The organism is Thermohalobaculum xanthum, from assembly GCF_016623495.1.
In the GTDB taxonomy this organism is placed as follows: Bacteria; Pseudomonadota; Alphaproteobacteria; order Rhodobacterales; family Rhodobacteraceae; genus Thermohalobaculum; species Thermohalobaculum xanthum.
Genome location: NZ_JAEHHL010000004.1, coordinates 1 through 55,149 on the forward strand (window position 1 = coordinate 1; position 55,149 = coordinate 55,149).

Annotated in this window: 52 protein-coding genes and 1 tRNA gene (1 of these 53 only partly in view); 20 read left to right on the plus strand and 33 right to left on the minus strand. The window is 69.5% G+C overall.

Going from position 1 to position 55,149, the window contains the following annotated elements; all coding sequences use genetic code 11:
• Positions 1-245 precede the first annotated feature (245 nt).
• Positions 246-947, plus strand: a complete 702-nt coding sequence (locus H0I76_RS07670) for a hypothetical protein (RefSeq protein ID WP_200608973.1) — start codon at positions 246-248, stop codon at positions 945-947.
• Positions 947-1,864 carry a hypothetical protein gene (locus H0I76_RS07675; protein ID WP_200608975.1) on the plus strand — a complete coding sequence of 306 codons (918 nt, stop codon included), beginning with the start codon at positions 947-949 and terminating at the stop codon, positions 1,862-1,864. Before H0I76_RS07670 ends, H0I76_RS07675 begins: the two co-directional genes overlap by 1 nt.
• A gap of 148 nt (positions 1,865-2,012) precedes the next feature.
• Here the strand turns inward: H0I76_RS07675 and H0I76_RS07680 are convergent, their stop codons facing one another.
• The 6 genes from H0I76_RS07680 to H0I76_RS07705 form a co-directional block, all read right to left on the minus strand.
• Entirely contained in the window at positions 2,013-2,543 is a 531-nt protein-coding gene (locus tag H0I76_RS07680; protein ID WP_200608977.1) for a GNAT family N-acetyltransferase, read from the minus strand.
• A gap of 1,106 nt (positions 2,544-3,649) precedes the next feature.
• Positions 3,650-4,702: a hypothetical protein gene (locus tag H0I76_RS07685; protein WP_200608979.1), complete on the minus strand. Its 1,053-nt coding sequence runs from the start codon at positions 4,700-4,702 to the stop codon at positions 3,650-3,652.
• Complete coding sequence (locus H0I76_RS07690) at positions 4,699-4,980, minus strand: hypothetical protein (RefSeq protein ID WP_200608981.1); 282 nt, start codon at positions 4,978-4,980, stop codon at positions 4,699-4,701. Before H0I76_RS07690 ends, H0I76_RS07685 begins: the two co-directional genes overlap by 4 nt.
• 167 nt (positions 4,981-5,147) lie before the next feature.
• Positions 5,148-5,759 (minus strand): hypothetical protein, encoded by a 612-nt coding sequence (locus H0I76_RS07695; RefSeq protein WP_200608983.1) that lies wholly within the window; start codon positions 5,757-5,759, stop codon positions 5,148-5,150.
• Positions 5,749-6,807 (minus strand): tyrosine-type recombinase/integrase, encoded by a 1,059-nt coding sequence (locus H0I76_RS07700; protein WP_200608985.1) that lies wholly within the window; start codon positions 6,805-6,807, stop codon positions 5,749-5,751. The genes H0I76_RS07695 and H0I76_RS07700 overlap by 11 nt, the downstream gene beginning before the upstream one ends.
• Positions 6,808-6,936: 129 nt before the next feature.
• Positions 6,937-7,011: transfer RNA gene (locus tag H0I76_RS07705), tRNA-Lys, on the minus strand.
• A gap of 114 nt (positions 7,012-7,125) precedes the next feature.
• On the opposite strand from H0I76_RS07705, the gene dapF reads away from it, so the two are divergent.
• The 7 genes from dapF (at position 7,126) to H0I76_RS07740 (ending at position 13,971) form a co-directional block, all read left to right on the plus strand.
• Complete coding sequence (dapF, locus tag H0I76_RS07710) at positions 7,126-7,980, plus strand: diaminopimelate epimerase (RefSeq protein ID WP_200608987.1); 855 nt, start codon at positions 7,126-7,128, stop codon at positions 7,978-7,980.
• A complete protein-coding gene (gene mtaB, locus H0I76_RS07715) occupies positions 7,977-9,242 on the plus strand; it encodes a tRNA (N(6)-L-threonylcarbamoyladenosine(37)-C(2))-methylthiotransferase MtaB (RefSeq protein WP_200608989.1) in 1,266 nt (421 codons plus the stop codon). The genes dapF and mtaB overlap by 4 nt, the downstream gene beginning before the upstream one ends.
• A 273-nt stretch (positions 9,243-9,515) precedes the next feature.
• Entirely contained in the window at positions 9,516-10,655 is a 1,140-nt protein-coding gene (ftsY, locus tag H0I76_RS07720) for a signal recognition particle-docking protein FtsY (RefSeq protein WP_200608991.1), read from the plus strand.
• Positions 10,656-10,665: 10 nt separating this feature from the next.
• The gene (locus H0I76_RS07725; RefSeq protein ID WP_200608993.1) at positions 10,666-11,580 is read left to right on the plus strand and encodes a hypothetical protein; all 915 of its coding nucleotides are present in this window, start codon (positions 10,666-10,668) and stop codon (positions 11,578-11,580) included.
• Positions 11,577-12,491, plus strand: a complete 915-nt coding sequence (locus tag H0I76_RS07730) for an EamA family transporter (protein WP_200608995.1) — start codon at positions 11,577-11,579, stop codon at positions 12,489-12,491. The genes H0I76_RS07725 and H0I76_RS07730 overlap by 4 nt, the downstream gene beginning before the upstream one ends.
• Before the next feature lie 15 nt (positions 12,492-12,506).
• On the plus strand, positions 12,507-13,205 hold the full coding sequence (locus H0I76_RS07735) for a septation protein A (protein ID WP_325166418.1): 699 nt from the start codon (positions 12,507-12,509) through the stop codon (positions 13,203-13,205).
• 52 nt (positions 13,206-13,257) lie between these two features.
• A complete protein-coding gene (locus tag H0I76_RS07740; protein ID WP_200608997.1) occupies positions 13,258-13,971 on the plus strand; it encodes a ZIP family metal transporter in 714 nt (237 codons plus the stop codon).
• 7 nt (positions 13,972-13,978) lie between these two features.
• Here H0I76_RS07740 and H0I76_RS07745 read toward each other — a convergent pair whose 3' ends face one another.
• From H0I76_RS07745 to ccmA, 5 genes are all read right to left on the minus strand, one after another.
• Entirely contained in the window at positions 13,979-14,548 is a 570-nt protein-coding gene (locus tag H0I76_RS07745) for a DsbE family thiol:disulfide interchange protein (protein WP_234455195.1), read from the minus strand.
• Positions 14,545-14,706, minus strand: coding sequence for a heme exporter protein CcmD (gene ccmD / locus H0I76_RS07750; RefSeq protein ID WP_200608999.1), 162 nt, complete (start codon positions 14,704-14,706; stop codon positions 14,545-14,547). The genes H0I76_RS07745 and ccmD overlap by 4 nt, the downstream gene beginning before the upstream one ends.
• Positions 14,703-15,428, minus strand: a complete 726-nt coding sequence (locus H0I76_RS07755; protein WP_200609001.1) for a heme ABC transporter permease — start codon at positions 15,426-15,428, stop codon at positions 14,703-14,705. The genes ccmD and H0I76_RS07755 overlap by 4 nt, the downstream gene beginning before the upstream one ends.
• An 80-nt stretch (positions 15,429-15,508) precedes the next feature.
• Positions 15,509-16,177, minus strand: coding sequence for a heme exporter protein CcmB (gene ccmB, locus H0I76_RS07760; RefSeq protein ID WP_325166419.1), 669 nt, complete (start codon positions 16,175-16,177; stop codon positions 15,509-15,511).
• Positions 16,174-16,848 carry a heme ABC exporter ATP-binding protein CcmA gene (ccmA, locus tag H0I76_RS07765; protein ID WP_200609003.1) on the minus strand — a complete coding sequence of 225 codons (675 nt, stop codon included), beginning with the start codon at positions 16,846-16,848 and terminating at the stop codon, positions 16,174-16,176. The genes ccmB and ccmA overlap by 4 nt, the downstream gene beginning before the upstream one ends.
• Before the next feature lie 262 nt (positions 16,849-17,110).
• On the opposite strand from ccmA, the gene acnA reads away from it, so the two are divergent.
• From acnA to H0I76_RS07785, 4 genes are all read left to right on the plus strand, one after another.
• A complete protein-coding gene (acnA, locus tag H0I76_RS07770; RefSeq protein WP_200609005.1) occupies positions 17,111-19,855 on the plus strand; it encodes an aconitate hydratase AcnA in 2,745 nt (914 codons plus the stop codon).
• Between the two features lie 76 nt (positions 19,856-19,931).
• Positions 19,932-20,585: a TenA family protein gene (locus tag H0I76_RS07775; RefSeq protein WP_200609007.1), complete on the plus strand. Its 654-nt coding sequence runs from the start codon at positions 19,932-19,934 to the stop codon at positions 20,583-20,585.
• 217 nt (positions 20,586-20,802) lie between these two features.
• Positions 20,803-21,078, plus strand: a complete 276-nt coding sequence (locus H0I76_RS07780) for an usg protein (RefSeq protein ID WP_200609009.1) — start codon at positions 20,803-20,805, stop codon at positions 21,076-21,078.
• A gap of 113 nt (positions 21,079-21,191) precedes the next feature.
• Positions 21,192-21,908: a DUF1223 domain-containing protein gene (locus H0I76_RS07785; protein WP_200609011.1), complete on the plus strand. Its 717-nt coding sequence runs from the start codon at positions 21,192-21,194 to the stop codon at positions 21,906-21,908.
• A 43-nt stretch (positions 21,909-21,951) separates the two neighbouring features.
• Here the strand turns inward: H0I76_RS07785 and H0I76_RS07790 are convergent, their stop codons facing one another.
• Genes H0I76_RS07790 through H0I76_RS19575 form a run of 6 tightly spaced genes read right to left on the minus strand, consistent with a single transcriptional unit; the run spans position 21,952 to position 26,631 of the window.
• Positions 21,952-22,911: a lysophospholipid acyltransferase family protein gene (locus H0I76_RS07790; protein WP_200609013.1), complete on the minus strand. Its 960-nt coding sequence runs from the start codon at positions 22,909-22,911 to the stop codon at positions 21,952-21,954.
• Positions 22,908-24,299, minus strand: coding sequence for an MATE family efflux transporter (locus tag H0I76_RS07795; RefSeq protein WP_200609015.1), 1,392 nt, complete (start codon positions 24,297-24,299; stop codon positions 22,908-22,910). Before H0I76_RS07795 ends, H0I76_RS07790 begins: the two co-directional genes overlap by 4 nt.
• A gap of 50 nt (positions 24,300-24,349) precedes the next feature.
• On the minus strand, positions 24,350-25,252 hold the full coding sequence (locus H0I76_RS07800) for a DMT family transporter (RefSeq protein WP_200609017.1): 903 nt from the start codon (positions 25,250-25,252) through the stop codon (positions 24,350-24,352).
• Positions 25,249-25,932 (minus strand): nitrile hydratase subunit alpha, encoded by a 684-nt coding sequence (gene nthA, locus H0I76_RS07805; RefSeq protein WP_200609019.1) that lies wholly within the window; start codon positions 25,930-25,932, stop codon positions 25,249-25,251. The genes H0I76_RS07800 and nthA overlap by 4 nt, the downstream gene beginning before the upstream one ends.
• Positions 25,922-26,272, minus strand: coding sequence for an SH3-like domain-containing protein (locus H0I76_RS19570; protein ID WP_200609022.1), 351 nt, complete (start codon positions 26,270-26,272; stop codon positions 25,922-25,924). Before H0I76_RS19570 ends, nthA begins: the two co-directional genes overlap by 11 nt.
• Complete coding sequence (locus H0I76_RS19575) at positions 26,269-26,631, minus strand: ScnB-like protein (protein ID WP_407704256.1); 363 nt, start codon at positions 26,629-26,631, stop codon at positions 26,269-26,271. Before H0I76_RS19575 ends, H0I76_RS19570 begins: the two co-directional genes overlap by 4 nt.
• Before the next feature lie 180 nt (positions 26,632-26,811).
• Here H0I76_RS19575 and H0I76_RS07820 point away from each other — a divergent pair, with 180 nt between their 5' ends.
• Entirely contained in the window at positions 26,812-27,384 is a 573-nt protein-coding gene (locus tag H0I76_RS07820; RefSeq protein WP_200609024.1) for a GNAT family N-acetyltransferase, read from the plus strand.
• A 107-nt stretch (positions 27,385-27,491) separates the two neighbouring features.
• A complete protein-coding gene (locus H0I76_RS07825) occupies positions 27,492-27,932 on the plus strand; it encodes a DUF4399 domain-containing protein (RefSeq protein ID WP_200609026.1) in 441 nt (146 codons plus the stop codon).
• A gap of 107 nt (positions 27,933-28,039) precedes the next feature.
• On the opposite strand, the gene trxA is transcribed toward H0I76_RS07825, so the two are convergent.
• The 8 genes from trxA to regB form a co-directional block, all read right to left on the minus strand.
• Positions 28,040-28,360, minus strand: a complete 321-nt coding sequence (trxA, locus tag H0I76_RS07830; RefSeq protein WP_200609028.1) for a thioredoxin — start codon at positions 28,358-28,360, stop codon at positions 28,040-28,042.
• 131 nt (positions 28,361-28,491) lie between these two features.
• Positions 28,492-31,962, minus strand: a complete 3,471-nt coding sequence (gene addA, locus H0I76_RS07835) for a double-strand break repair helicase AddA (protein WP_234455196.1) — start codon at positions 31,960-31,962, stop codon at positions 28,492-28,494.
• Entirely contained in the window at positions 31,959-35,006 is a 3,048-nt protein-coding gene (gene addB, locus H0I76_RS07840; protein ID WP_200609032.1) for a double-strand break repair protein AddB, read from the minus strand. The genes addA and addB overlap by 4 nt, the downstream gene beginning before the upstream one ends.
• Complete coding sequence (locus H0I76_RS07845; protein ID WP_325166420.1) at positions 35,003-35,728, minus strand: nucleotidyltransferase family protein; 726 nt, start codon at positions 35,726-35,728, stop codon at positions 35,003-35,005. Before H0I76_RS07845 ends, addB begins: the two co-directional genes overlap by 4 nt.
• The gene (locus H0I76_RS07850) at positions 35,725-36,801 is read right to left on the minus strand and encodes an aminoglycoside phosphotransferase family protein (RefSeq protein ID WP_200609034.1); all 1,077 of its coding nucleotides are present in this window, start codon (positions 36,799-36,801) and stop codon (positions 35,725-35,727) included. Before H0I76_RS07850 ends, H0I76_RS07845 begins: the two co-directional genes overlap by 4 nt.
• Entirely contained in the window at positions 36,798-37,298 is a 501-nt protein-coding gene (tsaE, locus tag H0I76_RS07855; protein ID WP_200609036.1) for a tRNA (adenosine(37)-N6)-threonylcarbamoyltransferase complex ATPase subunit type 1 TsaE, read from the minus strand. Before tsaE ends, H0I76_RS07850 begins: the two co-directional genes overlap by 4 nt.
• Positions 37,299-37,421: 123 nt before the next feature.
• Positions 37,422-39,728: a sensor histidine kinase gene (locus tag H0I76_RS07860; protein WP_234455217.1), complete on the minus strand. Its 2,307-nt coding sequence runs from the start codon at positions 39,726-39,728 to the stop codon at positions 37,422-37,424.
• Positions 39,729-39,903: 175 nt separating this feature from the next.
• On the minus strand, positions 39,904-41,337 hold the full coding sequence (gene regB / locus H0I76_RS07865; RefSeq protein WP_200609041.1) for a sensor histidine kinase RegB: 1,434 nt from the start codon (positions 41,335-41,337) through the stop codon (positions 39,904-39,906).
• Positions 41,338-41,498: 161 nt separating this feature from the next.
• Here regB and H0I76_RS07870 point away from each other — a divergent pair, with 161 nt between their 5' ends.
• Complete coding sequence (locus H0I76_RS07870) at positions 41,499-42,125, plus strand: SCO family protein (protein WP_200609043.1); 627 nt, start codon at positions 41,499-41,501, stop codon at positions 42,123-42,125.
• Between the two features lie 20 nt (positions 42,126-42,145).
• Here H0I76_RS07870 and H0I76_RS07875 read toward each other — a convergent pair whose 3' ends face one another.
• Complete coding sequence (locus H0I76_RS07875; RefSeq protein WP_200609045.1) at positions 42,146-43,042, minus strand: DMT family transporter; 897 nt, start codon at positions 43,040-43,042, stop codon at positions 42,146-42,148.
• A gap of 126 nt (positions 43,043-43,168) precedes the next feature.
• Here H0I76_RS07875 and H0I76_RS07880 point away from each other — a divergent pair, with 126 nt between their 5' ends.
• Positions 43,169-43,729 (plus strand): ActR/PrrA/RegA family redox response regulator transcription factor, encoded by a 561-nt coding sequence (locus H0I76_RS07880; protein WP_407704261.1) that lies wholly within the window; start codon positions 43,169-43,171, stop codon positions 43,727-43,729.
• A 194-nt stretch (positions 43,730-43,923) separates the two neighbouring features.
• Here H0I76_RS07880 and H0I76_RS07885 read toward each other — a convergent pair whose 3' ends face one another.
• The 7 genes from H0I76_RS07885 to H0I76_RS07915 form a co-directional block, all read right to left on the minus strand.
• Complete coding sequence (locus H0I76_RS07885) at positions 43,924-44,664, minus strand: peptidase (protein ID WP_200609049.1); 741 nt, start codon at positions 44,662-44,664, stop codon at positions 43,924-43,926.
• A 58-nt stretch (positions 44,665-44,722) separates the two neighbouring features.
• Positions 44,723-45,544 (minus strand): transglutaminase family protein, encoded by an 822-nt coding sequence (locus tag H0I76_RS07890; protein WP_200609051.1) that lies wholly within the window; start codon positions 45,542-45,544, stop codon positions 44,723-44,725.
• Between the two features lie 13 nt (positions 45,545-45,557).
• Entirely contained in the window at positions 45,558-46,487 is a 930-nt protein-coding gene (locus tag H0I76_RS07895; RefSeq protein WP_200609053.1) for an alpha-E domain-containing protein, read from the minus strand.
• 1 nt (position 46,488) lies between these two features.
• Positions 46,489-46,674: a hypothetical protein gene (locus H0I76_RS07900; protein ID WP_200609055.1), complete on the minus strand. Its 186-nt coding sequence runs from the start codon at positions 46,672-46,674 to the stop codon at positions 46,489-46,491.
• Complete coding sequence (locus H0I76_RS07905; RefSeq protein ID WP_234455197.1) at positions 46,671-48,077, minus strand: circularly permuted type 2 ATP-grasp protein; 1,407 nt, start codon at positions 48,075-48,077, stop codon at positions 46,671-46,673. The genes H0I76_RS07900 and H0I76_RS07905 overlap by 4 nt, the downstream gene beginning before the upstream one ends.
• 233 nt (positions 48,078-48,310) lie before the next feature.
• Entirely contained in the window at positions 48,311-49,003 is a 693-nt protein-coding gene (locus tag H0I76_RS07910; RefSeq protein ID WP_200609057.1) for a class I SAM-dependent methyltransferase, read from the minus strand.
• A complete protein-coding gene (locus H0I76_RS07915) occupies positions 49,000-50,235 on the minus strand; it encodes a UbiH/UbiF/VisC/COQ6 family ubiquinone biosynthesis hydroxylase (protein ID WP_200609059.1) in 1,236 nt (411 codons plus the stop codon). Before H0I76_RS07915 ends, H0I76_RS07910 begins: the two co-directional genes overlap by 4 nt.
• Before the next feature lie 98 nt (positions 50,236-50,333).
• On the opposite strand from H0I76_RS07915, the gene H0I76_RS07920 reads away from it, so the two are divergent.
• The 3 genes from H0I76_RS07920 to H0I76_RS07930 form a co-directional block, all read left to right on the plus strand.
• Positions 50,334-51,680 carry an amidase gene (locus tag H0I76_RS07920; RefSeq protein WP_234455198.1) on the plus strand — a complete coding sequence of 449 codons (1,347 nt, stop codon included), beginning with the start codon at positions 50,334-50,336 and terminating at the stop codon, positions 51,678-51,680.
• A gap of 127 nt (positions 51,681-51,807) precedes the next feature.
• A complete protein-coding gene (locus H0I76_RS07925; protein WP_200609061.1) occupies positions 51,808-53,007 on the plus strand; it encodes an aminotransferase class I/II-fold pyridoxal phosphate-dependent enzyme in 1,200 nt (399 codons plus the stop codon).
• Between the two features lie 85 nt (positions 53,008-53,092).
• On the plus strand, positions 53,093-55,149 hold the 5' portion of the coding sequence (locus H0I76_RS07930) for a DNA translocase FtsK (protein WP_234455199.1). Its footprint extends 769 nt past the window's final position; 2,057 of the gene's 2,826 nt are visible here — the first part of the coding sequence; its start codon is at positions 53,093-53,095; the stop codon falls past the right edge of the window.

Below are 55,149 nucleotides of genomic sequence, written 5' to 3' on the forward strand. Positions count from 1 at the left end.
CGAAAACCTCCTCCGTGGCCCAAATCATCTGACAACGGACACACACTAGCTGAAGCCAGAGCGTGGGCAAGTTAAAGACGTTTGCGCGAGATTGGGGTGCAAGTTTGCGGACAATACAAGGTGATCAAGCTTGGAAGGCTCGCATCGATTTTCCATCGTCACTGTTCGTGCTGTTTTCCTAGGACTGCTTAGGACATTCTGCAATCAGTCGAGTGACATATTCTATCATGAGAGTGGATTTCTCCATGACGGACCGCCTTGAAGATTTGCGCCGGTTCTACGCCTTGATGGATGAGCTCGAGCGCCGAGTGGGGGGCAAGCGGATTCTGGCAGAGTGTCACGGGCGGCTGTCGTGGCCAGAACGCGGTGTCTATTTCTTTTTTGAGGAAGGTGAGGATCGATCGGGGAGTGGCCGGGGACCTCGCGTTGTTCGCGTGGGGACGCACGCGCTCAAAGCCGGGTCGGGTACAACGCTCTGGAAACGCCTTTCCCAGCATCGTGGGCAGGCGCGTTCGGGTGGGGGCAATCATCGTGGGTCAATATTTCGATTGATTGTCGGCACGGCTTTAATGGCGCGAGATGGCCATGTCTCACCGAATTGGGACAATCGCCACTCTTCGGCATCGCGTGAGGTGCGCGGCGCCGAGCTAACAATGGAACGCGCCGTGAGCGTCGTTATCGGCGCGATGCCGTTCCTTTGGCTGCCCGTCGAAGATGACGCCGGGCCCCAGAGTGGACGAGGAATCATTGAGCGCGGGTCAATCGCGCTGCTGAGCGACTGGGGAAAGGAGCCGATCGACCCTCCATCAGATCGATGGCTTGGCCATCACTGTAACCGCCCGCGCGTCAGAGGTTCCGGGCTTTGGAATAGCAATCATGTCGACGAGAGCTATGAAGTCTCCTATTTGGATGCGCTTGAGCGCTATATCCAAAATGCGGGCGCCTGATGGGCGAGACACACGCTGAGCGGATCATGGCGCTGCTGGCGCAATCGCCAGAGCTTAATGATGATGAGATTGCAGAAAAGCTCTGCATCAAGCCGCGCCAAACAGTCAATCAGATCTGCCGTCGATTAGAGCAGCGTGGAGCCTTAGAGCGACGCGTCGGCGCTGCAGGAAAGATTGTTAATGTGCTGGCCAGTGCAGGACCGGTCGCGGCAGCGAAACCGCCTCCCTCTTCTCAGCCCGCTCGGAAGCTCGCTTCAGGCGAGGAAAAGGTGCTGGTGCCAGAGCGCTTTGATAGGACTCTTCTGATCATGCCGTGCTCGAAGGGAAAGCGTAATGGCGGCGTCGCTGCGAATTCTGGCCCATGCCTCGCTGACAAGATTGCGCCAGAATTGGCTGCAGAGCTTATTTCGGCGCGCAAGAATGCAGCTATGAAGACCTCACTTGATGAGGCTGCGCTCATGCCCGCCTGGCAGCGCTACAGCGGATCGCTGTATCGAGCGGGGGCTGGGGCGGTTGCGCATCTCCTGAAGGAGAAGATGCACATCATTATCCTAAGTGGCGGATATGGTGCCGTGCTCGCGGGCGAGCCAATCGGGAATTACGACCAGCCGCTGAAGACATCCTGGTGGCCGGGTAAGCTTCTGCAGCGTGTCTTGCTTTCGTATGCGTCTGTGCAGGGAATTCGTACTGTTCGCGCCTTCGCTTCGTCGACGAGCCCCTATTCGAGCGTCCTCCGTGGGATACGTTGGGACGAGGCAGGTATTGAAGATGCACTTCTCGTCACCCCTGAAGCCAAGCCTGGTGGGACGCACAAGAGCCCGGCATCGATTGGAGAAGCCGTCGCTGCACTTGCCGCGAGAAACCTTCGTTCTGACTGGAAAAGCTCATACGGATTGGGGCTTGAGTTTGATGGTTGATAATTCTCTTTATTCAGTGATCTGAGCTGTTTTTGGAGAGATCAATCAGTTTCATGGCCGCACTCCCCCAGCCTTCGCGAAGGAAGGGGCAGTTGCTTGCAGCGGCACGGCGGATCCTTTGTCCCCTGCGTCGCACCTGAAACAATGCCTATTCGAGGTCCTTGACCATCAGCATCCACTCGGTCCCCGGGCTATCCCAGCCCGGGATCGACACGATCGGGCGCCTCGCGACGATCCTGTAGCCCTTCCGCTCGTACAGCCGGTGCGCGCCGGTGTTGCTGTCCGAGACGATCAGGCTCATCCGACCGGGGCCTTCGAGCGCTTCCGCATGGGCGAGCAAGGCGCCACCAACCCCCTTGCCCTGGTGATCCGCCAGCGTCGACAGGATGAGAATGTAGCGGCTGTTGGGTGCCAATGCCTCGAGTTCGACCAGCGGTACGAAGCCGGCGGGGGTGTCGGGATCGGGTTGGGGCATGTCCGAGCCGTGCAGGTAGGTCACCAGCACGCCTGCAGGCGAGCCGTCGACCAGAGCGATCCACGTCTTTTGCCAGCTGATCCAGGATTCCGAGCCGCGGATCCGCTCGAGCCCGTGATCGAACGCCGACTGGCCCGGGCGGGCGAGCGATGCCCATGTGGCCAGCGGCAACCCCTCGCCCGCCTGAATGATGAGCGGCGCCATGAACTCCGCATCGGCCGGAGTCGCTGGGCGGATCGTCAAGTCTCGCGGCTGGTCCATATCGCGGTCGGGTGTGACCAGTTTCCTTGAGTGAGAGATCAGGGCGCAAAGCGTTGGGATTGGACCCCTAAAGTGGCGATCTTGTCGGCGGGCTCTCCTGGCTGCGGATGAACCCATAGTTCAATCTCTGGCAGGGGACGAAACTCTTCCACCGTTCTGTAGACCGTCTCGAGGTCCCGTCCTCCGAAAATCAGATAAATAGCTCGCTCATATCCCGCCACCCTGCGAAATCTCGCCATCGTTTCCAAGTCTTTCCGAATGCCCCCTCGACGGGCCTCTACAGATTTGACTTCGATGATCGCATGGTTGCCTGCCATGTCTCCGGGCGTGTGTATCAAGATGTCTGGCATCGAAAAATCAGGCCGAGTTGTCTCAGGATCGGATGCGCTCGCTTGTCGACCTCACCATTGATGGTGAATCGGCAGTCGGGCGGCCATCGCAGGCGAATTTGATGGTAGAGCTCATAACAGTAAACGCGCTCTCTAAATATTGGCTCGCCACCGTCGATCGGGAGGTTAAAATACTGTTCTTGAATTCTGGCGGTTGCAGCTCGAAGGATTTCATTAAGCGTTTCCACGATCTCTCACCGTTCCGAGTCTTCTTCAATTCATGAAGGGGTTTCTGATTGGCTGTGCAGGCGAGCGTGGTGTCCTCATGTCGCGAATGCCGGCGGAAGATTCCTCGTCAAGCACGCCATTGCTGGTAAGCGTTGACAGTTGAGGTTTGGCCCTTTCCCCAAAGACGTTTGGTCACTAACCCCAAGCGGACTAGTCTCACACGAATGTGCCAAGTGGGCCCCCGTTTGTGAGGGTTTCATTGCCGCGGTGCCTTATTAACTGTTTGATAAGATTATTTAAAATTTCAGACCGGCTTCCGGTCGGTTCGAACAACGCAGGCGATGAACTCCCAGTCTTCGCTCGTATCGTACTGGGTGTGAGGTAGATTGTCCCCGGTGTCCCGCATTCATCTTCGGGATTGCCGGGGACATGATCACCCGAGAGCGCTCGACGAGCATCCGAGTGGGCGAGGATGTGCCCAATAAGCACTGTTTACAGCTTGAATCCAGAAGGGCGAAGGCCCGCAGCCCCTAAGGTATTCGGCCATTCCTCCCAGATCTCTTCAGTTGACCACCAGTGCGGTGCAGCTTGCTGCATCGCCGCCTTAAAGGCCGTCTTCTTGGCGGGGGGCAGCTGTGCCAAAGTTGCCTGCGGCGTTGTTTGATTTGCGGCGCTGCAGAACATTCGCCAAAGCCACGGAGCGATCGACGGCGGGGCATCGCTCAACATGCAGAGTTGAAGTGTTCCGAAGGGGTCTTCCCAAGATGCCAATTCTTTTAGAGGCCCTCCGTGCTTCACCACGCGTTCAATCCGAGTCATCGGTACGGAAGACTCCGACTGTATTTCATTTTTGGCCATCTCCTTCTTCTTGTCGTATATGCGAGTCTGCCTGTTTGACTTTGGGCTTCCAAGATAAAGGGTCTCAAGATAACCATTTCTCTTGTAGAATCCACTCCGTACAGCGTAGTTGGAGTAAAATAGTGTATTTTTAATACCGATGCCCAATAAGTCGATGGCAATATCAAGTCGGCTGACCCGCGCGCTTTGAAAGAGCTGTTCCGGGCCTCCGGGGAGGATATATTCCATATGGGCAAGCAGAAGCTCCTCCACGCCATCTTTCCCCATCTTTGCTGGATTAAATTCGAGGCGGACAAAGGAATATTCTTTTTTATTTGGATATAAGCTAAGCAGAGCAGGCTCTTTCGAGACGTCCAGAGATAAAAAGGCGTTATACGAATACCCATTTTTACTGTACGTCTTTTTCACGTAACCGAGCTCTTCCTGAACCTTGACCACATTCCAGATAGCTCCCTTCGTGGCAGCCGATGTTATCGGGAGCGTGAGGCTTATTTTGTCGATGCTCATTGCGATCTGTGGGGTGGATTTGCAATTAATTGCACTTATGGGCGGACTATGTGATGCGAGGTCCAGTTTACCTTTCCCGACTTTCTTGATTTTGATGATCGAATGAGCGGGTTTTCCGTTGACATGCTTGTTCGTAAGATTGCTCTTTACAGGCTTGTTAGAGGGGGTGCCGGATTTCATAACGTTTCCTCCCCGCGATGCGTCGCTCGATGCCTTTCGATCCAGGCATCAAATTCGTCGAGGTCGATAAGAACCTTTCGCCCGAGGCGAATAATCGCCGGAGCAAAACCGTTTCCCGCGAGCTTGGCTCCGCCGGATCCGCGTTGATCGTGTGCGTTGAAGACGAGATGTCTCAGGTATCGCTCAGAGGCCCACCTATAGCCCTCGATTTTTGGAATATCGCGAATTGCTGCAAGCCGCTTGCGTGCTTCGCGACGCGTGGGGTTGCTCTCTGTCATTTTGCTGATCTCCTTTATCGCGTCGCGTTCGTTGCGGCGCTGACAAAGAAGGGTGCTCTGGGATTCGCGGCCCGACAAACCAGGCAGTTTCCTTCAACATATTGATAAAAAACAAAAAATATTGATTATCTGATTGGTATTTAGCTCGTTGATTCTGGTATTCCCGTCTAGCCTACCGAATCGTCGATCCACTGCCTTATGAACTTCCGGAGTGCGTCAAAGCGATAGAGCTTCTCGCCGCCCTTCGTTAGGCGCTGCTCAAGCTCGCGGGCCATCTCCGAAATGTTGAACTTCGCCTTTGCCTCGATTCCCTTTTCCTTAAGCAGTTCAAAGAACGCTTCCTCCGCGATTTCCCGGCTCTTGGGCAGAGCCTTTTCGGCCTTTGTCCAGCCTTTCGCTTGTTTCTTTCGGTCCTGATAGCGCTCTTCTGCTTCCTTCAGGTGTGAGGTTGCGTCTGGCCAGCGTGCGCAGGCCCAGGCAACAAAGTTTCGAGGATCGACGAGGTGTCGTGCCGCGCCCTCGCTCCCTTCGATCCGTTCGAGCTCTCGGAGATGGTCGCGGCCCTCCGCGTCCCTCAGATGGCCTGCGCGACGGTCTGCCATGGATGCGAGGGCAATCTTGTACGGGCGCTGCATTTCGTCTTCATCGCCATGGGCTACGATTGGTTTTTTTCGGTTTTTTGGATCGATATCCTGCAGCAGGCAAATGGCTTCGAAGAGCGTCCAAGTCTGCTTTTCGAAGTACGTATCGAGCAAATCGGCCAGCAGATTATTCGTCATTTTCGAAAAGCCGACCCATGGTGCGTTCTACGACCCGCCGGGTGTGAGCGTCGCTAAAATGTGCGTAGCGTTTTGTCATTTGCGGTGTCTTGTGACCTAAGACCGCCCCTATTTCTGGAAGGCTTGCGCCATCCATAGCAAGATAGCTCGCAGCAGTGTGCCGAAGGTCGTGAAATTTGAAATCGGCGATGTCGGCTTGATGAACGGCGGCGTACCAAGCCTTCATAATATTTGCTGGACTGCTGCCAATCCTGCTCGGAAAGACGAGTGCTTTCGGGTCGAGGCGCTTCTCTCGAAGCTCGGTCAAGGCGAGCTTTACGGGTTTCAGTAATGCCGCCGAGCGTCGTTCACCATTTTTCGTCTCGTGGATCGTGATCCTGTCGCGCTCCCAGTCGAGATCGGCCCATGTCAGGCGTTCAATCTCGCCCCTCCGCATGCCCGTCGTCAGCGCAATCAAAACGAAGGGTAGTAGATAGGGGTTGGAGCTCTGCTGGCAGGCGTCGAGTAAACGTTTACGTTCTTCATCGGAGAGATGGCGGACGCGTCCCTGCGGCTCCTTGAGTCTCGGAACTCTCCGCATCGGATTGTCCTCGAGCCAGCCATACTGTTTTTCGGCCACACTCAAGGCGTGGGAGAGGGCCGCCATATATCGATTGACGGTGGCCGGGCCAACCTCCCTGGTCGCGCCGCTTCGCTTCATGAGCTCGGCGCGCGCACTCAGAATTCGATCCGGTGTCAGCTCAGACAAGCGCAGGGCGCCAAGGTGCCGCCGCCAAAAGCCCAGCTGCTGGATCTGTACTTTGCCAGAGCGTTTGAGAGGTATGATTTCCGAGATGTAGCGCTCGATGAGCTCGCCAACGGTGTGCTTTCGGGCTTGCCTTCCATCGCGGAACCTTCCGGCATCAATACCTGCTTCGATGTTGCGGGCCCAGGCTTCAGCGTCGGTCTTGCGCTTGAAGCTTTGCGACACCGTCTGAACACCGCGGCGGCGCACCACGGCTTTCCAGCTGATCCCGCGTTTCCCCTCGATTTTGCTGATGGAAGGCATGGCAAGCGCAATCCGATATCATTCAGTGAGCGTTCACCAGATGCGTCCAGGGATCAAGAGGTGTTGCACCAAATTTGCACCAAAAATGCTCTTGAGTGCCGTCTTAGATCATTAAGTTATTGATTTTGTTGGTGAGCGGGGTGGGGATCGAACCCACGACCAGCTGATTAAAAGTCAGCTGCTCTACCACTGAGCTACCCGCCCTCTCCGATCGGACCCAGTGGACCGCGGACGGCGCGGACCGTAGGGCGGGGCGGGGCTTCGGTCAAGAGGGGCAGGTACTGGTGCGACGGCTCGGCCGGCGTTATATGCTCGCCCATGAGCACGGGACATGACAGCGCGTCTCCGGGCCTGGCGTTTCGCAAGATGCACGGCCTTGGCAACGACTTCGTCATCATCGACGCGCGTGGTGCGCGCGCCGAGGCGATAACGCCTGCGCTGGCGCGCGCGCTTGGCGACCGGCACCGGGGGGTGGGGTTTGACCAGCTCGCGGTCATCGGCGCGTCCGGGGTCGGGGACGCCCGCATCGATTTCTGGAACGCCGACGGCACCAGAGCGGGGGCCTGCGGCAACGCGACCCGCTGCGTTGCGCATCTTCTGATGAGCGAGAGCGGGGCGCCCGGCGTGACGATGCTGACCGGCAATGGGCAGCTCGCGGCCTGGCGCGAGCCCGACGGGCGTGTCACGGCCGACATGGGCCCCGCGCGGCTCGACTGGCGCGAGATCCCGCTGGCCGGGCCGCTCGACACGGTCAGCCTTCCGATCGAGGGCGCGCCCGGCGCGGTGAGCATGGGCAACCCGCACTGCGTGTTCTTCGTCGACGATGTCGCGGCGGTCGAGCTTTCCTCGATCGGGCCGCGGATCGAGCATCACGCGCTGTTCCCCGAGCGCACGAATGTCGAGTTTGCCGAGATCCGCGACCGCCACCACCTGCGCCTCCGGGTCTGGGAGCGCGGCACCGGGATCACGCAGGCCTGCGGCTCGGGCGCCTGTGCGACGGTGGTCGCGGGCGTGCGCAAGGGGCTCCTGGACCCGCGGGTCACGATGGAACTCGACGGCGGCGTGCTCGACCTCGAATGGCGCGAGGACGGCCATGTGCTGATGACGGGGCCCGTCGCGCATGTGTTCGAGGGGCATCTCTCGCCCCAGTTCCTGGCGGGGATCGGCGCATGACCGCCCGCCCGCCGATCTTCGCGACCTTCGGCTGCCGGCTGAACGCCTACGAGACGCAGGCGATGACCGATCTCGCCGCCGAGGCGGGGCTGGGCGACGCGGTGGTCGTCAACACCTGTGCCGTGACCGCCGAGGCGGTGCGCCAGGCGCGCCAGCAGATCCGCAAGCTGCGCCGCGAGAACCCGGATGCCACGCTGATCGTGACCGGCTGTGCGGCGCAGACCGAGCCCGGCACCTTTGCGGAGATGCCCGAGGTCGACCGGGTAATCGGCAATCTCGAGAAGATGAAGGGCGAGACCTGGCGCGCGCTTGCCGCCCCCGACTTCGTGGGCGAGACCGAGCGGGTGCAGGTCGACGACATCCTGAGCGCGCGCGAAACGGCGGGACACCTGATCGACGGCTTCGGCACGCGTTCGCGAGCCTATGTGCAGGTCCAGAACGGCTGTGACCATCGCTGCACCTTCTGCATCATCCCCTATGGGCGCGGGAACTCGCGCTCGGTGCCGGCGGGCGTGGTGGTCGAGCAGATCCGCCGCCTGGTGGACCGCGGCTTCGCCGAGGTGGTGCTGACCGGGGTCGACCTCACGTCGTGGGGCGGCGATCTTCCGGGCAATCCGCCGCTGGGGGATTTGATGCAGCGGATCCTGAGGATGGTGCCCGACCTGCCGCGGCTGCGGATCTCGTCGATCGACTCGGTCGAGGCCGATCCCGCGCTGGTCGATGCCATGGCCTCGGAAAGCCGGCTGATGCCGCATCTCCATCTGAGCCTGCAGGCTGGCGACGACATGGTCCTCAAGCGCATGAAGCGGCGCCACCTGCGGGACGACGCGATCCGCTTCTGCGAGGAGATGCGGGCCAAGCGCCCCGGCATCGTCTTCGGCGCCGACCTGATCGCGGGTTTCCCCACCGAGACCGAGGCGATGTTCGAGAACTCGCTCAAGCTGGTCGAGGAATGCGGCCTGACCTGGCTGCATGTCTTCCCCTACTCGGCGCGCAAGGGCACGCCGGCGGCGCGGATGCCCCAGGTTCGGAAAGCCGTTCGGGCCGAGCGCGCGGCGCGGCTGCGCGCGGCGGGCGCGGGGCGGGTGGCGGCCTTCCTCGCGGCCCAGGTGGGGCGCGCCGACCAGGTGCTGACCGAGCGGCCGGACATGGGCCGGACCGAGGGTTTCGCCGAGGTGATCTTCCCCACGCCGCAGCCGGTCGGTGAGATCCTGCCGACCCGGATCGCGGGCGTCGAGGGCGAGCGCCTGGTCGCTGCGTGAAACCGCAACGGCGCCGCTTTCACGCGTGAAAATGACAATAAGCTATTGATATATGTATACAATAATTTGAACCATCCATTTTCTTGCCGTGACGTCGAGATCGGTCACACGCAGCGAGGCCGGCGTCGCGAGAGGTGATCACAAGCTTCGCCGGATCGGTCACCGAAGGCATCATCCCGCCGCAGATCGGCACTGGCATGGCCGGGCCGTCTTTGCCTGCGGCGAAAGCCGCGTTAAGGAGGCACAGGCGGAGCCGAGCGGCAGGGATCAGTCATGTCCTTCTTCAAGAAGATGAAAGAGCGACTCTTCAAGTCGTCGTCGAAACTCGACGAGGGGCTCGAGGCGCTTGTGGAGGAGGGCGGGACCGCCGAGCCCGAGGCGCCGGCCGCGCCGCAGCCCCCGGCGCCCGCGCGGGCCGAGGCGCCTGCGGATACCGCAGACGCGTCTTCCGGGGCGCCCGACGAGGCCCCGGCCCCACCCCCAGCGCCCGTCTCCTCGCCTGCCTCTGCCGCCGCTCCTGCACCCGAGTCCCGGCCGGGCTTCATCGCGCGCGCCTTCGGCACGAAGCCGGGCGAGGTCAAGCGCGTGCTGGACGATGCGATGCTCGAAAGCCTCGAGGAGGTGCTGATCCAGGCCGACATGGGGGTCGAGACCTCGATCAAGCTCTCGGCCCGGCTGGCCGAAGGACATTTTGGCAGGCGCGTGGGCACCCGCGAGATCAAGGAGGCGCTGGCCCGCGAGATCGCGGCCATCCTGACGCCGGTGGCCCGGCCGCTGCCGATCTATGCCAAGCGCCCGCAGGTGGTGCTGGTGGTTGGCGTGAACGGCTCGGGCAAGACGACGACGATCGGCAAGCTCGCGAGCCAGCTGCGCGGCGCGGGCAAGTCCGTGGTGATCGCGGCGGGCGACACCTTCCGCGCCGCGGCGGTCGAGCAGCTGCAGGTCTGGGGCAGCCGGGCGGGCGTGCCGGTGATGACCGCGCCGCAGGGATCCGACCCCGCCTCGCTGGCCTTTGACGCGATGGTCCGGGCCGAGGCCGAGGGCGCCGACATGCTGCTGATCGACACGGCAGGCCGCCTCCAGAACCGGCAGGACCTGATGGAGGAGCTGGCCAAGATCGTAAGGGTGATCCGCAAGAAGGACCCGCAGGCGCCGCACAACACCGTGCTGGTGCTGGACGCGACCACCGGGCAGAACGCGCTGAGCCAGGTCGAGATCTTCCGCAAGATCGCCGATGTGTCGGGCCTGGTGATGACCAAGCTGGATGGCACCGCCAAGGGTGGCGTGCTGGTGGCGCTGGCCGATCGCTTCGGTCTGCCGATCCACGCGATCGGCGTGGGCGAGAGCATCGACGACCTCGCCCCCTTCGACCCGGACGAGTTCGCCCGGGCGCTGACCGGCTTCGGCGACTGAGCGCCGGGCGATGGGGGTCGGGTCGATCCTGCGGGCGATCGGGGCGGTGTTCCTGCTGCTCTTCATCGCCGTGGGTGCGATGGCGGTGATGCCGCCGGCCTGGATTGCCGACCCGCCATCCGAGGAGCCGCGCTCGATGATGGGCTCGGGCTTCGTCAACGACCATGCCGATGTCGCGCCCTGGACCTGGTGGTGGTCGGACCGGATCGAGCTGCGCGTCGACCACCCGGCCGAGACCAACATCGTGATCTGGAACCATCACACCGAGGCGATGGAGGGTTCGCCGTCGTGCCTCGGCTCGCTCTACTTCCCGCCGCCCGCGATCGCCCGGCTCGAACGCATCGGCCGCACGCGGGTCTATTACCTGTGCACGAAGTCATCGCAGGCCCCCGGGCAGCCCCATTTCGCCCGCCAGCGGCGTGACGAGATCCTGGCGCTGGTGGCCCGGTTCCGGGCGCTGGGCGTGCCCGCCGGCCGGATCTTCCTGTCGGGGCAGTCGGGCGGCAGCTGCTCCTCGCTGATGGCGCTGGGCGCCGCACCCGACGAGATGAACGCGGGCATCCTGTTCGCGCCGGCCTGTTTCGGGACCGGCGAGGGCGACAAGCGCGCCCGCGGCGACAACAATCCCGAGCGCGTCGGCCTGATCGACGAGATGACCAGTGCCGAGCGGATCACCGCGCTGCTGGTGGGCTTTGGCCGAGACCGCTGGAACAAGCCCCAGCACCTTGGCTTCCTGGCCGAGCGCTACCCCGAGACGGTCGAGATCTTCACCCCCGGCTGCGGCGCCGATCATTCCGGCGCCTTCCATGGCTGCGGCGTCGAGGCGGTGGCCGCGGCGACCGAGCGCTATTTCCGCGCGCGGCTGGAAGCGGCCGGCTTCGCCCTTCCCGCCCCCGCGCCCTCGCCGACGGAGCCCGATGAATGAGCGAGATGATCGTTGCGATGTCGGGCACGCCGGAGGGGGCGGTCCTGGCCTTCGCGCTGGCGCTTCTGTCGGCCTTCGCCCATGCCACCTTCGGCGCGATCAACAAGGGGGGCGCCGACCCCTACCTGAACCGCGGGGCGATCAACGTCGCCTATTCGCTGATGGCGATGCCCTTCGCCTTCTTCGTCTTTCCGCTGCCCTCGGCCGCGGTGTGGCAGGTGCTGGCGATGACCTACCTGATCCACCTGCTCTACGAGTGGCTGCAGAGCACCGCCTTCCACAAGGGCGACTTCACCCTGGTCTACCCGATCGCGCGGGGCACCGGGCCGCTGGCCACCGCGATCGGGGCGGTGTTCATCTTCGGCGAGCGGCTGGCGCCGATGCAGTGGGCGGGCATCGCGCTGCTGTCGGCCTCGATCTGGGGGCTGGCGGTGGCGAACCTGCGCGCCCGGCGGGTCGATATCGCGGCGCTGCCGGGGTTGCGGCAGGCCATCGGCGTCGCGCTGATGACCGGGCTGATGATCGCCGTCTACACCATCGTCGACGCCTATGGCATCCGGCTCGCCGAGAACCCGTTCAGCTTCCTCGCCTGGTTCTTCGTGCTGGGTGGTTTCGGCTTTCCCTTCATCGCGATCCACCGCTGGCGCCACATGGCGCCCGAGCGGCGGCCGCAGCCCTTCGACCTGGCGGTGCGCGGCTTTTTCGGCGCGCTGATCGCCTTCGTCAGCTTCGGCGCCGTGATGCTCGCCACCCGGCTCGACAAGGTCGGCGAGGCGGCGGCGCTGCGCGAGACCTCGATCATCTTTGCGACCGCCATCGGCGTGCTGATCTTCCGCGAGCGGATCGACGTCACCCGGCTGGCGCTGATCGGGCTGATCGCGACGGGCGCGATGCTGGTCGAGTTCGGATGAGCAAGGTGTCGCGGGGTGGGTGACAGCGGCGTCCGGCGCCGCTACATGTGCCGCATGACCGCCGAGACCCCGACCCCCGCCGAACCGTCGTCCCTGCTCAAGCTCGCGCTGGAGCTGGGTCCGCTTGTCGTGTTCTTCGGCGTGTTCCGCTACGGGCGCGAACTGCTGGAGATCCCTGCGCTGCACGATGCCATGGCTGCGGCGACGGGGCCCGCGGCACTGGCGACCGAGTCGGGGCCGCTCTTCATCGCGACGGCGGCCTTCATGATCGCGATCGCGGTGTCGCTGGCGGCGTCGTGGTCGATGACCCGGCGACTGCCCCGCATGGCGGTGGTGACCGGCGTCGTGGTTGCGGTGTTCGGCGGGCTGACGCTGTGGCTGCAGGACGAGACCTTCATCAAGATGAAGCCCACCATCGTGAACGGGCTGTTCGCGATCGCGCTGGGCATCGGGCTCGTGCAGGGGCGCAGCTACATCAAGTACCTGATGGGCGAGGCGATGCCGATGGACGACCGGGGCTGGATGATCTTCACCCGGCGCTGGGCCATCTTCTTCACCTTCATGGCGGTGCTGAACGAGATCGTGTGGCGCAGCCAGAGCACCGAGTTCTGGGTCAGTTTCAAAACCTTCGGCAACCTGCCGCTGACCATGGGCTTCATGGCGCTGCAGCTGCCGCTGCTCAGGCGGCACATGATCGAGGACACCGTGCGCTGACGGCCTCCAGCACGCTGTCGCGTCGGTGTGGGCAGGGCTAGGCTCGCGGGTGATGGAGCATCTTTGGCTTGCCCTTCTCTACGGCAGCTTCGCGGGGCTGATGATCCCGCTCGGCGGGCTCGTCGCGCGGGTCGAGCGGATCCAGCCGCGATGGCTCGAGCTCGAGTTCCGCCACAGCGTGATCGCCTTTGGCGGCGGAATCCTGGTGGCGGCGGTCGCTCTGGTGCTGGTGCCGGAGGGGATGGAGGTGCTGCCCGCCTGGGCGGCGATCGCCGCTTTCCTCGCGGGAGCGCTGATCTTCGCGCGGATCGAGCGGGCGCAGCGTGCGCATGGGGGCGCCCATGCGCAGTTTCTCGCGATGATGACGGATTTCGTCCCGGAGGCTATCGCACTCGGGGCGATGCTGTCGGCCGGGGCGCCCGAGGCCGGGCTGCTTGCCCTCATGATCGGGCTTCAGAACCTGCCCGAGGGCTTCAATGCCTGGCGCGAGATGGGCGCTGACGGGCGGGTCGGCAGGTCGCGGACCATGACGTTGTTCCTGGCGCTCGCAGCGGTGGGCCCGGTCGCGGTTCTGTTCGGCGACCTGGTGCTTGCGGGCCTGCCGCAAGTTACGGGCGCGATCATGATGGGTGCTGCGGGCGGGATTCTGTTCCTGATGTTCCAGGACATCGCGGTCGAGGCACATCTCGAGAACCGGCAGACGCCGTCGCTCGCCGCCATCGGGGGCTTCGGGGTCGGCCTGCTGGCCCAGGCCCTGCTGGGCTGACCGACGGTCAGCGCGCGGCGGCCTCGGCCAGGGCGGGGCGGATCTTGCTGTCGATGTCGGTGGCCATGATCGGGCCGATATGCTTGTAGACGACGCGCCCCTGGCCATCGATCACGAAGGTCTCGGGCACGCCATAGGCGCCCCAGTCGATCCCGGCGCGGCCGTTGGTGTCGGCGCCGATCAGCGTGTAGGGGTTGCCCAGGTCGTCGAGGAACGCCTTCGCCTTGGCGGGGTCGTCCTTGTAGTTGATGCCGTGGATGGTCACGCCCTCGGCCGCGAGCTTTTCGAGCACCGGGTGCTCGGCGCGGCAGGGCACGCACCAGCTGGCCCAGATATTCACCAGCTTGACGCCCGGCACCTGCAGGTCGGCGGTCGAGAAGCCCGGCTGGCCGTCATGGAGCGGAGGCAGCTCGAACGCCGGGGCGGGCTTGTCGATGAAGGTCGAGGGCAGGTCGCGCGGGTTGTCGCGCTCGAGCCCCAGCAGGAACACGGCCATGACCGCGGCCGCGCCCAGCGCCGGCACGATCATCCAAAGGCGAAAGCCGCTCCGCGGGCTCTGGGGGGCGTCGTCGGTCATCCTTTCCTCCGGCGCTGTTCGGCATCTTGCATGTCGCGCCGCGCGCGGGCATTGGCGGCCAGCGTCGACCAGACCAGCCAGGCCAGGATCGCGGCGGTCGCGCCATAGGCCGAGACCACGTAGAGCGCGTGGCGGTCGTTGGCGAGGTAGTCGATCATGCCCGCGCCTCCTGCAGCCTGAGCGAGCGGGCGCGGCGGGCGCGGATCTCGGTGCGCGCGCGCACCACGAGTATCGCGACGAAGAGGACATAGAAGGCCGCGATCATGATGTAGAGCGGTGTGCGGAACACGTCGTCGACCCGCTGCCCCTCGGCCATCGAGAGCGACGCGCCCTGGTGCAGGGTCGCCCAGAAGTTTACCGCGTAGCGCGACAGGAAGGCGAAGACCACGCCGACCAGGCAAAGCACGCCGGAGAGGTCGGCGGCCTTCTCGGGCTCCTCGATCGCGGCCCACAGCGCCATGTAGCCGAGGTAGAAGAAGAACATGATCAGCACGGCCGTGAGCCGCGCGTCCCACACCCACCAGGTGCCCCACATCGGCTGGCCCCAGACTGCGCCGGTGATCAGCGCGATGGCGGTGAAGGCGGCGCCGACGGGGGCCGCTGCCTTGGCCACGAGAAAGCTGACGTGATGGCGCCGGATCAGCCCCACGCCCGAGGCCACCGCCATTACTGCGTAGGTGTTGATCGCCAGCATCGCCGCGGGCACGTGGATGAACAGGATCTTCACCGTCGATCCCTGCTGGTAGTCGTCGGGCGTCAGCGCCAGCGACCAGTACAGGCCCACGGCCATCAGCGCCGCCGCCGCGGCCCAGAGGGGCACGACCAGGCGGTCGGTCAGCCGCATGAACTCGGCAGGGTTCGCGTAGCGCCAGATCGACATGGGGCCTAGGTAATCCGTCGCCGCGCCGGCGGCAATGTCCGCAATGCCCTTGTTACGCCGTGCCGCAGGCCGGGATGGCGTCAGCGCGCGTTGATCCTGAGCGCGGCCGCCGCGGCGAAGGGCGCGAGGGCCGCCGCGAACAGCGTGAGCCCGCCGAGCAGCCCCAGCACGCCGGTGACCGAGAGGTCGAGCAGCGCGTTCTCGACCACGCGCGCGCCGAACACCAGCGTCGGGATGTAGAGCGGCAGCACCAGGATCGACAGGAGCAGCCCGCCGCGCCGCACGCCCACGGTGATCGCGGCCCCGATCGCGCCGATGAAGCTGAGCGCGGGTGTGCCCACCGCCATGGCGATCGCGAGCCAGGGAAGTGCCGCGTCGGGCAGTTGCAGCATCGCGCCCAATACCGGGGCGATCAGCGTCATGGGAAGCCCCGTGGTCACCCAGTGCGCGAGGGTCTTGGCCAGCACGACCTGTTCCAGCGGCATCGGCGCCAGCATGAGCTGGTCGAGCGAGCCGTCCTCGAAATCCGCCTGGAACAGCCGGTCGAGCGACAGGAGCGCCGCCAGCAGCGCCGCGACCCACAAGACGCCACCCGCGATCCGCGCGAGCGTCGCCGCCTCGCGTCCCACCCCCAGCGGAATCAAAACCACCGCCAACACGAAGAAGGCGATGCCCACCGCGCCGCCGCCGCCAAGGCGCAGCGCAAGCCGCGTGTCGCGGCGCACCAGGGCGGCGAAGGGGGATCTCACCAGGCGCCCTCCAGGAAGGGATCGGCCGCGTCGCCATGTTCCGCGGCCTGCCCGGCGACCTGCGGGGGGTGCATCTCGAGCACCGGGCCGGCGCCGAGGCCAAGCTCGATATGGGTGGCGATCAGGGCCATGCCGCCCTTGGCGCAGTGCTCGCGCACCAGTTCGGCCACCAGCGCCGAGGAGGCTGCGTCGAGCGAGACCGTGGGCTCGTCGAGCAGCCAGAGCGGGCGGTCGATCACGAGCAGGCGCGCAAGCCCCAGCCGCCGCTTCTGCCCGGCCGAGCACTGCGCGGCAGGATGGCCGGCAATGTGGCCGATGCCGAAGCGCTCGAGGGCGGCGGCCACCCGGCCGGCGTCGGTCGCGTGCAGGCCGGCCCAGACGGCGAGGTTCTCGGCCACGCCCAGCGCGGGCTTCACCGCGTCGAGATGGCCGGCATAGGCCACGCGCTCCTGGAAGGCGCCGCGGTCGCGGGCGAGCGAGATGTCCCCGAGCCGCGCGTCGCCCCCGGCGGCCGGGATCAGCCCCGCCAGCACGCGCAGCAGCGTCGATTTGCCCACCCCGTTGGGGCCGCGCAGCGCCGCTGCCTCGCCCGCGCCGAGGCGGAAGTCGAGGTCCCGGAACACCATGCGTCCGGCGCGCCGGCAGGCGAGGTTGTCGATCTCGAGGTCCATGCCCTCTGGTTAGTGACGCCGCCGGGCTTTGCAAAGAGGCCATCTCGGCGCATGGTGGGCGCCGCGCCGCGCACGCCGTCCGCGCGCCGGCCGGCCGCGGGCGGGGTGCGGCAGCGGCTGCGACACGTGCACCCGTTGTCTTAAGATTATTTTTGGTGCATAGAGGGTCCATCTTAAGGCCCCCGGGCGCGGGCCCCCGAGTCGCGGGGTCATGACGGGCCGGGACGCCGCGCGAACACGCCTGATCCGGGAGGGAAGAGACATGCCGATCACCGTCGGAACCGACACGGCAAAGACGCGCCGCACGCTGAGCGTGGGCGGGTCGAAGTTTGCCTATTACTCGATCGACGCCGCCGAGGCCGCGGGGCTTGGCGATTTCTCGAAGCTTCCGGCCGTGCTCAAGGTCGTGCTCGAGAACATGCTGCGCTTCGAGGACGGCAAGACCGTCACGACCGACGACGTGCGCGCCTTCTCGCAGTGGGCAGCTCAGGGCGGCAAGGCCGACCGCGAGATCGCCTATCGCCCGGCGCGCGTGCTGATGCAGGACTTCACCGGCGTGCCCGCGGTGGTCGACCTCGCCGCCATGCGCGACGCGATGGTGTCGCTGGGCGGCGACCCCGAGCGGATCAACCCGCTCAACCCGGTCGACCTGGTGATCGACCACTCGGTCATGGTCGACGAGTTCGGCAACCCGCGCGCCTTCCAGCTGAACGTCGAGCGCGAATACGAGCGCAACGGCGAGCGCTACGAGTTCCTGAAATGGGGGCAGGGCGCCTTCGACAACTTCCGCGTGGTGCCGCCGGGCACCGGCATCTGCCACCAGGTGAACCTCGAATACCTTGCCCAGACGGTCTGGGCCGACAAGGACCAGAACGGCGAGGAAGTGGCCTATCCCGACACGCTGGTCGGCACCGACAGCCACACCACCATGGTGAACGGCATGGCCGTGCTGGGCTGGGGCGTGGGCGGCATCGAGGCCGAGGCCGCGATGCTGGGCCAGCCGATCTCGATGCTGATCCCCGAAGTCGTGGGCTTCAAGCTGACCGGCAAGCTGAAGGAAGGCGTGACCGCCACCGACCTGGTGCTGACCGTCACCCAGATGCTGCGCAAGAAGGGCGTGGTGGGCAAGTTCGTCGAGTTCTACGGCGACGGGCTCGACCATCTGCCGCTGGCGGACCGCGCCACCATCGGCAACATGGCCCCGGAATACGGCGCGACCTGCGGCTTCTTCCCGATCGACGACGAGACCCTGCGCTATCTCAAGGTCACCGGCCGCGACGAGGCGCGCATCGCGCTGGTCGAGGCCTATGCCAAGGCCAACGGCATGTGGCGCGGCGCGGGCTACGAGCCGGTCTACACCGACACGCTGCATCTCGACATGGGCGAGGTCGAGCCCTCGCTGGCGGGGCCCAAGCGGCCGCAGGACCGCGTGCTGCTGAAGGAGGCGGCGCCGTCCTTCTACAAGGTCGTGGCCGACTACCGCGGCGTCGACGTCTCGGCCCCGGCGGCGGACATGGCGGCCGAGGGGCCGACGCCCGCGCCCGCCAACGACCCGCGCAAGACCAAGGCGGTGGACGGTGCCGATTTCGCGATCCGCGACGGCTCGGTGGTGATCGCGGCGATCACCTCGTGCACCAACACCTCGAACCCCTACGTGATGATCGGCGCGGGGCTGGTGGCGCGCAAGGCGCGGGCGCTGGGGCTGACCCGCAAGCCCTGGGTCAAGACCTCGCTCGCCCCGGGCAGCCAGGTGGTGTCGGCCTATCTCGAGGCGGCGGGCCTGCAGGAGGATCTCGACGCCATCGGCTTCAACCTGGTGGGCTATGGCTGCACCACCTGCATCGGCAACTCGGGCCCGCTGCCCGAGCCGATCTCGAAGGCGATCAACGAGGGCGACCTGGTCGCGTGTTCGGTGCTCTCGGGCAACCGCAACTTCGAGGGCCGCGTGAACCCCGACGTGCGGGCCAACTACCTGGCCTCGCCGCCGCTGGTGGTGGCCTACGCGATCGCGGGCGACATGAACCTCGACATCACGCGCGAGCCGCTGGGCGAGGCGCTGGATGGCAAGCCCGTCTATCTCAAGGACATCTGGCCGACCCAGAAGGAGATCGCCGAGCTGGTCGAGCAGACCGTGACGCGCGAGGCGTTCCAGTCGCGCTATGCCGACGTGTTCAAGGGTGACGAGCGCTGGCGCGGCATCGACGCTGGCGGCGGCCTGACCTATTCCTGGCCCTCGACCTCGACCTACGTGCAGAACCCGCCCTACTTCAAGGGCATGGGCAAGTCGGCCGGCACCATCGAGGACATCGAGGGCGCGCGGGTGCTGGCGCTGCTGGCCGACTCGGTCACCACCGACCACATCTCGCCCGCGGGGTCCTTCAAGCCGACCACCCCGGCCGGCCAGTACCTCGAGGAGCACCAGGTCCCGGTGCGCGACTTCAACTCCTACGGCGCGCGGCGCGGCAATCACGAGGTGATGATGCGCGGCACCTTCGCCAACATCCGCATCCGCAACGAGATGCTGGATGGGGTCGAGGGCGGCTACACCAAGGGGCCCGACGGCAGCCAGATGCCGATCTACGACGCGGCCATGGCCTACAAGGCCAAGGGCGTGCCGCTGGTGATCTTCGCCGGCAAGGAATACGGCACCGGATCGTCGCGCGACTGGGCGGCGAAGGGCACCGCGCTCCTGGGCGTCAAGGCGGTGATCGCCGAGAGCTTCGAGCGCATCCACCGCTCGAACCTGGTCGGCATGGGCGTCGTGCCCTTCGAGTTCACCGGCGGCGACACGCGCAAGTCGCTGGGGCTGACGGGCGAGGAGACGGTCTCGATCAAGGGCCTCTCGGGCGACCTGCGGCCGCGCCAGACGGTGAAGGCTACGATCACCTACAAGGACGGCTCGACGAAGGAGATCGACCTGCTGTGCCGGATCGATACCGAGATCGAGATCGAGTACGTCGAGCACGGCGGCGTCCTGCACTACGTGCTGCGTAACCTGGCCGCCTGACGCGGCGACGTCAGCGACGATGCGCCCGGGCCCGCGCGGCCCGGGCGTTCCCATGTCCGGCCGAGCGAGGCGCATGATGACCCCGAGCCAAACCCTGCGTGCGGCGCATAGCGCCGAGTGGGAGGCGATCGCCGGCCATCCCTTCACCATCGCTCTTGCCGGGGGAAGCCTGCCGCCGGCGCGGCTGGCGTGGTACCTGGTGCAGGACTACGCCTTCATCGACGGCTTCGTCCGGCTGGCCGCCTCGGCCATCGCGACCGCACCTTCACTGGCCGATTCGGTGCCGCTGGCACAGTTCCTCGCCGTGATCACCGGGCCCGAGAACACCTATTTCCAGCGGGCCTTCGACCTGCTGGACGTGCCGCGGGCCGACCGCGTGGCGCCGCGGCTCGCGCCGCAGACGAAGGCCTTCCAGGCGCTGATGGCCGAGGCGGCGGCGTCGGGTGAGTACGGGCGGATGATTGCCGTGCTGACAGTCGCCGAGTGGAGCTATCTGAGCTGGGCCACACCGCACAACCCGCCGGCGCCCGATCTGCCTTTCCAGTTCGCCGAGTGGATTACGCTTCATGCCGGTCCCGGCTTCGAGGCAGTCGTTGCCTATCTGCGCGGGCAACTCGATGCTGCGTGGGAGCGGGCTGACCCCGATCTGCGCGCCCGGATGCAAGCCGATTTCGCCCGCGCCGTTCGCCTGGAGCGCGCCTTCTTCGATGCGGCCTGGCAGGCGGGCTGACGCCCAAGGCGCACGATAGCAACGCCCTGCAAAGGCCAACTTGCGTCGCATGTGAGTGTGCGGCGCGAATTATGCGGCATTGCACGGAAATTTTCCAGCTACCGCGTTGCCGCCCTTCGATGGCACCATGATCCTACCGCACCCGTCCGGGACCGTGCCGCAACGCACGCCGGGCGCGGCGCGCAAACGGCAAGGGAGCTGCCACACGGAACAGGAAATGAGACGAACCGACCCGGACTTTCGCCGCCAGCTCGAGGGCTACTCGCTCGCGACGGCGGAGATCTTCTACCGGATGCCCGACGCCAAGTCGCTCATCCAGACCTATGTCTGGCAGGATTACGATCTTGCGCCAGAATTCCCCAACCTCAGGAAATTCCTCGACTTCTGGACGCGCGAGCTGGATGGTCCGATCCATTCGGTCAGGCTGGCGCATTCGCGGCTGCTGCGTCCCGCGGAACTGAGAATGGTCGAGCACGAGTTCGTGCTGCACTGACCGGCGGCACCCGGCGCGCCCCGGGGTGGCGCGCCGGGACGAAACGGAGCATCGAGGCGGGCGTCACGCGAGGGTGATTGGCAGCCCGCGGCGGGGCATCATATTCTCTCGCCATGAAATCCATCGGCCGCACCACGATCCCCGCCATCCTCGCCGCCCTGCTGGGCGCGGCGCCGGGCAGCGCGACCGCCGGCGAGAGCGTCGTGCTGGTCGAGCTGTTCACCAGCCAGGGCTGCAGTTCCTGCCCCCCCGCCGACAAGCTGCTGGGCGAGCTTGCCGGGCGCGACGACGTGCTGCCGCTGAGCCTGCATGTCGATTACTGGGATTACCTGGGCTGGCGCGACACCTTCGGCATGCCGGCCGCGACGACCCGGCAGAAGGCCTACCGCGACGCCTGGGACGCGCGCTATGTCTACACGCCGCAGATGGTGGTTGACGGTCATGTCGAGGTCCGCGGCGCGCAGCGCACCGAACTCGACGCCGCGATCGCCGAGGCTCGCGCGGGGCAGCCGCCGGCCCGGATCGAGCTGACCGTCGAAGGCAGCATGCTGCGCTGTTCGATGACCGGCGTGCCCGAGGGCAGCGTCGTGTGGATGGCCGAGTACGAAGCCGCCCGCACCGTCGAGATCGAGCGCGGCGAGAACGCCGGCCGGAGCATCACCTACCACAATGTGGTGCACGCGCTCGAAGCCCTGGGGCCCGCGCCGGCGAACAGCGGGGATTCGCTCCTGCTGGCGATGCCCGGGCTCGGCATGGGTCTGGCGATCTGGGTGCAGGAGCCCGACGGCGGGCGCGTGCTCGCCGTCGCACGCCACGCGCCGACATCCTGAGCCGACGAGGTCTGGGCAGCCGCCTCTCGGCCGGCGCGCAGGTTCACGCGCCGTCCGCGGGCGGCATGCCGGAGGCGCCGTTGGCGCGCTTGCCGCGCCGCGTGTCGCCCTCGCGCCGCATGGTCGCGCGGCGCTTCCAGCGGCGGTGAAACCAGAACCATTGCGCCGGATCGGCCTCGATCCAGGCGCCGATGCGGTCGTTCACCTCGGCCATCATCTCGCGCGGCGGGGCATGTGGGATCTCGGGCTCGAAGCTCACGTCGAAGCGCCGCTCGGCGGCGTTGCGCCGCGCCACGGTCGGGATCAGCGCCGCCCCGGTGCGCCGTGCCAGCTCGGCCGCGATGGTCACCGTCTCGGCCGGCTGGCCGAGGAACGGGATCAGGGGCGCGCCGCTGTTGCGCTGGTCGACCAGCACCATGGCTACGCCGCCCTTCTCGACATGCTGCAGGAAGGCGCGCATGCCGCTGGCGCCCTTCTGCAGCACGGGGCGGCCCGCCCGGGGGATCACGATCATCGCCCGGCGGTCGATGTAGCGGTTGTTGAAGGCGCGGTAGATGATGCCGCACTCGACGCCCGCGCGCTGGGCGGCGACGCGCGCGGCTTCCCAGTTGCCGTAATGGGCGGTCACCAGCACCGCGCCGCGCCCCGAGCGGGCGATGGCGGCAAGCTGGTCGAGCCCCTCGGCGCGGATCTCGGTCTCGCTCACGAACCGCGGGAAATGGGCGTATTCGACCATGAGCCGCCCGAACTGCGCGGCGGCGGCGCGCGTGAGCCGGCGCCGCGCGGCGGCATCGAGCGCGGGCCGCACGAGGGTGAGGTTTTGCTCGACCCGGCGGCGGAAGCCCGGGACCGCCAGCACGACGAGGCCGCAGAGGGCGCCGAACGCCCCCTCGAGCGGCCAGAGCGGGACATGGCGGGTGAGTGCCGCGAAGGTGCGGCCGAGGGCGTAGACCAGCCACTCGCCTGCGCGGATCAGCGCGCTGTCGCGCCGACGCCGCCTCATCGCGAAGCCCCCCGCGTCAGCACCCGGAAGCGCCAGGCCAGCAGCACCACGGCGACGATGCAGCAGCCGATGATGGTCACGACCAGCCCGCTTTCGTCCCAGCCGCCACGGTTGACCATCCACCAGCCGACCGGGATCAAGAGGATGGTGAAGGCCAGGACATAGGCGAGGATCGCGATCCAGGCGTCGCCCAGCGCGCGCACCGCCTGGCCCATCACGACCTGCGCCGAGTCGGGCACGAAGACCAGCGCCGAGAAGGCGAAGAGCGCGGCTGCGCGAGCCATCACCGCGGGGTCGTCGGTGTAGACCGCGGCGATGCTGTCGCGGCCGAGGAAGACCGCCGCTCCGAGGATCGACATCGTCACCACCGAGACGCCGAGCCCCGTCCATCCGGCGAAAGCGGCCTCGTCGGGGCGGTCGCGGCCGGTCTCGATGCCGACGCGCACGCCGGTCGCGACCGCGAGCCCCAGGCCCACCATGAAGAGGGTCGCGACCAGGTTGTGCGAGATCGAGTAGGCGTCGAGCGCGAGCGGGCCGAGCGAGGCGGCGAAGAGGCTCATCGCCGCGAATCCGACCGTCTCGAACCCATTCGCCAGCCCCGCCGAGAAGCCGAGCTTGCGCATGAGGTAGCCCGCGCGCCAGCCACCGGGGCCCCAGAAGGTCTCCCACGGGCCGGTCACGCCGGCATGGCGCGGGTCGCGCTGCAGCAGGATGATGGCGATCATCGCGAAGGCGGCGGCGAAGCGCACGAGGGTCGAGGCGAGCGCCGCGCCCACTGCGCCCAGCTCGGGGAAGCCGGCATGGCCGAAGATCAGCAGCCAGTTCAGCCCGAAGTTCAGCACGTTCGCGCCCAGCATGACCACGAGGCCCGCCATTGGGCGGCGCGTCGCCTCGAGGTAGAAGGCGGACACCGCGAAGACGGTCTGGGCGATCAGCCCCGGCGCCAGCGCCTGCGCGACCGCGCCGCCCTTGGCCGAGAAGTCGGGCGACTGGCCGAGCACCGCCAGCACCCACTCGCCCTGCCACACGCCCCATGCGCCGAGGGTCGAGATCACCAGCGACCACACCAGCCCGCGCCGCCAGGCCTGGCCGCATTCAGCCCAGTTGCCCCGGCCGAAGGCATGCGCCACCACCGGCGCGATGCCCGAGCTGAGCCCGATCGCGATCACCAGCACGGGCACGAAGACCGAGAGCCCCAGATTGGCCTCGCCCACCGCGCCGGGGGCATAGCGCCCCAGCATGGCGATGTCGCAAAACGCCATCAGCAGGATCCCGGCGCGCGACAGCATGACCGGCCAGGCAAGGCGCAGGAGGTCGCTGACATGCCGCGCGACGCGCGCGGCGAACGGCTCGGTCGCCGGTCCGGTCGCGGCAGGGGTGTCTTTCATGGCGCGGGCCTGACGCGGGGTTCGGGGTTGCGGGCTCGGGGCATCGGCGCTCAGCCGCGTGGCCGGGGCGCCGCTCGGACCCGCTCTCTATGCCAGACATAGAGCCCCGCGCCAACGATGACCCCCGCGCCGGCCAGCGTGGTGGCCTGGGGCATCTCGCCGAACATCACGAAGCCGAAGGCGATCGCCCAGACCAGCCCCGCGTAGTTGAAGGGTGCAAGCTGCGACGCCGGCGCCTGGCCAAGCGCCCAGACCAGGGCCAGGTGCCCGACGAAGCCCACGAGGCCGATCCCGACCAGGAGCGGCACGTCGGAGGCCTCAGGTGTCACCCAGACCAGCGGCAGCGCCGCGCTGGCGCAGAGCGTGCCGAAGCCGGTGGTGTAGAGCATCGTGGTCCAGATCGAATCCGCCTGCCCCAGCATCCGCGTCGCGATCTGGTAGGCCGCGAGGCACAGGGCCGAGCCCACCGCCAGCAGCGCCGCGGGCTGGAAGACGCCAAGCCCCGGCTTGAGGATCACCAGCGCACCCAGTAGCCCCAGCACCACCCCGGTCCAGCGCCGCGGGCCGACCTGCTCGCGCAGGATCACCGCCGCGAGGCCGACGATCATCAGGGGCGCAAGCTGCATCAGCGCCGCCGCCTCGGCCAGCGCCAGGTATTTGAGCGAGGTGAAGTAGAGGATGGTGACCGCGAAGAGCAGCGCCGAGCGCAGCCCCTGGATGCGCATGTTCGCGCTGCGCAGCAGCCGCGGCAGGCGCGGGGCGAAGATCGCCATCAGGAACAGCGTCTGGCCGGTATAGCGCGCCCAGACCACCTGGAGCGGCGGCATCCGCGCCGCCAGGTCCTTGGCGATCGCGTCCATGGCGACGAAGAACAGCGTGGCGACGACCACGCCGAGCGCGCCGCGCGTCTCGGGCGTCAGCCGCTCGGTGGCGGCGGCGATGCGGGCGATCATGCGGGGGCTGGCTCTTCCGGCGCGCGGGCCAGCGTCACGCCGATCATCGCGTCGCGCCCGACCAGCTCGGCAAGGCGCTCGGCGCTCCAGCCGTCGGTTCCGGCGGGGCGGGCGGGCAGCACGAGGTAGCGCATGTCGGCGGTCGAGTCGTGGACCTGCACCCGAACATCGTCGGGCAGGTGGGTGCCGAACTCGGCAAGAACCGCGCGCGGCTCGCGCACCACGCGCGAGCGGTAGGCGCGGGCCTTGTACCAGTCGGGCGGCAGGCCCAGAAGGTTGCGCGGGTAGCACGAACAAAGTGTGCAGACGACGACGTTGTGCACCTGCGGCGTGTTCTCGACGACCACCAGCTTGAGGGCGTCGACCTCGATGCTCATCTCGCGGCAGGCGGCCGAGCCGTCGGCCAGAAGGCGCGCCTTGAACGCCGGATCGGTCCAGGCGCGGGCCACCACGCGGGCGCCGAGCGCGGGCGAGCGGGCGTCCATGCGCTCGACCTGGGCCATGATCTCGGGCGCGGTGGCGATGCCCTTCTCGATCAGGAGCTCGCGCAGCGCGATCTCCATGACCTGGAAGCGCGAGAGTGCGGTGTCGTCGTCCGGCCGGTAGGGATGGCCGGAAGGGCTCAGCCCGTGGTGGTGATGCCCGTGAGCATGGTCGTGATCGTCGTGGTCATGCGGCATCGGAAGGCTCCAGCCAGTGCTCGAAGATCTCGGCGTCGAGCGTGTCGGCGGGGCGCTCGGCCGTCTCGCCCCAGATCTCGGCCATGGTGAAGCGCACGCGGTAGAGCGTCAGGGCCATGCCGTTGCGGTGGTTGTAGGCCAGTTCCTCGGGGTTCTGGAAATCGCCGCAGATGCGCTCGATACGGCCGACCCGGCCGCGCAGGTAGAAGGGCGTGCGCAGGTGGCCGAGCGCCATGCCGTGTCGGACCCGCACCGCCTGGCCCGGGCGGAAGCGCCCGCCCGCGGTGGGGTATGGCGGCGGGAAGCCGGTCGGGACGACCTCGGGCAGCGGCGCGGTCATGACGCGCCCCCCTCGCCATGGCCCTGGGCCTCGCCATAGGTTGCGCCGCGGGCGGCGACCTCGTTCATGCGGGCGTTGAGCTCGTCGAGCGTGATCACGCCGCATTCCACGAGGTTCTGGGCGCAGGCCGAGACCCAGCGCTCGTAATAGGTCAGCTCCTCGAAGGCCTGCGGCCCCATGTCCTCGAGCGCGCGGCGCAGCCCGTCGACCGAGAACAAGCCCTTGTTGCCGCACAGGATCACGAGCGCGTCGACCCGCTTCTCCCACAGCGCGAAGTCATGCTGGGCGCGGTCGATGCTGCCCCCGGGCAGCCCGCCCATGTCGTGCCAGCGACGGCCGGTATCGAAATCATCTTGCATGGCGCTCACGCTAGCCCGAGCCGCGCGGGCCGCCAAGAGCGCTTTGGGGAAACCTGCTTTGCATCCGAAGGGCCGCGCGCCACGCCCTGCCCGCGCGGCCCCGGCGCGTTTGACACGCGGGTGCCGCGGCGCGATGCTTTTTTTGTGGGGTGGCCCGGGCAACCTTGCCAGCGAGGCGCCATGTTCCGCATCTCAGACCGACCCGAGGCCGACCGGGTCTTTGCCGGACTCGCGCTCGGCTTTGTCGCCGACCCCTTCATCCGCTGGCTCTACCCCGAGCCGCGCGCGTTTCTGGCGAACTTCCCTCGCGTGATGGAGCATTTCGGCGGAGGGGCGTTCGAGCACGGCGCGGCCCAGCGCAACGGAGATTTCACGGCGGCCGCGCTGTGGCTGCCGCCCGGCGCGCATCCCGACGAGGAGCGCCTGATCGCCTGTTTCGAGGAGACCGTGGCGCCCGAGAAGCACGAGGCGCTGTTCGCGACCTTCGAGCAGATCGAGCGCCATCACCCCGACGAGCCCTGCTGGCACCTGGCCTTCATCGCCGTCGACCCCGCGCGCCAGGGCAAGGGCCTTGGCTCGGCCCTGCTGGCGGAGGGGCTGCGGCAATGCGACCGCGACGGCAGGCCTGCCTACCTGGAATCGACGAACCCCGCCAACCTGTCGCTCTACAAGCGGCACGGCTTCCACGAGGTCGGGCTGATCGACACCGGGCGCGCGCCGCCGCTCTACCCGATGTTCCGCCCGGCGCGCTGAGCGCAGGCCGGGCGCGCCGGCGGGAAGTCCTCGCATTTTCGGATGCAGGCCTTAGCATCCTTGCCGCGGGCACCGCGCCCCCGCGCGACACGGGAGGAGAATGACGCATGAGACGCCTTGTTCCGGCCAGCAGCCTTGCCTTCGCCTTCGCGCTTGCCTGCGCCCTGCCGGGCAGTGCCGTGGCGGGCGAGACCCCGGCGCCCGAGGGGGCCGAGGTCTATTTCATCGGCGTCAGCGATGGCGACACGCTGAAGAACCCGGTCACGATCCGCTTCGGCGCGCGAGGCATCGGCGTCGCTCCCGCCGGGGTCGACAAGGAAAAGACCGGGCATCACCATCTGATCATCGACGAGACGATCGAGGGCGCCGAGCTCGACGAGCCGATCCCCGCGGACGACAACCACCGCCATTTCGGCGGCGGCCAGACCGAGGTCACGCTGGAGCTGCCGCCGGGCAGCCATACCCTGCAGCTGGTCATGGGCGACATGAACCATATTCCGCACGCGCCGCCAGTGATGTCCGAGCGGATCACGGTGACGGTCGAATAGCGCGCGCCCAGACGGCGGGGCGTGAAAAAAGAACGCCCCCGGCGCGGGGGCGTTCGTGTCTTTCCCCTGGGCCCGGACGCGCGGCGCGCGCGGGCCCGCCGGACGCGTCAGATCGCGTCCTCGATCCAGTTCGCGATGCCGCGCTTCGAGTCGGCGCCGACCTTGCGCTCGACGACCTGCCCGTCCTTGAAGATCAGCAGCGTCGGGATGCCCCGGATGCCGTATTTCGACGGCGCGTTGGGGTTGTCGTCGATGTTGACCTTCGCGACCTTCACCCGGTCGGCCATCTCGTTTGCCAGCTCCTCGAGCGCCGGGCCGATCTGCTTGCAGGGGCCGCACCATTCGGCCCAGAAGTCCACCACGACCGGAAGGTCGGAATTGAGCACGTCGCTCTCGAAGCTGGCGTCGCTCACATGCATGGTCGCCATGAGTCTTCCCCTTGTCTGGCAGCCCCGGCGAAGGGGCGGCGGTCGTTTCCCGCGAGTGACGAAGCTATGAAGCGGCCGGGCCGGAATCAAGCCACTCCGTCGTCACGCGGATGTGCGCCGATTCAGGTGCCCTAGGCGGGCTGGTCGGCGAGAGCCGCGGCAAAAGCCGCGTCCACCACCCCGTCCGGCAGCGGCATCAGCCGCGCCGCGGCGGTCCAGAGTATCGCCGCCGACACCGCGCGGCCCGGGTATATGCGCGCAAGCGCCGTGCGGTAAGCACCCAGCTGCACGAGATATTCCGCGCGCACCCCGTCGGGCGTGGCGGGCGGGGCCGGGTCGGTCTTGAAGTCGACGGCGAGCACCTCGGTCGCGGTCACGACAAGGCGGTCGATGCGGCCGGACAGTTCGCGACCATCGGGCAGGCGGGCGGCGATGGCGACCTCGGCCAGCGTCCCGGCGCCGAAGAGCCGGGCGGCGAAGGGCGCGGCCAGCACCGCCTCGGCCTCGGCACGGGCACCTTCGGCAAGCGCGGGGTCGAGGTCAGGCAGCGCCTGGGCGAGCAGCGGCCCGGCAAGCTCGGCCCGCGCTCGCGCGTCGTGACCGGCGAGCCGTTCGAGCAGCAGGTGCACGGCCGTGCCGTAATCGAGCGCGACGTCGCGGCCGCGCCCGGCGCCGCCCGCGGGTGCCTCGGGGCTGTCGGGCGCGAGGCCCGAGGGCGCCAGCGGCGCGGCGGGGCGGGCCTCGGCCGCCGCCGGGCCGAGCCAGTCGGGCAGCGGGCGTGGGTCGGGCGGCTGAGCGGCGGAGTGCTGGGCGTCGGCATCCGGCGCGCAGGTTTCGCCGGGGATGGCCGTGCTGGCCTCTGGGCCGCTCTCGCGTCGCCGGATCGGGCCTTCCAGCCCCGCGGGGCCGGCGACCTCGGTCCAGCCGCCGAGGCGCTCGGCTCCGGCCTCGATCAGCCCGTGCCAGGTGTCCTCGGCGCGCGCCGGGTCGCCGGCGCCGCACAGGATCAGCCAGTCCTCGGCGCGGGTGAGCGCGACATAGAGAAGCCGCCGCCGCTCGTCGGCCTCGCGGGCCGCGGCGCGGTCCGCGGCCGCGCGCACCGCCTCGGGCTCGCCGGCCGTCGCGCCGGCCCAGGCGACCAGCGGAGCGGCGGGCGCGTTCCCGCCCGAGGGCGCCTCGCCAAGGGTGAAGAGCCGCGGCCTGCCGCCGCCACGATTGGGGCGCGCCATGGTGTCGGGCAGGATCACCACCGGTGCCTCGAGCCCCTTCGCGCCGTGGACGGTCATCACCCGCACCTCGCCCGCGGCGGCGTCCATCTCGCGCTTGACCTGGATCTCGCCCGCCTCGACCCAAGCGACGAAGCCCGCGAGGCTGGGCGTCTCGCGTGCCTCGAACGCCAGCGCCTGCTCGAGCAATTCGTCGATCGGGTCCTCGGCCTCGGCGCCCAGCCGCGCAATCAGCCGGGTCCGCGCGCCGTGGCGGATCAGGGCACGCTGCAGGAACTCGTAGGGCCGTAGGAAGTCCGCCCGCGCGGCGAGGTCGTCGAGCACGGCGACCACCTCGGGCGGGCCCGCCGCGCGCAGGCGGTCGCGCAAGCCCTGTCCCCGGGCGCGGCCGTGGGCAAGGTCGAAGAGCGCGTCCTCGGACATGCCGAAGACGGGCGAGCGCAGGAGCGCTGCCAGCGCGAGATCGTCGTCGGGCGTGATCGAGACGCGGATCAGCGCCATCAGGTCCTTGACCGCCAGTTCGCCCGCCAGCGTCAGCCGGTCGGCGCCCGCGACCGGCACGCCCAGCGCCTTGAGCTGGCGGATCAGCGCCCGCGCCAGCAGGTCGCGCCGCGCGACCAGAACGAGGATGTCGCCCGGGCGCACGCGCCGCGCGGGCCGGTTCGCGCGCGGCGGCAGGCTGTCCGAGGCCAGCATCCGCGCGATCTCGGTGGCCAGCATGCGCGCGAGCCGCAGCTTGGGCGCGCCGGGCGGCGGCTGGTCGACGGGGCGCCACCACTCGCCGTCGTCCTCGGCGCCCGCGGGCTCGACCAGCGGCCAGAGGTCGATGCGCGCGGCGTCGCCCGCCCGGTGGGCGCTGTGCTCGACGCTGGTGCCGTCGACGGTCAGGCCTTCGGCCGCCTCTCCGGCGAAGACGGCGTCGACGAAGTCGAGGATGCCGGGCGCCGAGCGGAACGAGGTCGTGAGCGCGGGACGCGCGAGGCTGCGCCCCATGGCGTCGAGCCAGGCCGCGAGCTCGTCGCGCGTCGAGCCGAAGGCGCGCGGCTCGGCGCCCTGGAAGGAATAGATCGACTGCTTCTCATCGCCGACGACGAACAGGCTGCGCGCGCGGCCCTCATCCTCGCCCGAAAAGAATTCCTGCGTCACGGCACGGATCACGTCCCATTGCGCGGGAGCGGTGTCCTGGGCCTCGTCCACGAGGATGTGGTCGATGCCGCGGTCGAGCTTGTAGAGCGTCCAGGCCGCCAGGTCCGAGCGCGCCACCAGGTCGCGCGCCCGGCCCACGAGATCGTCGAAATCAAGCAGCCCGCGCGCCGCTTTGGCGGCGTCGTAGCGCTCGAGAAACGCGCGGGCGAAGGCGTCGAGGTCGGCCGCGCGGGCCGCGGCCTCGGCCCGCCGCATCGCGTCGGCGGCACCGGCCGCCCAGGCCAGCATCTCGTCGGTCAGCTCGCCCGCGCCGGGATCGGCGGCCAGCACGGCGGATACCGGGAAATTGTGCCGGCTGCGCGGCTCGCCATCCTGCTTGAGATAGGCGCCGAGCAGGGCCCCGGCCGCGTCCGTGGGGTCGGTTGCGCGCAAGGTCAAGGCGGTCTCGATCGCCTCGGCCACGCGCGCGCCGGTCGCTCTGCCGACACGGCGCTGGAGATCGGCATGGGCGCCCAGCGCGTCCCAGTCCAGCGCGTCGAGCGCCGTGCGTGCCGCGGCCTCGGGCCCCAGTGCCGCGTCCTCGCCCAGATGGGCGGCGATGCGCGGGCCGACCGGGACCGCGGGGAAATCCTCGCGCCGCGCCAGCACGGCTTCGGTCAGGGCGGTGATGCCGCCCTCGTTGAGGCGCGCGGCGATGCGGTCGAAGGGGCCGCCGCCCGCGCTTTCGGCCTCGGCGGCCAGCTCGGCGAGGATCGCGTCGGTCATCAATGCCTTCTGGCGGTCGTCGAGCACTTCGAAGCGCGGCGAGATCCCGGCCTCGAGGGGAAAGCGCCGCAGCAACGCGTCGCAAAAGGCGTGGATGGTCTGGATCCTGAGCCCGCCGGGGGTCTCGAGCGCCGCGGCGAAGAGCGTGCGCGCACGGGCAAGACGGGCGGGGTCGGTGATCGGCTGCGCCGCCCCCTCGAGCGCGGCGAGATCGGCGCCCAGTTCCGTGTCGGGCGCCATCGCCCAGCCGCCCAGCATGCCGAACAGGCGGTTCTGCATCTCGGCCGCGGCGGCTCGGGTGTAGGTGAGGCACAGGATCCGCTCGGGCCGCGCGCCCGCGAGCAAGAGCCTTGCCACGCGCTGGGTGAGCACGCGGGTCTTGCCCGAGCCGGCATTGGCGCCGACCCAGGCCGAGACCATGGGGTCCGCCGCCTGGCGTTGCGCAAGGGTGGGCCCGACGCTCAAGGCACGCCACCGCCGCCGGGGTCGGCGGCCTCCCATTCGGCGCGCCGTGCAAGATGGTCGTAGGTGCCTTCCTCGGCCCCGAACTCGGCGCGCCCGCGCGAGAGATAGGGCATCTCGTCGCTCTCGTAGGCCGTTAGCAGGTCGATCAGCCGCTCGCGGTGTAGGCCGAGGGTCTCGCGCAGCGGCGCGTCCCTGGGGGGTGTGGTCTCGGCGCCGCCCTTGCCCGAGCCGGTGAGCCCGAGATAGGCGCCGCCCAGCACCTGCATGGCGGGAACCCCCTCGAAACCGCCTTCCTCGAGGATCAGGGCCTGCAGGTGCAGCTGCTGCGCGAAGACCCCGATCTGCTTCGGGCTGGGCGGGCTGCCCGCCTTGTAGTCGTAGATCATCGCGCCCCCCTCGACCGCATCGATTCGGTCGGCAGTTGCGGTCAGTTCGAAGGGGCCGCCGGGCAGGTCGATCACCAAGCGCCCGCGGCATTCGAGGCCAACGGGGTGCCCGGCACCGCGCCGCTGCGCCTCGCCATCGACGAACCACTGGGCCGCGCGGGCGAGGCGACCAGCCCAGGCGCGGCGGGTCGCGGGCCAGGGAATGCGGGCGCGCAGTTCGGCCTCCGCGATCGCCAGGAGGCGCGCGCGCTCGGCGACCGGGTCGGCGGGACCCGGCGGCGCCTCGGCCACGAAGCGGTGCAGGATCGCGTGGATCGCGTTGCCCCGGTCGAGGAAGTCCGGGGTCTTGCCCAGCGGATCGAGCGGCGAGAGCCGCAGGATGCGCTCGGCATAGATCGCGTAGGCGTCGCGGATCAGGGTCTCGATGCGCGTCACGGACAGACGCCGGGGCCTGGCCGCGCGTGGCGGGCGGGGGGCCGGCCGGGTGGCGGCGGGCAGAGGTGCTGCGGCCGGGTCAGGGCGATGTAGTGCCGGGACCAGATCGCGAAGCGCCTGGCCGCGCGCGCGCATCGCCGCGAGAGCCGCGCCGTCGATGCCCTGGAGCAGGTTCTCGAGCCGCACCAGCCAGCGCGAGGCGACGGTGGGTGCGCCGCCGGACCGAAGCGCGCGGCTCAGGACCACCTGCGGCCGCGCCGCCGCCTGCAGGAAGTCATGGGCCGAGAGGCCGATCTCGCGTTCCGGCGCGGGCAGGCCCAGGGTCGCGCGCATCGGCCGGCTGAGCCAGGCATCGGCGCCCGGTGCGGGGGGCCAGCTGCCCTCGTTGAGGCCGCCGAGGATCACAAGGTCCGCGGTTTCGGCCCGGACCTCGCGCGTGCCCCAGATCATCACCCGGGGATGCGGGCGCTCGGCCTCGGGCCGCAGGGTCTCGCCCCGCATCAGCGTGGTCAGAAGCGCGGCGTAGCGCGGCACCGGCGTCGGGCCATAGGCGTCGGCCGCATCCGCGAGCCGGCGCATGAGCGCGCGCAGCGCCTGCCCGTCGGACTTGAGCCAGACCTGGGGCTGGCCTGCCTCCGGGTCCGGTGTCGAGAGCGCCTCGGCGCAGGCGGCATGGGCCTCCACGACCTGTGCCAGCGGCGCGCCATCGGCCAGCGCGGCGACCAGCGGCGCAAGGGCGGCCTCGATCGCGGCGTGCCATGGCTCGAATCCCTCGGGCGGGGCGCGCCAGTCGGCGCGCGGGTCGCGGGGGCGCGTCGGCCAGGAGGGCAGGCGGCCGGGCGCGAGACCCGGGTCCCTGACCCGGCGCAGCACGCCGATCTCGTAGGCACGCGCGTGGCGGAGATGCGCGCCCCGCGCCATGCCCGGGGTGCAGAGCGGATGCTGCATCAGCGCGACAAGGCCCAGCGGGTCGGCGCGGCCGGACGCCACCGCCGCGATCAGGCGCAGGAAGACGCCGGCCGCGCTGTCGGCGAGCGGCCGGCCCAGCGCGTCGTCGGGCTCGATGCCGAAGCGCGCGAGCTCGGCCCCGACCCGCCGGGCAAGCTGGCCGTCGCGGGTGACAAGTGCTGCGCGGCAGCCGGGCGCCGCGATCGCGCGGCGGATGGCGATCGCGATGGCGGCGGCCTCCTCGGTCTCGTTGCGCGCTTCGATCAGCGAAAGCCCCTCGGTCGCGGCGGCCGCATCGGCGCGCAGCGCGGGCGCGGCCGCGACCCAGGCGTCCGTGACCGGCGCGGGCCTGAGCGCCTGGGCGAGCAGATCGAGCCGGGGGCTGCGCGGCTGGGGCGTCCAGGGCCTGACATCAGAGGGCGCGAGGTCGAGCCGGTCGAGGAAGGCGCGGAATGGGCCCATCGGATGATCGGGGCCGACCTGGCGCCAGACCTCGGGCTCGATGTCTGGGTCGAAGCCGGGCAGGACCACCGCGCCTTGCGGCAAGCGCGCGATCGCCGCCATCAGCGGCGCCGTCATTGCCCGCGCGCCGGTCGAGGCCGCGGCGATCAGCGAATGCGCCGGTGGTTCGGCCGCCCACCGGGACGCGATCGCCTCGACGGCGCGGCGTGCGCGGGCGGCCGGGTCGGGCGCGCCGAGGTTCGGCGGATCGGGGGCGATCTCGGCCCGGATCCGGGGCCACGCGCTGCGCACGATATCGGCGAAGGCCAGCGCTTCCTGCCAGTGCCGCGCGAGGTCGCCCTCGACAAGGCCGTCGAGCTGGCCGGGGGGGATGCCCCATTCGTCGAGTTCGTCGATCAGGTCGGCGAGGCTGTCGGCAAGGTCGGGCGCGGCGGCCAGCGGCGGCGTTGCGCGCCCAGCGCCCGTTTCGAGAAATCGCTCGATCAGCCGGGTGAGGGCGAGCCGCCGGCGCAGCGGGTCGACCGGGCGGGGCGTGTGCGGCAGGGCGAGCGGGTCGTCCGCCAGCGCCGAGAGAAGTCCGACCCTTGGCAGGAGCGCCGCCCCGTCGCCGGGGCCGATGGCACGGGCGGCCAGAGCGGCCTCGATCGCGCGGGCGGCGCGGGGCGTGTTGGCGCGGATCTCGATCCGGGCGGCGGCTTCGGGCGGGGCCGCGCCAAGCCGCTGGTGGATCCCCTCGGCGAGGGCCGCGGCATAGTCCGCGCCGGGCGGCACCGCGAAGACGCGGGGGGCGTCCTGCGGGGCGAAGAGGGTCACGCGCCCGGCTCCGCCCTGGCCAGGGCCTCGGCCGCGGCCTCGATGCCGGGGGGCGTGCCGACATCGACCCAGGTGCCGGGATAGGTGACGGCTTTCAGCCGCCCGGCGGCGAGCAGGCGGTCCCAGACGAGATTGAGCGAGAACGGCCCCTCAGGCGTGTCGGCGAAGGCCGAGGGCGCGATGATCTGGGCGCCGGTGAAGACCAGCGGCGCCATGGCCTCGTCACCGCGCCGCACGGGGGCATGACCCTGTCCCGAAAGGAAGAAATCGCCGGGCCGCTGATAGGCGCGGGCCCGCGCGCGCGGGACGAGGAGCATGAGCGCATCGGCCGCGCCGGGATCCCAGGCGCGGGCCAGGATGTCGAGCGGGTTCGGCCCGGCAAAGATCGCGTCGGAATTGAGAACGAAGAATGGATGGGTCCCCAGCAGCGGCAGCGCTTGCCGGATGCCGCCGCCGGTGTCGAGAATCTCGGGCTCCTCGGGCGAGTACAGGATCTCGGGCTTGGCCCGGGCCTCGAGATGCGCGCCGATCATGTGGCCGAGGTAATGCAGGTTCACCACCGCACGCGCCACGCCCGCGCCCTCGGCGATGTCGAGCGAGCGGTCGATCAGCGTGCGGCCGGCGACCTCGATCAGCGGCTTGGGCATCCAGTCGGTCAGCGGCCGCATCCGGGTGCCGAGCCCCGCGGCGAGGATCATCGCGGTGTCGGGCCGGACGCTCACGGTGTGGGGGCCTCGGCCCGGCGTTCGGCCGCGGCTGCGGCACGGGCGAGCGCAGCGGCATCGGGTGCGGGAACATGCGCGTCGACCAGCCGCGCGAGCGGCGCAAGCGCCGGGTGCTCGAGATCGCGTGACAGGTGGCCCCAGACGCGCGGGATCAGCGCGAGATAGCGGGGCTTGCCGTCGCGGATCGCGAGGCGCGCGAAGATGCCGACGATCTTGAGGTTGCGCTGGGCTCCCAGCGCGGCATAAGCGGCGCGGAACTCGCGCGCCGCCGCACCCGACAGCCCGCGCCGGTCGAGGTAGCGCGCGATCATCGCCTCGCGCAGGGCGGCCGAGGTGTCGCGCCGCGCGTCCTCGAGCAGCGAGACGAGGTCATAGGCCGCGTGCCCGGCCAGCGCGTCCTGGTAGTCGAGCAGGCCCACGCGCGCGGCATCGGCACGCGCCGGCAGCCAGATCAGGTTCTCGGCGTGATAGTCGCGCAGCACCACCACATCGCGTGCGCCGGCGACCGCGGTGGTCGCGGCATCGACGAGCGCGCGGTACTCGGCCACGAGATCGGGACTGGCCGGGGCGCCGGTGACGGCCGGCAGCCACCATTCGACCGCGAGCGCTGCCTCGCGCCAAAGCACGGCCTCGTCATAGGGCGGCAGGGTGAAATCCCCCATGCGGGCGGGGGCGGAATGGTGGGCAAGGCCGGCAAGCAGGTCGACCGCGGCGGCGTAGAGTTCGGGCTCGGCCGCCGGGGTCGCGGCGCAGACCTGGGCATAGAGGTCGTCGCCAAGATCCTCGAGCAGCATGAAGCCCGCCTGCGGGTCCGCGGCAAGGATCGCGGGGGCCGAGAGGCCGATGCCGCGCAGCCAGCCGGTGACCGCGACGAAGGGACGGATGTCCTCGCCGCGCTCGGGTGGCGCGTCCATCACCACCGCGGGCCGCCCGTCCGGCAGCGTCAGGCGCAGGTAGCGCCGGTTCGAGGCGTCGCCCGCCAGCGGACGCGGCGCCGCACCGCCCGCGCCCGCGTCGCGCAGGAAGGCCTCGAGTGCCGCGGCCCGGCGGAGTGCGGATCCGGTCGTCATGCGCTTTCCCTCGCGGCTTCGAGCACGGCGTCCCAGCCGGCCCCGTGCGCGACCAGCCGGGCGTCGCGCGCATCGGCCCCGGGGTCGTCCGGTCCGGGCGCGAGGGCGATCTCGAGCCGGCGTTCCGGCAGCGCCGCGCCAAGGCGATCGGGCCATTCAACCAGGAGTACGGCATGGGAGAGCGCGTCGGTGAGTCCGAGCTCAAGCGCCTCCTCGGCGCTGGCAAGACGGTAGAGGTCGGCGTGCCAGACCTCGCCGCGCGGGGTGTCGTAGACGTTCACCAGCGTATAGCTGGGCGAGGGCACCAGTGCGTCGGGCTCGCCCAGAAGCGCGCGCAGGATGGCGCGGGCCAGCACCGACTTTCCGGCCCCCAGCGATCCCGTGAGCGCGATGAAGTCGCCGGGCCCGAGCGCGTCGGCGAGACGCGCGCCGAGGGCCGTCGTGGCGGCCTCGTCTGCAAGGGTCAGGCGCTCGTCGCGCGCGCGTGTCGGGGTCATCGGTCTCGCTCTCCACCGGCGCGGGGGGCAGGGTGCCGGTCCCGCGCCTCCGGCCACCCGTCGGTGTTAGCGCGAACGCGGCGGGCTTGCCAGATGTTCGGCGCGAGGGATCGGCCGCGCGCGTCAGCGGGTGAGCGGCAGGGGTTGGGGCCGGGCCTCGTGCGATGCGCGCGACGGGCTTTCCTCGGCCGCGCCGCGATCGAAGCTGCAGACGCTGACCGCGTCGCTCGGCCGGGTGCCGCGCCGCCGCTCGAACCGGCCACCCTCGTTCACGACCATCCGGCGAATGACCGAGAAGGCGAGGGATTCGCCGTCCTCGGCGAAATCGGCAAGCGGGATCTCGGCCTCTCGCCGCTCGGTGACCACGATCTCGACGCGGCCCGGCTGAGGCTCGGTGGCCGAGAGGAGGATGCGGGTGCCCGACGGGCTGCGCTGGATCGCTCCGGCGACCATGTTGAACACGATCTGGCGCAGGCGCACCGCGTCGCAGCGCAGCTTGATCGCGGCATCCGGCAGCTCGGTCGCGAGCACCACGCCGGCCTCGACGGCGCGCTTGTCCAGCAGCTGGCGAGTCAGTTCCAGCGTCTCGGCAAGGGGCGGGTCGGCGCCCTCGTCATGCAGCGGGTCGAGCTGCAGCGAGGCGAGCTCGGTCACGTCGTCGATGGTGTCGAGCAGCTGCCCCGAGGCCTCGAGGATCCCGTCCGCATAGTCGCGCTGATCGGGGGTCAGCGTGCCGAAGCGCGGATCGCCCAGAAGCTGGCCGAAGCCGAAGATCGTGTTGAGCGGCGTGCGCAACCGATGCGAGATCTGGTCGAGCACCGCGGTGCGCATCTCCTCGACCGCCTCGAGCGCCTCGTTGCGCTCGCGCAGCGCGAGCGCGATGCGCTCGCTGTCGGTGATGTCGGCGAAGACGACCATGCTGGCGCCGCCGGGCAGGGGCGCGAGCCGCGCCGAGAGGATCCGCGACGAGCCGAGCGTCACCCGCGCGCTCAAGGCCCGGCGGGTCTCGTCCGAGGTGATGAAGCCGGTCACCCGGCGCCAGACCTCGGTCTCGATGGTCAGGCCCTGGCAGAGCCGCATCACCTCGCGCGCGTGCATGCCGGCGCAGATGCTGTCGGCGTCGGTGCCCCAGATGTCGTGGAAGGCGTCGTTCACGAATTGCAGCAGGCCGTCGGCGCCGAAAACCGCGAGCCCTTCCTCGAGCCGGTTGAGCGTCGCGTGGCGCAGGTCGACCGAGCGGCGGTAGTTCTGCTCGAGGCGCATGCGCTCGGAGACGTCGTCGAACACGAAGGCGAGCGAGCCGTGCGGGTGGGGTCGGGCCAGCACGTTGATCGAGGACCCGTCGGCAAGGTGCCAGGTGTCCTCGTAGTCGACCACCTCGGTGTCGTCGAAGAGGCCGAGCAATTGCCGGCGCCAGAGGTGGTAATCCCCGGTCTCGGGAATGCGCCGGGTGCGGCGCATGGCATCGACGAGGTCGCTCAGCGTCGGGCGGGCCGCGAGCGTGGCGGGGTCGAGCTGCAGCATCTGCGCCAGCGCCGGGTTGAACAGCGCGAGCTTCTGGTTGCGGTCGAAGATGGCGAGGCCGACGGTCAGGTGGGCGAAGGTCTCGGTCATCGTCTGCACGAAGCGGCTGAGCGTCCGTTCGGCTGTCACCGCGTTCGAGGCGTCGGTGGCAAAGCCGAAGCGCCGCCCGTCGGGCTTGAGCACCTCGACCACGCTGAGGGACACCGGCTCGATCCCGCCGGGCGGCAGGATCTCGATCCGTGTCCGGTCGATGCCGTCAGCCGCCTCGCGCTGCGGCGGGCGAACGCCAAGGAAGGTCACGACCTGCTCGGCGGCGACGGCACCCATCTCGGTGCGGACCTGCCCGGCGCACCACGACACCGCCCCGTCGGCGGTGCGGTGCCAGGCGATGGTGGCGCCGATCTCGAGCAGGGTGGCGATCGTCTCACGCTCGTACCAGCCGGCCGAGAGGCTGCGCTCGCGCCGCGCGAGGGCTGTCTCGGCGCGCTCGAGCTCGGCCGCGATCAGCCGCGCATCGCGCAGCACGAGGACGCTCTCGCCACCGCTGGGAAAGCCGATCACCTCGCATTGCCCGCCGGCCGTGCGCCGGGCCAGCAGGTGCATCGGCTCGCCCGTCTCGATCAGACGGGCGAGCGCCGTCTGCACCTCGTCGCGCCGCTGGCCGATCGCCGAGGCAATGACATCGGTCAGCATGGCGCCGGGCGCCGCGCCGGGAAGCTCGGCCGCCGCGTCCGACAGATCGGTGATCCGGCCGTTGCGCGCCCGCAGCACCATGCCGTCGGAAAGGTCCTCGCGGCGGCGCACCTCGCGCGCACGCCCGCGGCGCTCGCGCACGAAGAGCGTCGCGAGCACGCAGACCGACAACGACAGCAAGGCTATCGTCGCGCTCAGGAGGTCGGCGCCCATTTCCGTCACGGCCGCATCTGTCCCCTTCGGCCCCTCGCCCGACCGGTTCCCGGCCGCCCGCATTTCAGGGGACGGCCGAAAGTGTCAACAAATGGTTTACGACATCACGAGCCTCTCGTCTCCTCGCCGGGCAGGCAAGAACTGCTTGCATCAGCACGGTGAGGGCCCTGCCAGCTCAGAGAGGGTGGTTCGCGGGCTCGTTCGGTCCCAGCGCGCGGCGCGTCGCGGCCTTGTCGACCACGATGTCATCGGCGTTCCACACCAGCTCGATGATGGCGCCGGGCGGCCGGGCTTCCTCGGGTGGCCCCGCCGCGGCCGTGGCGCGGCGGCCACGCGGGTCGGTGCCGTTGGCGAAGGAAATCCGCGCCCCCGTCCGCGCCAGGAGCGTGCGCGCGATGAAAAGGCCAAGGCCCATGCCTTCGTACTCGCCGTCGTTGCGGCGGCGCTGTCCGCGCGCGCGGGTCGAGACATAGGGCTCGCCCAGGCGCGGCAGCATCTCGGGACTGAATCCCGGGCCGTCGTCGCCGACGGCGATGCGCAGGCGATCCTCGCCATGCTCGACGTCGATCCAGACGGTCGTGGCGGCGAAATCGACGGCGTTCTGCACCAGGTTGCGCATCCCGTGGATGAACTCGGGTGTCCGGCGCACGCTGGGCTGGCGCTCGCCGGTGTCCTCGGCCGGGCGGCCGTCGATGCGCAGGATCACCCGTTTGCCGCGGGCAGCATGGGGCGCTGCCGCCTCCTCGAGCACGGCCGAGATCGGCGCGGTCTTGACGTGGCTGTCATCGCGCCCGGTGCGGGAAAGGTCGGCCATGATGCCACCGCAGCGCTCGGCCTCGGCGCGGATCAGCCGGGCGTCCTCGGCGAGGTCGGGGCGGTCGGCCAGTTCGCGCGCCAGCTCGGACGCTGCCAGCTTGATGGTCGCGAGCGGCGTGCCCAGCTCGTGCGCCGCCGCCGCGGCAAGGCCGCCGATCGCCGCCAGCCGCTGCTCGCGCGCCAGCGCCACCTGCGTGGCCGTCAGTGCCTGGCTCATGGCGTAGCCCTCGACCGTCACGCGCCGGGCGTAGAGCGAGAGGAACACCACCCCGATCGCCAGCGCCGCCGAGATGCCGCTGCGGAATAGCTCGGGCACCTCGAGCGGCGTGCCGTCGCTCTGGATCAGCGGCATGTGGATCGTCGACATCACGGTCACGAACCCCATCGCCATGATGCCCAGAAGCAGCGTGGGCTGCAGCCTCAGCGCCGTTGCCGAGATGGTGACCGGCGCGAGGATCAGCAGCGCGAAGGGGTTGTTCAGCCCGCCCGTGACCATCAGCAGCGCCACGAGCTGCACGAGATCGAAGCAGAGCGACGCCCAGGTGCCCTGTTCCGTCAGCCGGGTCTCGGCCGGGAACATGGTGATGGCGACCAGGTTGACCATCACCGAGCCCGAGATCAGCAGCGCGCAATAGGCGAGCTGCAGCTGGAAACCCAGAAGCTGCGAGGCAATCAGCACGGCGACGCTCTGGCCGATCACCGCGACCCAGCGCAGGACGACCAGCGTGCGCAGGCGCACCCAGTCGCCGCGCACGGTCATGTCGAAGAGATAGCTCCGCGCCGCCTCGCTCATGGCGCCGACTATCGCTGCAAGCGCGCGCCAAGGGAAGCAGCTTGCGGCGCCCGGCCTGGCCGCAGCCATGCCATCGTGCCGCACGGGGTTGCAAACGCGCGCCGCAAGGCCTTGGTAGGGGGCAAGGCCGGCGGGCCGAGTCGCAGTGCGGGAGGATCGCGATGCAACGGGCGATGATGGTGGTGGCGGGCGCGGTGATGGCCGCGGTGATCGCCGCCGTGGCATTCTTCGCGCTTTCGCCGACCGGGGACGTGCCGCTGTCGCCCGCGGCGGTGAACGTCTCGGGCGCCGAGATCGGCGGCCCCTTCACCCTCGTCCGCCACGACGGCACGACGGTGACCGACGCCGAGGTGATCACCGGCCCCACGCTGGTCTATTTCGGCTATACCTTCTGCCCCGACATCTGCCCGATCGACGTGCAGCTGTTGGCCGATGCCGTGGACCTTCTGGCCGAGAAGGGAATAGACGTGACGCCGGTCTTCGTGACGGTCGATCCCGCGCGCGATACGCCCGAGGCGCTGGCGCCCTTCGTCGAGGCGATGCATCCGAAGATGATCGGCCTGACCGGCGACGAGGCCGCGATCAAGGCCGCCGCGGATGCCTACAAGGTGTATTTCGCGCGCGTCGAGGTCGAGGGCTCGGCCGCGGAATACCTGATGAACCACACCGGCTTCACCTATTTCATGCTGCCCGATGGCGTCGCCGGGCTGTTCCGCCGCGGCTTCCCGGCCGAGGAGATGGCCGGCGAGGTCGAGCGGGTGCTGCAGGCGCGCGGCCTCGCGGGCTGAGGCGGCGCCAGTCAGTCGACTCAGCCGCGGCCGAGCAGACGACGGAACAGCGCCGGCCGGTTCACCATCAGGACGCCGAGCGCAGTTGCCGCGACCCCGGCCAGTTCGACCGGCGTCAGAGTCTCACCGAAGAGCGCCCAGGCGATCAGCGCGGTCGAGGCGGGCACGAGGAAGAAGAGGCTTGCCACGTTCGACGCGGCTCCCCGCCGGATGAGGATGTAGAGCAGCGTCACCGCGCCCACCGACAGGACGAGCACGAGCCAGCCCAGCGCGAAGACGAACTCGCCCGTCCAGTCGATGCGATTGCTCTCGAACATCAGGGCGAAGGGTGCGGTCGCTACCGTCGCGGCGGCGAACTGCACCAGCGTCGCGGCCCGCATCGGGTGGTCGGCTGCGCGGGTCTTCTGCAGGATCGAGGCGATCGCAATCGTGACCAGCGAGACCATGCACAGCGCGACGCCACGCCAGTCGCCGACCCCGTCGCCCAGCTTTCGCGCCACCACCAGCGCCACGCCGGCAACGCCCACCGCCATGCCCGCCCATTGCAGGGGCGTCAGACGCTCGCCCAACATGCGCCGTGCGATCAGGGCGGTCACGATCGGCTGCAGCCCGACGATCAGGGCCGCCATGCCAGCCTCGGTTCCCAGCGAGATCGCGGTGAACACGCCCCCGAGATAGACGGCGTGGATCAGCACGCCGATCAATGCGGCGTCCGCCGCCTGCCGAAGCGTCAGCGGCCGGGCCGAGGACAGGGCGACCCAGGCGCCGATGAGCACGACCACCAGCGCATAACGCAGGGTCAGGAAGGTCAGCGGCTCGGCATGCGGCAATCCCAGCTTGGCGCCGATGAACCCCGTGCTCCAGAGCACGACGAAAAGGGGCGCGACCATCAGGTCGGCACGGGGGCGGCTGGGCATCCGAATTGCGCTCCGCTGAATGGAGGAGGATTTGACTTCGCACCGTGTTTGACCACAATCCTCGCGAAAGAAAAAGGTGTCTGGGGCCGGCCGGAACGGTCTGGGAGGGTTTGAATGGCAGAAGAGATGACCGGCGAGAACGTGGCGCGCGCCTCGATCGGCGAGGATCCGTCGATCCTCATCCTCGATGACGACGCCGCGTTCCGCCAGCGGCTTGCGCGCGCGATGGAGCGCCGCGGGTTCGAGCCGATCCAGGCCGCGACGGTGGCCGAGGGGCTCGGCATCGCCCGCACGCGGCCGCCGGCCTTCGCTGTCGTCGACCTGCGGCTCGAGGACGGCAACGGCCTCGACGTGGTCGAGGCGCTGCGCGAGACCCGGCCCGACAGCCGCGCGATCGTGCTGACCGGCTACGGCGCCATCGCCACCGCGGTCGCGGCGGTCAAGATCGGCGCGGTCGACTATCTCGCCAAGCCCGCCGACGCCGACGACATCGAGAAGGCGCTGCTGTCGCGCGGCGAGGACAAGCCCGCCCCACCCGAGAACCCCATGTCCGCCGACCGCGTGCGCTGGGAGCACATCCAGCGGGTCTTCGAACTTTGCGACCGCAACGTCTCGGAGACCGCGCGCCGGCTCAACATGCACCGGCGCACGCTGCAACGCATCCTGGCCAAGCGCAGCCCGCGCTGAGCCGACGGCGCGGTCGGGCTGTGCGGGAGGCGTCCTGAAGGCGGCTCTGCCCCGGGGGCGTCTCGGCCGATCCGTCAACGTCCGCAAGGAAGTCGCCCCGCTTGGGCATGTCGTCGCGGACGGCGATGACCTTCTCGCCGCCCCGCGTGGCGGAAACCACCGCGCAAGCAGGCGCGATCGCGCTGCCGCGCGGCTCAGCCCTCGCCGATATCGGGCAGGCTCTGGAAGGCGTCGCGCAATGCGGCCGACCACATCTGGCTGATTTGGCCGAATTCCTCGTCGTCGCTCTCGATCCGCCGGCGCGTGGCGAAGCGGTGCTCGCCCGCGCGGATCACGGCGAGGTCGAGCGGCATGCCGACCGAGAGGTTCGAGCGCAGCGTCGAGTCCATCGACACGTAGACCGCCTTGAGCGCGCGCGGCAGCGGCGTCGACGGGGTTATCACGCGGTCGAGGATCGGCTTGCCGTATTTATGCTCGCCGATCTGCAGGTAGGGTGTGTCCTCGGTGGCCTCGATGAAGTTGCCGGGGCTGTAGATCATGAACAGGCGGTGCTCGCCGCCGCGCCGCTGCCCGGCCACCAGGATCGAGGCGTCCGGCGCCGCGCCCTGGGCGGCGAGGGCGTCGCGATACTCGGCCTGCATCTCGGCCATGTGGCGTCCGACGATCTCAGCCACGCGGTACATCGAGGGCGCGGTCAGGATGCTCTCGACCTCCTCGCCCGCCAGCGCCGCCTTCGCGTCGGTATCGAGGCGCGTCACCACGCCCTGCGTGATCGAGAGGTTGCCCGCGGACATCAGGCAGATCGCCCGCTCGCCTGGCACTTCCCAGGCGAACATCTTGCGAAAGCGCGAGACATTGTCGACGCCGGCATTGGTGCGCGTGTCCGCCAGCATCACCAGCCCCGACTTGAGCTTGAGCGCGACGCAATAGGTCATCCCGGTCCCTCGTGTGGCCGCGAGCGCCCGGCGTGACCCGCGGCGCGGGGGCGGCGACTCAGCCCTGTTGTTGCTGCTGCTGCATCTGCCCCGCGCTCACGCGAACCGCAACCTCCATCTCCTCCTCGTGGCCGGCGGAGAGGGTGCCGCGGATAGGGGCGGCATCGGCCGCGTCGAAGCCCGAGGCAAGCCGCACATAGGTCTCGGCGGGGCAGACCTGGTGCACCGGGTCGAAGCCGACCCAGCCGAGGCCGGCGATATGCGCCTCGGCCCAGGCATGGGTCTCGGACAGCGGCGCCTCGGGGTCGTGCAGGTAGCCGACGACATAGCGCGCCGGCACGCCCAGGGCGCGCGCCGCGGCGATCAGGACATGGGTGAAGTCCTGGCAGACGCCGCTACCGATCGCCAGCGCCTGCGCCGCGGTGGTGTCGGCATCCGTCGCGCCGGGGCGGTAATCGAGCGCCTCGGCCGTCAGCGCCGAGAGCCTGTGCATCTGCGCGAGCAGCCCCTCCTCGTCCGCGGCCTCGCGTGCCAGCGCCTCGATCGCCTCGTCGGCGCGGGTCAGTTCGGTGGTGCGAAGCGAGACCTCGGGGCGGGCGAGGCCGATGCGACCCAGCACGCCGGCGGTGTCAGCGGTCTCGACCACCCCGCGGGCGACGACCTCGACCTCCTCGGTTGCCTTGCGCAGGGCGATCACCGCCTCGGCGTCGCCAAAGGCGTCCGTGAGCATCGGCCGGGCGGGCTCGCCGCCGATGCTGACCTCCCATTCCCGGATCGACTGCCCCGCGGTCGCGGGAGCGAAGAGCTTGAGGCGCAGATGCAGGTTCAGCGCCGGGGGCTCGTAGGCGTACCGGGTCCGGTGCTCGATCGTCAGGCGCATTTCGGCACCCCCATCAGAAATGATACGCGCGGTAGATCTCGCCGTTCAGCCGGCGCGTCGCCGTGATCGTCGCCGTGATGAAGTCGTGCAGGCCATGCTGGAAGATCTCGCCCATCTCGACATCGTCGAGTCGCGCGATCATCTCGCAGGCGGTGCCGTGGCAGTCATGCCGCCCGCCGTAGCCCCGCGCTAACCGGTCGAGGCAATTGCCGATCTGATCGTAGCAGAAGGCCACCGAGCGCGGGAAGGCACGGTTGAGGATCATGAAGTCGGCGATCTTCCAGGGGCTGTAGTCGCCCCGGTAGACGTGGTGATAGGCCCTGAGCGCGGAAGTCGCGTGCAACAGCGACGTCCACTGGTGGTAGTCGCGCCCGCCGCCCACCACCTCGGTCTCGGGCAGCAGGACATAGTACTTCACGTCGAGGAGGCGCAGCATCATGTCGGCGCGCTCGACATGCGAGCCGAGCAGCACGAAATCGAAGCGGTCCTCGCGCAGCATCGAGGTCGAGACCGCGCCGCGGAACATGATCGCTCGGCCCTTGATCCATTCGAGTAGGCTGGGCAGATCGCGCTGGGCGCTGCCGACGTCGACCTCGTCGAGCCGTCGCCAGCCCTCGTTCAGCGTCTCCCACATGTCGCGGGTCAGGGCGTTCCTGACCGCCCGGCCGTTCGCGCGCGCCTGGCGCAGGCAGGAGCGGATCGAGGAGGGGTTGTCGGGGTCGAGCATCAGCGTGCGCAGGATCGTGGCATCGGTGATCGACGGCTCGTCCTCGAACAGCTCGGCCGAGCCCGAGGCCGAGGCGACCGAGCGCCATTCCTCGTCGGAATAGGATCCCGGCAGCATCGCCATGCGGTGGCCCATCTCGATCAGGCGCGCGGTGCACTCGGCCCGCTCGACGTAGCGGCCCATCCAGTAGAGGCTTTCGGCTGTGCGGCTCAGCATGTCACTCGCTCCGGCCGGCGCGGGCGGCCTGATCAGGCAGGACGCAGGCCGCTCCCATGTGATCCCAGGCCCCGCCCGCGTCGAGGCAGGCGTCGACCCTGAAAAACCGTGTCACCTCGGGGCCTGCCTGCGCGGCGAGCAGGACGATCGCGAGCCCTGCGGCGGCCCATGTCCAGGGGCGTCTCATTCCGTCAGCACCCAGGTGTCCTTGACGCCGCCGCCCTGGCTCGAATTGACCACCAGCGAGCCCTCGCGCAGCGCCACGCGGGTCAGCCCGCCGGGCACCAGCCGCATCGACTGGCCGACCAGGCAGAAGGGGCGGAAATCGACGTGGCGCGCGCCGATGCCGCGCGGCGCCAGCGTCGGCACCGAGGAGAGGTCGAGCGTCGGCTGCGCAATGAAGTTCGCCGGGTCGTCCTTCAGCTTGGCGGTGAACTCGGCGCGCTGCTCGGCTGTCGATTTCGGGCCGATCAGCATGCCGTATCCGCCCGAGCCGTGGACTTCCTTGACCACCAGTTCCTCGAGATGCGCCAGCACATGGGCGCAGTCGTCGCGGTCGGCGCAGCGCCACGTGGGCACGTTCTCGAGGATCGGCGTCTCGCTCATGTAGAAGCGGATCATGTCTGGGACATAGGTGTAGATCGCCTTGTCGTCCGCGACGCCCGCCCCGGGCGCCGAGCACAGCGTCACCCCGCCCGCGCGGTAGACATCGAAGAGCCCCGGCACGCCCAGCACCGACTCGGGCCGGAAGGCCAGCGGGTCGATGAAGTCGTCGTCGATGCGCTTGTAGATCACGTCGACCCGCTGCGGCCCGCGGGTCGTTCGCATCCAGCAAAGCCCCTCGTCCACGAACAGGTCCTGTGGCTCGACCAGTTCGACCCCCATCAGGTCGGCGAGGAAGGAATGCTCGTAATAGGCCGAGTTGAACGGGCCCGGCGTCAGCACGACGACGTTGGGCTCGCCCTTGCAGGCCGGGGGGGCGACTTCTTCCAGTGTCTTGCGCAGGTCATCTGGATAGCGGTCCACCGACTCGACCGCGCCGCGCGAGAACAGCTCGGGGAACATGCGCATCATGATCTCGCGGTTCTCGAGCATGTAGCTGACACCCGAGGGGGTGCGGCAATTGTCCTCGAGCACCTGGAAGGCGGTCTCGCCCGTGCGCACGATGTCGATGCCGACGATGTGGCTGTAGACCCGGCCCGGCGGCTCGACGCCCATCATGGCGGGCTGGAAGGCCGCGTTCTGGTAGACCAGCCGCTCGGGCACGATGCCCGCCCGCATTATCTCGCCGCGGTGATAGACGTCGTAGAGGAAGGCGTTGAGCGCGCGGGCGCGCTGGCGGATGCCGCGGTCCAGCCTGCGCCACTCGGCGGCGGAAAAGACCCGGGGGATCAGGTCGAAGGGGATCAGGCGCTCGGGGTCCCCGCCCTCGCCATAGACCGCGAAGGTGATGCCGATTCGGCGGAAGATCGCCTCGGCCTCGGCCGAGCGCTTGTGCAGAAGCTCGAGGCCGGAGCCGTCGATCCACTCCTTCACCCGCGCATAGGGCGGGCGGATCGCACCCTCGTCGAGGGACATTTCATTGAACATCGCGATCCCCGGCCGTCGGCCCTCACCACCGGCCCCGATGGGGCCTTCGACTCAATCCTTACCCTTGCTTGGGAAAGCTGCAAGCCGCGCAGCCCGGCTTTGGCGTGGCGAATTGTCATGATTCTGTCGCTGCCTGCCCGAAGTTTGTGCGTCTGGTGCGCGGGTGCCCGGAAAAACGGCAGCCGCGAATGCGCCCTCTGGCACGCTGGGGCCTTGCGGCGGCGCGATCTGGCCTATCCGCAGGCAGCCGATGCCCGTGCGGTGAACACCGCGAAACGCCCCTCTCGGAAGGTTTCGCGCACCGAGGCGAACCCTGCGGCCCGCATCAGGCCGAGGTTCTCGGCCGGCGTGACGCAGCGGTCATGCGCCATCCGCCCGCGCGCGGCGGCGATGGTCTCGGCGCTCGCGCCCAGTGCGCGGGCGTCGGCCTCCCAGTCGCGGTCGAGCGCGGCCTCTTCCGCGGCGGTCTCGCCCGCGATCTGCTCGGCGTTGACGAAGATGCCGCCGGGGGTGAGCCGGGAATGCGCGGCCGCGAGCGTCGCGGCCTTCCCGGCCCTGTCGAGATGGTGGATCGAGACCGCCGAGATCACCGCGTCATAAGGGCCGGCGGGCATGTCGGCCGCATAATCCGCCACAACCAGCTCGGCCGCTACGCCGAGCCCGGCGAAACGCGCCCGCGCCGCCTCGAGCATCCCCTCGGAAATGTCGCACAAGGTGAAGTCCAGATCCGGCCGTCCCGCCGCCAGAAGGCCCGAGTAGAGCCCTGTTCCCGCGCCGAGATCGAGCACGCGCGCGCCCGGCACAAGACCATCGAGCGCCGCCAGGGCGGCGCCGTAGAAGTCGTCGAAACAGGGGATCAGCGCGCGCCGCTCGGCGTCGTAAGCCGTTGCGGCGCGGTCGAAAAGCTGGGCGAGGCGCGAGCTCAAAGGGGCTGGCCGCGCAGCATTCGCGGCAGATCGCCGGCGAGGCCTGCGGCCTCACGCATGAAGCCGCGCCGCGCCGGACCGATGCGGCCGACCAGCGCCAGCCCCAGGTCACGCACGCCGCGCAGCACCGGGTTCGCGTTCGAGAAGAGCCGGTTCAGCGCGTCCATCCCCAGTGCCATGGCGGTGGCATCGAAACGCCGCCAGCGCTGGTAGCGCTCGAGCACGTCGAGCGCGCCGATATCCTCGCCACGGCGCGCGGCCTCGACCACCACTTCGGCCAGCGCGGCGACATCGCGCAGCCCCATGTTCATGCCCTGGCCGGCGATCGGGTGCACGCCATGCGCGGCATCGCCGGCAAGGGCGAGGCGGGGGGCCGCGTAGCGCTCGGCGAGCGTGAGGTCCAGCGGATAGGCCCAGCGCCGGCCGGCGAGGCGGATGCCGCCCAGCCGCGGGCCGATGCGCGCTGCGATCTCTTCGGTGAAGAGGTCGTCGGGCAGGGCGTGCAGGCGCCGCGCCTCGGCGGTGCGCTCGGACCAGACCAGCGAGGAACGGTTGCCCGGCAGCGGCAGCACCGCGAAGGGGCCGCCGGGAAAGAAGCTCTGATAGGCGACACCGTCATGCGGCAGATCGTGCTCGATGGCGTTGACGAGCCCGGTCTGGTCATAGCCGAAGACCTGCCGACGGATGCCCGCCGCCGCGCCCAGCGCCGAGCGCCGCCCGTCGGCCGCCACCGCGAGCCCGGCCTCGACCGACCGCCCGTCGGCGAGCGAGAGCCGCGCGCGCGGGCCGTCGAAGGCCGCGCCCTCGACCTCGGCGGGGGCGATCTGGCGGATCAGGGGCTCGGCATCCATCGCCTCGAGCAGCGCGCGGCGCAGGAAGCGGTCCTCGAGGATCCAGCCCACGCGGCCTGCTTCGGTCTCGCGGGGGTCGAAGTGCAGCATCGCGCCGGGCCGGCTGCCGGCCGCACCCTCGCTCACCATGATGTCGCGGATCGGCTGGGCCAGGGGCTCGAGCCCGCGCCACAGCCCCAGCACGCCCAGCAACTGCGCCGAGGCCAGGGCAACGGCGTAGGCACGGCCGTCGAAGTCGGGATCGGCGCGGACAGGCTCGGCCAGGCGGTCGATCACCGCCACCTCGAACCCCGCGCGCGCGAGCGAAAGTGCCAGCGCCGGGCCGATCAGCCCGCCGCCCGCGATCGCGACATCCGCGCGAATGATCCCGTTGCCGTTCATGGCCTTTACTATTGGAGCGCGGTTGGCGAATGTCCATGCGCCGCGGGCGGCCAGGCCGTCGCGGCGGCTGCGACAGATCGGCATTCGGGGGAGCGGGCATGACGGGCAGGGCGGACTGGCGGAAGATGAGCGCGGCCGAGCTGGGGCGCGGGATCGCGGCCTCCCGGATCGACCCGGTCGAGCTTGCCCAGGCCTTTCTCGACGCCATCCGGGCGCATGAGCACGGTGACCGGATCTATGCGCGGCTGACGCCCGAGCGCGCCCTCGGCGAGGCGACGGCCGCTCGCGGCCGGGCACGGTCGGGCAGCCTGCTCGGCCCGCTCGACGGCGTCCCGGTGAGCTGGAAGGACCTTTTCGACACCGCGGGGGTGCCGACCGAGGCGGGCTCGCGGTTGCTCGAAGGACGCACGCCGACCCACGACGCCGAGGTCGTGCGCCGTGGCGCCGCCGCGGGGCTGGTGTGCCTTGGCAAGACGCACATGTCCGAGCTTGCGTTCTCGGGCCTCGGGGTGAACCCGGTGACGGCGACGCCGCCCAACATCCACGACCCTGCCCTGGCGCCGGGAGGGTCGAGCTCGGGCGCCGCGGTGTCGGTCGCCGCGGGGCTCGCGGCGATCGGCATGGGCTCGGATACCGGTGGCTCGGTGCGCATCCCCTCGGCGTGGAACGATCTGGTGGGCCTCAAGACCAGCTGGGGCCTGATCCCCTGCGACGGCGCCGTGCCGCTCTCGCGCGGGCTCGACACGGTCGGGCCGCTGTGCCGGACGGTCGAGGACGCGGCCCTCTCGCTGGGTGTCCTGGCCGGCGCGCCCGTGCCCGAGATCGATGGGCTCGAGCCTTCGGCGCTCGCGCTGATTGAGCCCGATGCGCTGATCCTCGACAACGCCGACGCCGAGATCGAGGCGGGCTATGCGGATGCGATCGGTCGGATCGGCCGCGCGGGGGTCCGCGTCGCGCGCGGGAGCGTCCCTCAGCTGGCCGAGGCGCTCGGCATCGCCGCGCGCCTCTCGGCCATCGTGAACTACGAGGGTTGGGTCGAGTGGGGCCCGACGATCGAGGCGCATCCCGGCGTGATGTTCCCGATGATCGAGGCGCGCTTCCGCACCGGTGCCTCGATCACCGCCGAGGCCGACCGGGAGGCGCGCGCGGCCCTCGAGCCGCTGGCCGAGGCCGTTCATGCCCTGATCGCCGAACGCGGCTTCCTGGTGATGCCGACGACCCCGATCCTGCCCCCCCCGATCGAGCGGCTGATGGCCGACGACGACTATTACATTGCGCGCAACCTGCTCGCGCTGAGGAACACCCGGCTCGGCAACCTGCTTGGCTGCTCGGCGCTGACGCTGCCGACCGGCGCGCCAATGGTCGGGCTCATGCTGGTCGGCCGCCCGGGCGACGAGGTGGCGCTGCTGCGCGCGGGCCGGGTTCTGGAGCGCGCGTTGTCCTGAGGGCCACGCCCGGAAATTAACAACCCGCGCCAAGCGCTTCGGTCTTGCGGATTTCTGGACCTTGTGCCGCTGCGCCTGTATCTTCTGACGCTCAGGGCGCGATAGACGCCCGATTGTGAGGGTCAGAATGCAGTATCCAGCGCGCTTCGCGGACCTGCCCGAATACGCGTTCCCGCGACTTAGGCGGCTGCTCGAGGGAATCTCCCCCGGCGGCCCCGAGATCGCGATGTCGATCGGCGAGCCGCAGCACGCCTTTCCCGATTTCGTGATGCCGGTGATGGCCGAGCACGCGGCGGGCTTTTCGAAGTATCCGCCGAACGAAGGCATTGCGCCGCTGCGCGAGGCTATTTCCGGCTGGCTGGAGCGGCGCTACGGCGCGGCCCCGGAATACCGTGACCCCGAGCGCTCGATCCTGCCGCTCAACGGCACGCGCGAGGGGCTGTTCAATGCCTGCCTCGCGCTCTGCCCCGAGACCAAGAACGGCCAGCGCCCGACCGTGCTGCTGCCGAACCCTTTCTACCAATGCTATGCCGTCGCGGCGCTGGCCGCGGGCGCCGAGCCCGTCTATGTCCCCGCCACGGCCGCGACCGGGCATCTGCCCGATTTCGCGGGCCTGCCGCGCGAGCTGCTGGACCGCACGGCGGTGGTCTATATCTGCGCGCCCGCCAATCCGCAGGGCGCGACCGCCGATGAAGGCTACTGGCGACGGCTGCTGGACCTCGCCGAGGCGCATGACTTCCGCGTCTTCGCCGACGAGTGCTATTCCGAGATTTGGCGGAGCCGGCCGCCCACCGGCGCGCTCGAGGTCGCCTCGCGCATCGGTGCCGACCCCGAGCGGCTGGTGGTGTTCCATTCGCTGTCGAAGCGGTCGAACCTCGCGGGGCTTCGCTCGGGCTTCTGCGCGACGGGGCCGAAGGCGCGCGCGGCGCTGTTACAGCTGCGCTCGTATGCCGGCGCGCCGCTGCCGGTCCCGGCACAGTTCGCCGCCGCCGCGTGCTGGCGCGACGAGGCGCATGTCGAGGCCAACCGCGCGCTCTATCGCGAGAAATTCGAGATCGCGGACGAAATCCTCGGGAATATGCCGGGATACATGTCGCCCGAGGCGGGGTTCTTCCTCTGGCTCGACGTCGGCGATGGCGAGGCCGCGGCCGTGCAGGCGTGGCGCGATGCCGGGGTCAAGGCGCTGCCCGGGGCGTATCTATCGCGCGAAGTGCCCAAGGCGCTGGGCGGCGGCGATCCGGGCAAGGCTTATCTTCGCGTGGCCCTGGTCGCTCCGGCGGCCGAGGTGCGGCGCGGACTGCAGGCGCTGAGGGCATGTCTTGCCTGACGGAAGTGGACGCACGGGCGCAGAGATGGGCGCGCGCACCGCGGCGGTGCGGCCCCGGCGTGAAATGGTGAGGGAGCCAGGGGGTATGGCGCTGATCTGGGGCATGGGTAACGAGAGCGGGCGGAGCGGTTCGATGGCGGGCCGGGCGCTGCGGACCGTGCTCAAGAAGGCGGGCGGCGCGGTGGCGCTGGTCCTTTCGGTGACGCTGTGCCTCGCGCTGGCGAGCTTCGACGCGACTGATCCCAGCTTCTTCAGCGCGACGCCGAAGCCGCCGTCGAACCTGCTCGGGCCGCTCGGGGCGATGGTCGCGGCGCCGCTGATGCAGGGGCTGGGCCTGGGTTCCTGGGCCGTAGCCGCGATCCTCGGGGTCTGGGGATGGCGATTTGCCTTCGGGCATGGCGAGGAGCGCATCTGGGTGCGGCTTCTCGCGATGCCAGTCGCGGTGGTCGCCGTCTCGGTCGTCGCGGCACTGCATGCGCCCTGGTCCGGGTGGCAGCTTTCCCTGGGCCTTGGCGGCATGGTCGGCGACAAGGTTGGCGCGGCGTTCCTCGATATCCTGCCGGCAATGTCGCCGAAGGTCGTCATCGGCGTCACCGCGGGTGCCGCGCTGGCGGCGCTTGCCATCACTGGCTTTGCGCTTGGCCTGTCGGGCCGCGAGACGCGGCGGATCCTCCACTGGCTTTTCTTCTCCCTCATGGCGGTGCTGAGCCGCATTCTGCGCATCCTCGGGCGGATGGCGCGGGGTCTGGTCAGCCTCGCGCGGCGGCCTGCGAAGGCCGAGCCCGAGGTGCCGCGCTCGGAGCGGATGGAGCCGGCCGAGCCGACGGGAAGCTGGCGCAAGCCGTCTCGCGCCGCGGCACCCGCAGCCGCCCCCGCCACTGCCCCAGCCGCGGCCCCCATCGCCGAACCCGCGCCCGAGCCGCTCGACGACGAGCCGGCGGGCGAGGCCGCGCCGCGCCGCCGACTCGGCTTCAGCCTCGGCGCCGTTGCGCGGGGGCTGATGGGCCGTCGCGGCGGCGAGCCGGCGCCCGTGCGCGAGGCACGCAATGCGCGCGAGACCGAGTTCGACGATGAGGCCCCTGTGCGCGGAAGCGCGCTGCGCCGGCGCGAGCCCGAGGTGACGCGCCGCCCGACGGTGCAGACCGAGCCCCAGTCGATGCCGCAGGCACCCGCCGGCCCCGCCGATGACGACCGGGCGCTTGCCACCGCAATCAGGTCGCTCAACGCGGCTGGCGCCGATCCCGATGATGCCATGATCGACGCCTGGGAGGACGAGGACGACGATGACATCCCGGCCAGCCGGCCGGCCGTGGCGGGGGTCGGTGCCCCGCGCCAGCAGCGCAAGAGCCGCCGGGCCGAGCGCGAGGCGCAGCCGACGCTCTTCGACTCGTCGGAGGACGATGTCTACGCGCCGCCGCCGCTTGCGCTCCTGGCCAAGCCGATCGCGATCCAGCGCTCGCAGATGTCTCAGGCCGCCCTCGAGGAGAACGCGCGGATGCTCGAGACGGTGCTCGAGGATTACGGGGTTCGCGGCGAGATCACGGCGGTAAAGGCCGGGCCGGTGGTCACCCTCTACGAGCTCGAGCCCGCGCCGGGCCTCAAGGCCTCGCGCGTGATCGGCCTTTCGGACGACATCGCGCGGTCGATGTCGGCGCTGTCGGCCCGCGTCTCGACCGTGCCGGGCCGCTCGGTCATCGGCATCGAACTGCCCAATGCCGAGCGTGAGAAGGTCTGGCTGCGCGAGGTCATCGAGACGCCTGAATACGGCGATGGCCGCGTTTCTCTGAGCCTGATCCTTGGCAAGGACATCGAGGGTCGCCCCGTGGTCGCGAACCTCGCCAAGATGCCGCACCTACTGATCGCGGGCACCACCGGCTCGGGCAAGTCGGTGGCGATCAACACGATGATCCTGTCGCTGCTCTACAAGCTCAGCCCCAAGCAGTGCCGCCTGATCATGATCGACCCCAAGATGCTGGAGCTCAGCGTCTACGACAACATCCCGCACCTGCTGGCCCCCGTCGTCACCGACCCGAAGAAGGCGATCGTCGCCCTCAAATGGGTGGTGGCCGAGATGGAGGAGCGCTACCGCAAGATGTCGAAGATGGGCGTGCGCAACATCGACGGCTACAACGCCCGGGTGCG

What these genes read in the sequence shown, in the direction of transcription:
- H0I76_RS07670 (WP_200608973.1), top strand. Translation starts at nt 246, where the DNA reads ATGACGGACCGCCTTGAAGATTTGCGCCGGTTCTACGCCTTGATGGAT.
- H0I76_RS07675 (WP_200608975.1), top strand. Translation starts at nt 947, where the DNA reads ATGGGCGAGACACACGCTGAGCGGATCATGGCGCTGCTGGCGCAATCG.
- H0I76_RS07680 (WP_200608977.1), bottom strand. Translation starts at nt 2,543, where the DNA reads ATGGCGCCGCTCATCATTCAGGCGGGCGAGGGGTTGCCGCTGGCCACA.
- H0I76_RS07685 (WP_200608979.1), bottom strand. Translation starts at nt 4,702, where the DNA reads ATGAAATCCGGCACCCCCTCTAACAAGCCTGTAAAGAGCAATCTTACG.
- H0I76_RS07690 (WP_200608981.1), bottom strand. Translation starts at nt 4,980, where the DNA reads ATGACAGAGAGCAACCCCACGCGTCGCGAAGCACGCAAGCGGCTTGCA.
- H0I76_RS07695 (WP_200608983.1), bottom strand. Translation starts at nt 5,759, where the DNA reads ATGACGAATAATCTGCTGGCCGATTTGCTCGATACGTACTTCGAAAAG.
- H0I76_RS07700 (WP_200608985.1), bottom strand. Translation starts at nt 6,807, where the DNA reads ATGCCTTCCATCAGCAAAATCGAGGGGAAACGCGGGATCAGCTGGAAA.
- dapF (WP_200608987.1), top strand. Translation starts at nt 7,126, where the DNA reads ATGAGCACGGGACATGACAGCGCGTCTCCGGGCCTGGCGTTTCGCAAG.
- mtaB (WP_200608989.1), top strand. Translation starts at nt 7,977, where the DNA reads ATGACCGCCCGCCCGCCGATCTTCGCGACCTTCGGCTGCCGGCTGAAC.
- ftsY (WP_200608991.1), top strand. Translation starts at nt 9,516, where the DNA reads ATGTCCTTCTTCAAGAAGATGAAAGAGCGACTCTTCAAGTCGTCGTCG.
- H0I76_RS07725 (WP_200608993.1), top strand. Translation starts at nt 10,666, where the DNA reads ATGGGGGTCGGGTCGATCCTGCGGGCGATCGGGGCGGTGTTCCTGCTG.
- H0I76_RS07730 (WP_200608995.1), top strand. Translation starts at nt 11,577, where the DNA reads ATGAGCGAGATGATCGTTGCGATGTCGGGCACGCCGGAGGGGGCGGTC.
- H0I76_RS07740 (WP_200608997.1), top strand. Translation starts at nt 13,258, where the DNA reads ATGGAGCATCTTTGGCTTGCCCTTCTCTACGGCAGCTTCGCGGGGCTG.
- H0I76_RS07745 (WP_234455195.1), bottom strand. Translation starts at nt 14,548, where the DNA reads ATGACCGACGACGCCCCCCAGAGCCCGCGGAGCGGCTTTCGCCTTTGG.
- ccmD (WP_200608999.1), bottom strand. Translation starts at nt 14,706, where the DNA reads ATGATCGACTACCTCGCCAACGACCGCCACGCGCTCTACGTGGTCTCG.
- H0I76_RS07755 (WP_200609001.1), bottom strand. Translation starts at nt 15,428, where the DNA reads ATGTCGATCTGGCGCTACGCGAACCCTGCCGAGTTCATGCGGCTGACC.
- ccmA (WP_200609003.1), bottom strand. Translation starts at nt 16,848, where the DNA reads ATGGACCTCGAGATCGACAACCTCGCCTGCCGGCGCGCCGGACGCATG.
- acnA (WP_200609005.1), top strand. Translation starts at nt 17,111, where the DNA reads ATGCCGATCACCGTCGGAACCGACACGGCAAAGACGCGCCGCACGCTG.
- H0I76_RS07775 (WP_200609007.1), top strand. Translation starts at nt 19,932, where the DNA reads ATGACCCCGAGCCAAACCCTGCGTGCGGCGCATAGCGCCGAGTGGGAG.
- H0I76_RS07780 (WP_200609009.1), top strand. Translation starts at nt 20,803, where the DNA reads ATGAGACGAACCGACCCGGACTTTCGCCGCCAGCTCGAGGGCTACTCG.
- H0I76_RS07785 (WP_200609011.1), top strand. Translation starts at nt 21,192, where the DNA reads ATGAAATCCATCGGCCGCACCACGATCCCCGCCATCCTCGCCGCCCTG.
- H0I76_RS07790 (WP_200609013.1), bottom strand. Translation starts at nt 22,911, where the DNA reads ATGAGGCGGCGTCGGCGCGACAGCGCGCTGATCCGCGCAGGCGAGTGG.
- H0I76_RS07795 (WP_200609015.1), bottom strand. Translation starts at nt 24,299, where the DNA reads ATGAAAGACACCCCTGCCGCGACCGGACCGGCGACCGAGCCGTTCGCC.
- H0I76_RS07800 (WP_200609017.1), bottom strand. Translation starts at nt 25,252, where the DNA reads ATGATCGCCCGCATCGCCGCCGCCACCGAGCGGCTGACGCCCGAGACG.
- nthA (WP_200609019.1), bottom strand. Translation starts at nt 25,932, where the DNA reads ATGCCGCATGACCACGACGATCACGACCATGCTCACGGGCATCACCAC.
- H0I76_RS19570 (WP_200609022.1), bottom strand. Translation starts at nt 26,272, where the DNA reads ATGACCGCGCCGCTGCCCGAGGTCGTCCCGACCGGCTTCCCGCCGCCA.
- H0I76_RS19575 (WP_407704256.1), bottom strand. Translation starts at nt 26,631, where the DNA reads ATGCAAGATGATTTCGATACCGGCCGTCGCTGGCACGACATGGGCGGG.
- H0I76_RS07820 (WP_200609024.1), top strand. Translation starts at nt 26,812, where the DNA reads ATGTTCCGCATCTCAGACCGACCCGAGGCCGACCGGGTCTTTGCCGGA.
- H0I76_RS07825 (WP_200609026.1), top strand. Translation starts at nt 27,492, where the DNA reads ATGAGACGCCTTGTTCCGGCCAGCAGCCTTGCCTTCGCCTTCGCGCTT.
- trxA (WP_200609028.1), bottom strand. Translation starts at nt 28,360, where the DNA reads ATGGCGACCATGCATGTGAGCGACGCCAGCTTCGAGAGCGACGTGCTC.
- H0I76_RS07850 (WP_200609034.1), bottom strand. Translation starts at nt 36,801, where the DNA reads ATGACGACCGGATCCGCACTCCGCCGGGCCGCGGCACTCGAGGCCTTC.
- tsaE (WP_200609036.1), bottom strand. Translation starts at nt 37,298, where the DNA reads ATGACCCCGACACGCGCGCGCGACGAGCGCCTGACCCTTGCAGACGAG.
- H0I76_RS07860 (WP_234455217.1), bottom strand. Translation starts at nt 39,728, where the DNA reads ATGGGCGCCGACCTCCTGAGCGCGACGATAGCCTTGCTGTCGTTGTCG.
- regB (WP_200609041.1), bottom strand. Translation starts at nt 41,337, where the DNA reads ATGAGCGAGGCGGCGCGGAGCTATCTCTTCGACATGACCGTGCGCGGC.
- H0I76_RS07870 (WP_200609043.1), top strand. Translation starts at nt 41,499, where the DNA reads ATGCAACGGGCGATGATGGTGGTGGCGGGCGCGGTGATGGCCGCGGTG.
- H0I76_RS07875 (WP_200609045.1), bottom strand. Translation starts at nt 43,042, where the DNA reads ATGCCCAGCCGCCCCCGTGCCGACCTGATGGTCGCGCCCCTTTTCGTC.
- H0I76_RS07880 (WP_407704261.1), top strand. Translation starts at nt 43,169, where the DNA reads ATGACCGGCGAGAACGTGGCGCGCGCCTCGATCGGCGAGGATCCGTCG.
- H0I76_RS07885 (WP_200609049.1), bottom strand. Translation starts at nt 44,664, where the DNA reads ATGACCTATTGCGTCGCGCTCAAGCTCAAGTCGGGGCTGGTGATGCTG.
- H0I76_RS07890 (WP_200609051.1), bottom strand. Translation starts at nt 45,544, where the DNA reads ATGCGCCTGACGATCGAGCACCGGACCCGGTACGCCTACGAGCCCCCG.
- H0I76_RS07895 (WP_200609053.1), bottom strand. Translation starts at nt 46,487, where the DNA reads ATGCTGAGCCGCACAGCCGAAAGCCTCTACTGGATGGGCCGCTACGTC.
- H0I76_RS07900 (WP_200609055.1), bottom strand. Translation starts at nt 46,674, where the DNA reads ATGAGACGCCCCTGGACATGGGCCGCCGCAGGGCTCGCGATCGTCCTG.
- H0I76_RS07905 (WP_234455197.1), bottom strand. Translation starts at nt 48,077, where the DNA reads ATGTTCAATGAAATGTCCCTCGACGAGGGTGCGATCCGCCCGCCCTAT.
- H0I76_RS07915 (WP_200609059.1), bottom strand. Translation starts at nt 50,235, where the DNA reads ATGAACGGCAACGGGATCATTCGCGCGGATGTCGCGATCGCGGGCGGC.
- H0I76_RS07920 (WP_234455198.1), top strand. Translation starts at nt 50,334, where the DNA reads ATGACGGGCAGGGCGGACTGGCGGAAGATGAGCGCGGCCGAGCTGGGG.
- H0I76_RS07925 (WP_200609061.1), top strand. Translation starts at nt 51,808, where the DNA reads ATGCAGTATCCAGCGCGCTTCGCGGACCTGCCCGAATACGCGTTCCCG.